This is a genomic window from Mesorhizobium sp. Root552 (genome assembly GCF_001427285.1).
Taxonomy (GTDB): Bacteria; Pseudomonadota; Alphaproteobacteria; order Rhizobiales; family Rhizobiaceae; genus Mesorhizobium.
In genome coordinates this window covers 2,222-56,918 of record NZ_LMFV01000062.1, presented here as the reverse complement: position 1 = coordinate 56,918, position 54,697 = coordinate 2,222, and the positions used below count along the sequence as shown (strand labels likewise).

The 54,697-nt window shown below is 61.1% G+C and carries 62 protein-coding genes, 1 tRNA gene and 1 pseudogene (1 of these 64 only partly in view); 44 read left to right on the top strand and 20 right to left on the bottom strand.

Annotated elements, in window-relative coordinates; all coding sequences use genetic code 11:
- Both ASD50_RS21165 and ASD50_RS21160 read right to left on the bottom strand, forming a co-directional pair.
- Window positions 1-944, bottom strand: partial view of a valine--tRNA ligase gene (locus ASD50_RS21165; RefSeq protein ID WP_056246030.1) — the 5' end (the start) only. The gene continues 1,963 nt to the left of window position 1, outside the view; only the first 944 of its 2,907 coding nucleotides appear in the window; its start codon is at window positions 942-944; its stop codon lies beyond the left edge, outside the window.
- Between the two features lie 100 nt (window positions 945-1,044).
- Window positions 1,045-2,559 (bottom strand): bifunctional ADP-dependent NAD(P)H-hydrate dehydratase/NAD(P)H-hydrate epimerase, encoded by a 1,515-nt coding sequence (locus ASD50_RS21160; protein ID WP_056246027.1) that lies wholly within the window; start codon window positions 2,557-2,559, stop codon window positions 1,045-1,047.
- A gap of 359 nt (window positions 2,560-2,918) precedes the next feature.
- Between ASD50_RS21160 and ASD50_RS21155 the strand changes: the two genes are divergently transcribed.
- From ASD50_RS21155 to ASD50_RS21145, 3 genes are all read left to right on the top strand, one after another.
- Window positions 2,919-3,257: a P-II family nitrogen regulator gene (locus ASD50_RS21155; RefSeq protein ID WP_056246024.1), complete on the top strand. Its 339-nt coding sequence runs from the start codon at window positions 2,919-2,921 to the stop codon at window positions 3,255-3,257.
- A 48-nt stretch (window positions 3,258-3,305) separates the two neighbouring features.
- A complete protein-coding gene (gene glnA / locus ASD50_RS21150) occupies window positions 3,306-4,715 on the top strand; it encodes a type I glutamate--ammonia ligase (RefSeq protein WP_056246021.1) in 1,410 nt (469 codons plus the stop codon).
- A gap of 344 nt (window positions 4,716-5,059) precedes the next feature.
- A tRNA-Ser gene (locus ASD50_RS21145) sits at window positions 5,060-5,149 on the top strand.
- Between the two features lie 317 nt (window positions 5,150-5,466).
- Here the strand turns inward: ASD50_RS21145 and ASD50_RS24350 are convergent.
- The 7 genes and pseudogenes from ASD50_RS24350 to ASD50_RS21120 form a co-directional block, all read right to left on the bottom strand.
- Window positions 5,467-5,594: pseudogene (locus ASD50_RS24350) on the bottom strand (transglutaminase family protein); the annotation flags it as partial.
- Between the two features lie 12 nt (window positions 5,595-5,606).
- Window positions 5,607-5,882, bottom strand: coding sequence for a DUF1488 domain-containing protein (locus ASD50_RS21140; RefSeq protein ID WP_009452373.1), 276 nt, complete (start codon window positions 5,880-5,882; stop codon window positions 5,607-5,609).
- Entirely contained in the window at window positions 5,879-6,208 is a 330-nt protein-coding gene (locus ASD50_RS21135; RefSeq protein WP_056246018.1) for a hypothetical protein, read from the bottom strand. The genes ASD50_RS21140 and ASD50_RS21135 overlap by 4 nt, the downstream gene beginning before the upstream one ends.
- Window positions 6,205-6,447 (bottom strand): hypothetical protein, encoded by a 243-nt coding sequence (locus ASD50_RS21130; RefSeq protein ID WP_056246361.1) that lies wholly within the window; start codon window positions 6,445-6,447, stop codon window positions 6,205-6,207. The genes ASD50_RS21135 and ASD50_RS21130 overlap by 4 nt, the downstream gene beginning before the upstream one ends.
- Before the next feature lie 36 nt (window positions 6,448-6,483).
- Window positions 6,484-6,627: a hypothetical protein gene (locus tag ASD50_RS23575; RefSeq protein ID WP_164480454.1), complete on the bottom strand. Its 144-nt coding sequence runs from the start codon at window positions 6,625-6,627 to the stop codon at window positions 6,484-6,486.
- Window positions 6,620-6,922, bottom strand: a complete 303-nt coding sequence (locus ASD50_RS21125) for a hypothetical protein (RefSeq protein WP_056246015.1) — start codon at window positions 6,920-6,922, stop codon at window positions 6,620-6,622. The genes ASD50_RS23575 and ASD50_RS21125 overlap by 8 nt, the downstream gene beginning before the upstream one ends.
- Window positions 6,919-7,182, bottom strand: a complete 264-nt coding sequence (locus ASD50_RS21120; protein ID WP_056246011.1) for a hypothetical protein — start codon at window positions 7,180-7,182, stop codon at window positions 6,919-6,921. Before ASD50_RS21120 ends, ASD50_RS21125 begins: the two co-directional genes overlap by 4 nt.
- Window positions 7,183-7,685: 503 nt before the next feature.
- Here ASD50_RS21120 and groES point away from each other — a divergent pair.
- The 4 genes from groES (at window position 7,686) to ASD50_RS23570 (ending at window position 10,392) form a co-directional block, all read left to right on the top strand.
- Complete coding sequence (groES, locus tag ASD50_RS21115) at window positions 7,686-8,003, top strand: co-chaperone GroES (RefSeq protein ID WP_056246359.1); 318 nt, start codon at window positions 7,686-7,688, stop codon at window positions 8,001-8,003.
- Window positions 8,004-8,054: 51 nt separating this feature from the next.
- Complete coding sequence (gene groL, locus ASD50_RS21110; protein ID WP_056246008.1) at window positions 8,055-9,689, top strand: chaperonin GroEL; 1,635 nt, start codon at window positions 8,055-8,057, stop codon at window positions 9,687-9,689.
- 74 nt (window positions 9,690-9,763) lie between these two features.
- Window positions 9,764-10,156 (top strand): hypothetical protein, encoded by a 393-nt coding sequence (locus ASD50_RS21105; RefSeq protein ID WP_056246005.1) that lies wholly within the window; start codon window positions 9,764-9,766, stop codon window positions 10,154-10,156.
- Window positions 10,157-10,224: 68 nt separating this feature from the next.
- Window positions 10,225-10,392, top strand: a complete 168-nt coding sequence (locus ASD50_RS23570) for a hypothetical protein (RefSeq protein ID WP_164480453.1) — start codon at window positions 10,225-10,227, stop codon at window positions 10,390-10,392.
- A gap of 360 nt (window positions 10,393-10,752) precedes the next feature.
- Here the strand turns inward: ASD50_RS23570 and ASD50_RS21100 are convergent, their stop codons facing one another.
- Genes ASD50_RS21100 through ASD50_RS21090 form a run of 3 tightly spaced genes read right to left on the bottom strand, consistent with a single transcriptional unit; the run spans window position 10,753 to window position 12,988 of the window.
- Entirely contained in the window at window positions 10,753-11,166 is a 414-nt protein-coding gene (locus ASD50_RS21100) for a hypothetical protein (protein ID WP_056246001.1), read from the bottom strand.
- Complete coding sequence (locus ASD50_RS21095) at window positions 11,163-12,482, bottom strand: recombinase family protein (protein ID WP_056245998.1); 1,320 nt, start codon at window positions 12,480-12,482, stop codon at window positions 11,163-11,165. The genes ASD50_RS21100 and ASD50_RS21095 overlap by 4 nt, the downstream gene beginning before the upstream one ends.
- Entirely contained in the window at window positions 12,479-12,988 is a 510-nt protein-coding gene (locus ASD50_RS21090; RefSeq protein ID WP_082549789.1) for a DUF2924 domain-containing protein, read from the bottom strand. Before ASD50_RS21090 ends, ASD50_RS21095 begins: the two co-directional genes overlap by 4 nt.
- 304 nt (window positions 12,989-13,292) lie before the next feature.
- On the opposite strand from ASD50_RS21090, the gene ASD50_RS24040 reads away from it, so the two are divergent.
- The 29 genes from ASD50_RS24040 (at window position 13,293) to ASD50_RS20950 (ending at window position 36,793) form a co-directional block, all read left to right on the top strand.
- On the top strand, window positions 13,293-13,850 hold the full coding sequence (locus tag ASD50_RS24040) for a helix-turn-helix domain-containing protein (RefSeq protein WP_244484609.1): 558 nt from the start codon (window positions 13,293-13,295) through the stop codon (window positions 13,848-13,850).
- Window positions 13,851-13,857: 7 nt separating this feature from the next.
- Window positions 13,858-14,580 carry an ImmA/IrrE family metallo-endopeptidase gene (locus ASD50_RS21080; RefSeq protein WP_056245995.1) on the top strand — a complete coding sequence of 241 codons (723 nt, stop codon included), beginning with the start codon at window positions 13,858-13,860 and terminating at the stop codon, window positions 14,578-14,580.
- A 115-nt stretch (window positions 14,581-14,695) separates the two neighbouring features.
- Window positions 14,696-15,880: a hypothetical protein gene (locus ASD50_RS21075; RefSeq protein WP_056245992.1), complete on the top strand. Its 1,185-nt coding sequence runs from the start codon at window positions 14,696-14,698 to the stop codon at window positions 15,878-15,880.
- Window positions 15,864-16,808 carry a hypothetical protein gene (locus ASD50_RS21070; RefSeq protein ID WP_056245989.1) on the top strand — a complete coding sequence of 315 codons (945 nt, stop codon included), beginning with the start codon at window positions 15,864-15,866 and terminating at the stop codon, window positions 16,806-16,808. Before ASD50_RS21075 ends, ASD50_RS21070 begins: the two co-directional genes overlap by 17 nt.
- A gap of 99 nt (window positions 16,809-16,907) precedes the next feature.
- Entirely contained in the window at window positions 16,908-17,117 is a 210-nt protein-coding gene (locus ASD50_RS21065) for a helix-turn-helix transcriptional regulator (protein WP_056245985.1), read from the top strand.
- Between the two features lie 9 nt (window positions 17,118-17,126).
- Complete coding sequence (locus tag ASD50_RS21060; RefSeq protein WP_056245982.1) at window positions 17,127-17,429, top strand: hypothetical protein; 303 nt, start codon at window positions 17,127-17,129, stop codon at window positions 17,427-17,429.
- Window positions 17,429-18,298 carry an ATP-binding protein gene (locus ASD50_RS21055; RefSeq protein ID WP_056245974.1) on the top strand — a complete coding sequence of 290 codons (870 nt, stop codon included), beginning with the start codon at window positions 17,429-17,431 and terminating at the stop codon, window positions 18,296-18,298. Before ASD50_RS21060 ends, ASD50_RS21055 begins: the two co-directional genes overlap by 1 nt.
- Before the next feature lie 3 nt (window positions 18,299-18,301).
- Window positions 18,302-18,913: a hypothetical protein gene (locus ASD50_RS21050; RefSeq protein WP_056245971.1), complete on the top strand. Its 612-nt coding sequence runs from the start codon at window positions 18,302-18,304 to the stop codon at window positions 18,911-18,913.
- Window positions 18,914-18,928: 15 nt separating this feature from the next.
- On the top strand, window positions 18,929-20,611 hold the full coding sequence (locus ASD50_RS21045) for a DEAD/DEAH box helicase (protein WP_056245968.1): 1,683 nt from the start codon (window positions 18,929-18,931) through the stop codon (window positions 20,609-20,611).
- Window positions 20,608-20,826, top strand: coding sequence for a DUF6511 domain-containing protein (locus ASD50_RS21040; protein ID WP_200952443.1), 219 nt, complete (start codon window positions 20,608-20,610; stop codon window positions 20,824-20,826). The genes ASD50_RS21045 and ASD50_RS21040 overlap by 4 nt, the downstream gene beginning before the upstream one ends.
- A gap of 384 nt (window positions 20,827-21,210) precedes the next feature.
- Window positions 21,211-21,978: a hypothetical protein gene (locus ASD50_RS21035; RefSeq protein WP_056245965.1), complete on the top strand. Its 768-nt coding sequence runs from the start codon at window positions 21,211-21,213 to the stop codon at window positions 21,976-21,978.
- Window positions 21,975-24,359 carry an AAA family ATPase gene (locus tag ASD50_RS21030; protein ID WP_082549780.1) on the top strand — a complete coding sequence of 795 codons (2,385 nt, stop codon included), beginning with the start codon at window positions 21,975-21,977 and terminating at the stop codon, window positions 24,357-24,359. The genes ASD50_RS21035 and ASD50_RS21030 overlap by 4 nt, the downstream gene beginning before the upstream one ends.
- Window positions 24,356-24,793 (top strand): hypothetical protein, encoded by a 438-nt coding sequence (locus ASD50_RS23335; protein WP_156465208.1) that lies wholly within the window; start codon window positions 24,356-24,358, stop codon window positions 24,791-24,793. The genes ASD50_RS21030 and ASD50_RS23335 overlap by 4 nt, the downstream gene beginning before the upstream one ends.
- Window positions 24,775-25,314 carry a crossover junction endodeoxyribonuclease RuvC gene (locus ASD50_RS21025; protein WP_244484608.1) on the top strand — a complete coding sequence of 180 codons (540 nt, stop codon included), beginning with the start codon at window positions 24,775-24,777 and terminating at the stop codon, window positions 25,312-25,314. The genes ASD50_RS23335 and ASD50_RS21025 overlap by 19 nt, the downstream gene beginning before the upstream one ends.
- Entirely contained in the window at window positions 25,311-25,745 is a 435-nt protein-coding gene (locus tag ASD50_RS21020; protein ID WP_056245958.1) for a DUF6362 family protein, read from the top strand. The genes ASD50_RS21025 and ASD50_RS21020 overlap by 4 nt, the downstream gene beginning before the upstream one ends.
- Window positions 25,746-25,819: 74 nt before the next feature.
- Window positions 25,820-26,263: an HNH endonuclease signature motif containing protein gene (locus ASD50_RS21015; RefSeq protein WP_244484607.1), complete on the top strand. Its 444-nt coding sequence runs from the start codon at window positions 25,820-25,822 to the stop codon at window positions 26,261-26,263.
- 130 nt (window positions 26,264-26,393) lie between these two features.
- On the top strand, window positions 26,394-27,782 hold the full coding sequence (locus tag ASD50_RS21010; RefSeq protein ID WP_082549779.1) for a site-specific DNA-methyltransferase: 1,389 nt from the start codon (window positions 26,394-26,396) through the stop codon (window positions 27,780-27,782).
- A complete protein-coding gene (locus ASD50_RS21005) occupies window positions 27,779-28,009 on the top strand; it encodes a hypothetical protein (RefSeq protein WP_056245954.1) in 231 nt (76 codons plus the stop codon). The genes ASD50_RS21010 and ASD50_RS21005 overlap by 4 nt, the downstream gene beginning before the upstream one ends.
- A 16-nt stretch (window positions 28,010-28,025) precedes the next feature.
- Window positions 28,026-28,496, top strand: coding sequence for a phage terminase small subunit P27 family (locus ASD50_RS21000; protein ID WP_056245950.1), 471 nt, complete (start codon window positions 28,026-28,028; stop codon window positions 28,494-28,496).
- Window positions 28,480-30,267, top strand: coding sequence for a terminase large subunit (locus ASD50_RS20995; protein WP_056245944.1), 1,788 nt, complete (start codon window positions 28,480-28,482; stop codon window positions 30,265-30,267). The genes ASD50_RS21000 and ASD50_RS20995 overlap by 17 nt, the downstream gene beginning before the upstream one ends.
- 20 nt (window positions 30,268-30,287) lie before the next feature.
- Window positions 30,288-31,586 (top strand): phage portal protein, encoded by a 1,299-nt coding sequence (locus ASD50_RS20990; protein WP_056245941.1) that lies wholly within the window; start codon window positions 30,288-30,290, stop codon window positions 31,584-31,586.
- Complete coding sequence (locus tag ASD50_RS20985) at window positions 31,583-32,434, top strand: head maturation protease, ClpP-related (RefSeq protein WP_056245937.1); 852 nt, start codon at window positions 31,583-31,585, stop codon at window positions 32,432-32,434. Before ASD50_RS20990 ends, ASD50_RS20985 begins: the two co-directional genes overlap by 4 nt.
- Window positions 32,435-32,445: 11 nt before the next feature.
- Complete coding sequence (locus tag ASD50_RS20980; RefSeq protein ID WP_056245934.1) at window positions 32,446-33,720, top strand: phage major capsid protein; 1,275 nt, start codon at window positions 32,446-32,448, stop codon at window positions 33,718-33,720.
- Window positions 33,721-33,788: 68 nt separating this feature from the next.
- Window positions 33,789-34,175, top strand: coding sequence for a hypothetical protein (locus tag ASD50_RS20975; RefSeq protein ID WP_056245931.1), 387 nt, complete (start codon window positions 33,789-33,791; stop codon window positions 34,173-34,175).
- A gap of 73 nt (window positions 34,176-34,248) precedes the next feature.
- Complete coding sequence (locus tag ASD50_RS20970) at window positions 34,249-34,818, top strand: head-tail connector protein (RefSeq protein ID WP_056245927.1); 570 nt, start codon at window positions 34,249-34,251, stop codon at window positions 34,816-34,818.
- On the top strand, window positions 34,818-35,165 hold the full coding sequence (locus ASD50_RS20965; protein WP_056245924.1) for a phage head closure protein: 348 nt from the start codon (window positions 34,818-34,820) through the stop codon (window positions 35,163-35,165). Before ASD50_RS20970 ends, ASD50_RS20965 begins: the two co-directional genes overlap by 1 nt.
- 105 nt (window positions 35,166-35,270) lie before the next feature.
- Window positions 35,271-36,032, top strand: a complete 762-nt coding sequence (locus ASD50_RS20960; protein ID WP_056245921.1) for a hypothetical protein — start codon at window positions 35,271-35,273, stop codon at window positions 36,030-36,032.
- 1 nt (window position 36,033) lies between these two features.
- Window positions 36,034-36,558, top strand: a complete 525-nt coding sequence (locus tag ASD50_RS20955; RefSeq protein WP_056245917.1) for a 3TM-type holin — start codon at window positions 36,034-36,036, stop codon at window positions 36,556-36,558.
- Entirely contained in the window at window positions 36,551-36,793 is a 243-nt protein-coding gene (locus ASD50_RS20950; RefSeq protein ID WP_056245913.1) for a hypothetical protein, read from the top strand. The genes ASD50_RS20955 and ASD50_RS20950 overlap by 8 nt, the downstream gene beginning before the upstream one ends.
- A 109-nt stretch (window positions 36,794-36,902) precedes the next feature.
- Here ASD50_RS20950 and ASD50_RS20945 read toward each other — a convergent pair whose 3' ends face one another.
- The 6 genes from ASD50_RS20945 to ASD50_RS20920 form a co-directional block, all read right to left on the bottom strand.
- On the bottom strand, window positions 36,903-38,996 hold the full coding sequence (locus ASD50_RS20945) for a 3'-5' exonuclease (protein ID WP_244484606.1): 2,094 nt from the start codon (window positions 38,994-38,996) through the stop codon (window positions 36,903-36,905).
- Entirely contained in the window at window positions 38,993-40,270 is a 1,278-nt protein-coding gene (locus ASD50_RS24035; RefSeq protein WP_244484605.1) for a hypothetical protein, read from the bottom strand. Before ASD50_RS24035 ends, ASD50_RS20945 begins: the two co-directional genes overlap by 4 nt.
- Before the next feature lie 129 nt (window positions 40,271-40,399).
- Window positions 40,400-41,857 (bottom strand): type I restriction-modification system subunit M, encoded by a 1,458-nt coding sequence (locus tag ASD50_RS20935; RefSeq protein WP_056245910.1) that lies wholly within the window; start codon window positions 41,855-41,857, stop codon window positions 40,400-40,402.
- A gap of 3 nt (window positions 41,858-41,860) precedes the next feature.
- A complete protein-coding gene (gene hsdR / locus ASD50_RS20930) occupies window positions 41,861-44,302 on the bottom strand; it encodes an EcoAI/FtnUII family type I restriction enzme subunit R (RefSeq protein WP_056246325.1) in 2,442 nt (813 codons plus the stop codon).
- 290 nt (window positions 44,303-44,592) lie between these two features.
- Window positions 44,593-45,483 (bottom strand): DMT family transporter, encoded by an 891-nt coding sequence (locus ASD50_RS20925; protein ID WP_056245903.1) that lies wholly within the window; start codon window positions 45,481-45,483, stop codon window positions 44,593-44,595.
- A 30-nt stretch (window positions 45,484-45,513) separates the two neighbouring features.
- A complete protein-coding gene (locus tag ASD50_RS20920) occupies window positions 45,514-45,936 on the bottom strand; it encodes a hypothetical protein (protein WP_244484604.1) in 423 nt (140 codons plus the stop codon).
- A 200-nt stretch (window positions 45,937-46,136) separates the two neighbouring features.
- Here ASD50_RS20920 and ASD50_RS20915 point away from each other — a divergent pair, with 200 nt between their 5' ends.
- Window positions 46,137-46,433 carry a DUF982 domain-containing protein gene (locus tag ASD50_RS20915; protein WP_056245900.1) on the top strand — a complete coding sequence of 99 codons (297 nt, stop codon included), beginning with the start codon at window positions 46,137-46,139 and terminating at the stop codon, window positions 46,431-46,433.
- Between the two features lie 22 nt (window positions 46,434-46,455).
- Here the strand turns inward: ASD50_RS20915 and ASD50_RS20910 are convergent, their stop codons facing one another.
- Both ASD50_RS20910 and ASD50_RS20905 read right to left on the bottom strand, forming a co-directional pair.
- Complete coding sequence (locus ASD50_RS20910; protein WP_056245897.1) at window positions 46,456-47,769, bottom strand: recombinase family protein; 1,314 nt, start codon at window positions 47,767-47,769, stop codon at window positions 46,456-46,458.
- Window positions 47,766-48,218, bottom strand: a complete 453-nt coding sequence (locus tag ASD50_RS20905) for a DUF2924 domain-containing protein (protein WP_056245895.1) — start codon at window positions 48,216-48,218, stop codon at window positions 47,766-47,768. The genes ASD50_RS20910 and ASD50_RS20905 overlap by 4 nt, the downstream gene beginning before the upstream one ends.
- Window positions 48,219-48,553: 335 nt before the next feature.
- On the opposite strand from ASD50_RS20905, the gene ASD50_RS20900 reads away from it, so the two are divergent.
- The 7 genes from ASD50_RS20900 to ASD50_RS20875 form a co-directional block, all read left to right on the top strand.
- Window positions 48,554-50,044 (top strand): hypothetical protein, encoded by a 1,491-nt coding sequence (locus ASD50_RS20900; RefSeq protein ID WP_056245890.1) that lies wholly within the window; start codon window positions 48,554-48,556, stop codon window positions 50,042-50,044.
- Window positions 50,045-50,250: 206 nt separating this feature from the next.
- The gene (locus tag ASD50_RS20895; RefSeq protein WP_056246320.1) at window positions 50,251-50,466 is read left to right on the top strand and encodes a helix-turn-helix transcriptional regulator; all 216 of its coding nucleotides are present in this window, start codon (window positions 50,251-50,253) and stop codon (window positions 50,464-50,466) included.
- A 5-nt stretch (window positions 50,467-50,471) separates the two neighbouring features.
- Window positions 50,472-50,678: a hypothetical protein gene (locus ASD50_RS23330; RefSeq protein WP_156465207.1), complete on the top strand. Its 207-nt coding sequence runs from the start codon at window positions 50,472-50,474 to the stop codon at window positions 50,676-50,678.
- Between the two features lie 65 nt (window positions 50,679-50,743).
- Window positions 50,744-51,313, top strand: coding sequence for a hypothetical protein (locus ASD50_RS23450; RefSeq protein ID WP_056245887.1), 570 nt, complete (start codon window positions 50,744-50,746; stop codon window positions 51,311-51,313).
- Complete coding sequence (locus ASD50_RS20885; protein WP_056245885.1) at window positions 51,310-52,656, top strand: phage/plasmid primase, P4 family; 1,347 nt, start codon at window positions 51,310-51,312, stop codon at window positions 52,654-52,656. The genes ASD50_RS23450 and ASD50_RS20885 overlap by 4 nt, the downstream gene beginning before the upstream one ends.
- 229 nt (window positions 52,657-52,885) lie before the next feature.
- Entirely contained in the window at window positions 52,886-54,202 is a 1,317-nt protein-coding gene (locus tag ASD50_RS20880) for a site-specific DNA-methyltransferase (protein WP_082549776.1), read from the top strand.
- Window positions 54,202-54,697 (top strand): hypothetical protein (locus tag ASD50_RS20875; RefSeq protein ID WP_200952442.1); only part of this gene is annotated, 496 nt, incomplete at its 3' end. The genes ASD50_RS20880 and ASD50_RS20875, both read left to right, overlap by 1 nt.

Below are 54,697 nucleotides of genomic sequence, written 5' to 3'. Positions count from 1 at the left end.
GGAATGCTGTTGCGGCGTGCGACCTCGTAGTCGTTGAAGTCATGCGCGCCGGTTATCTTGACCGCGCCTGACCCGAAGGCCGGATCAGGGTACTCGTCCTTGATGATCGGGATCAGACGCCGGTGTTCTTTCGGTCCAACAGGAATTTCGCACAGCTTGCCGACGATCGGCGCGTAGCGTTCGTCGGACGGGTGAACGGCGACCGCGCCGTCGCCAAGCATGGTTTCAGGACGGGTGGTGGCGATGGAGATGTAATTGCGCTCTTCCTGGAAGACGACTTTGCCGTCCCCATCCTTCTCTACGTAAGTGTAGGTTTCGCCTCCGGCCAACGGGTATTTGAAGTGCCACATATGGCCTTCGACTTCGCGGTTCTCCACTTCGAGGTCGGAAATCGCCGTCTCGAACTTCGGGTCCCAGTTGACCAGCCGCTTGCCGCGATAGATCAGCCCTTCCTTGTAGAGCGTGACGAAAACTTCGAGCACGGCCTTGGACAGGCCCTCGTCCATGGTGAAGCGCTCGCGCGACCAGTCGCAGGAAGCACCAAGGCGCTTCAATTGGTTGAAGATCGCTCCGCCCGACTCCGCCTTCCACTCCCAAACTTTTTCGATGAACTGCTCACGGCCGATGTCGCGGCGATGGATCTGCTTTTCCATCAGCTTGCGCTCGACCACCATCTGGGTCGCGATACCGGCATGGTCCATGCCCGGCTGCCACAACACGTTCTTGCCACGCATGCGCTCAAAGCGCACCAGAATGTCCTGCAAAGTGTTGTTGAGCGCATGGCCCATATGCAGCGAGCCGGTGACGTTCGGCGGCGGAATGACGATGGTGAACGGCTCCGCGCCTTCTTCCGCGCCAGCGCCGGCACGGAAGGCATCCGCCTCCTCCCAGATTTTGGCGATCTTCGGCTCGACCGCCTTGGCGTCATAGGTCTTTTCAAGCATGGGAAAGGTCCGAACTGTCGGGATTTGTCGCTGACGGTGTAAATCGGAAGGGTGGCGCCAAGTCAACCGCAGCATCGCGGCGGTTTCCAGGCGAAGCGTCTCACCTCGAGGCGAACAATGCGCGCAGTACCGGAACCAGCGCCTGAGGCAAATCTTCCGCAATCAGGCCAGCCCCGAACCGGGCTCCGGCCTCGGCGTGAATCCACACCGCGGCGCAGGCTGCCTCAAATGCCGGCATGCCCTGTGCAACAAGCCCTGCGATAAGACCGGCCAGCACGTCGCCGGAGCCGGCCGTCGCCAGCCATGATGCCCCGTTGGCGTTGATCGCCGCACGGCCATCGGGAGCAGCAATCACCGTACCAGGCCCCTTGTAGACAATAACGCCATGCGAGCGGGCGGCTGCCTTGCGGGCCTTGTCGAGCTTGGACAGGCCTTCATCCTTTGCCAGCCCGGAAAACAGCCGGGCGAACTCGCCTTCGTGCGGCGTCAGCACCAGTGCCGCCGCATCGCGGGCGCCGGCGGTGATGAACAGAGAGGCAGGCGCGTCGCGAAAGGCAGTGATGCCGTCGGCGTCCAGCACCAGCGCTTCGACGCCTTCGGCGCGGCCCTTGCCGTCGCCCAGTACGGCCAGCGCAAGCTCGCGAGCTTTGTCGCCGACACCGAAGCCGGGTCCGAGCACGAATGCGGATGGGCGGCGATCCGCGATGAAGCTGTGCAATTCGCCAACATCATCCAGCTGGCGCAGCATGATCGAGGTGAGATGGGCGGCATTGACCATCAGGGCGTTGGCCGGCGACAGCACCGTCACAGCCCCTGCCCCGCTGCGGGCTGCGGCCAATGCGGAGAGGCGCGCCGCACCTGTTGACGTCGGCCCGCCGGAAAAGATGCCGACATGGCCGCGCTTGTACTTGTGGGCATCGACGGCGGGCGACGGCAACGCATTTTGCCAAAGATCAGGCGTGTTCTCGAAGGTGCGGGCTCCTACCCGGTCAATCACCGCGTCGCCAATGCCGATATCCGCGACGATCACCTCGCCGCAGAACTGTCGGCCGGGGAGCAAGAGGTGCCCGGGCTTTCTGCGGGCAAAGGTGACCGTCACCTCAGCATGAAATGCGTTGCCCAGTACTTGCCCGCTCTCGCCCGATACACCCGAAGGCAGGTCGATAGAGATGACGGGAATCTTGAGGCTGGCTGCATTCTCGATGGCACGGACCGCATCACTCTCTAGCGGCTTGGACAGGCCTGCTCCATAGAGAGCATCGACGACGACCGAACCGGGTTCCAGCACGAAATCGGCCAAAGGTGCGGCAACTACCGGACACTCGGTAGCGGCAATGGCGGCATCGCTATTCTCGCGCGGCTTGCCCGACGTCCACAACGAAACGGCCACGCCACTTTCAGTCAACAGGCGGGCTACTATGTAGCCATCACCGCCATTGTTGCCCGGGCCAGCCAGCACATGCACCTTTCCGGCATCGGGGTAACGCTCAAGTACAATGGCTGCGACCACCGCGCCTGCATTTCGCATCAAGCCGATGCCGTCAAACGGACCGGATGCGATTGCAAGCCTATCCGCCTCAGCCATTTCGGATGGGGAAAGAAGTTCAATGGACATTGCTTGTCGTTCCGCTTTGCCAGCCTCCCGTCAAGAGGCTCGACAATTGTTTCAGCTTTCACGCCGGGCAAATGCGAGGCCTCGGTGCTGGCAGCGCTCATAGTTCGAGAAAATGGGATCAAGGGCACTGCCCAATAAATACCCCGTCTGCTTAATTTATGTGCAATCCATTTTGCCAAACCCGTTCGACCCAGTGGTGATCTATCAACCTTGTGCGCAAAACCGACAAAATCTCGCGTTTTTCGGGCATTTTCCTCGAAATCGAGCGATCGCGCCACTCCCACTCCAACTGGCACGGATCATGCTTTTAGGTGGCGCGAGCGGACAACAAGCCGCGAAATTGGCAGTGGAGGCCTGGCATGAAAAAGATCGAAGCGATCATCAAACCGTTCAAGCTCGATGAAGTGAAAGAAGCGCTTCAAGAGGCCGGGCTGCAAGGCATCACTGTCATTGAGGCCAAGGGCTTCGGGCGCCAGAAGGGCCATACCGAGCTCTATCGCGGCGCAGAGTACGTGGTCGACTTCCTGCCCAAGGTTAAGATCGAACTGGTGCTTGGCGACGAGTCGGTCGAACCGGCCGTTGATGCCATCCGCAAGGCAGCCCAGACGGGTCGGATCGGCGACGGCAAAATCTTCGTCTCCAACATCGAAGAAGTCGTTCGCATCCGCACCGGCGAAACCGGCATCGACGCAATCTGATTTCGCAACTCCCAAGACAAAAAACGTCATCACACAGGAAAACATGACATGACGACAGCCGCCGACATCTTGAAGCAGATCAAGGACAACGACGTGAAGTTCGTCGATCTGCGCTTTACCGACCCGAAGGGCAAGCTGCATCACGTGACGATGGACGTGGCAGAAGTCGAAGAAGACATGTTCGCCGACGGCGTCATGTTCGACGGCTCGTCCATCGCCGGCTGGAAGGCCATCAACGAATCCGACATGGTGCTTATGCCCGACCCGGAGACGGTTCACATGGACCCGTTCTTCGCCCAGTCCACCATGGTCATCCTGTGCGACATTCTCGATCCGGTTTCGGGCGAGGCGTATAATCGCGACCCGCGCGGCACCGCCAAGAAGGCCGAAGCCTACATGAAGGCTGAGGGCATCGGCGACACCGTTTTCGTCGGCCCCGAAGCCGAATTCTTCGTGTTCGACGACGTCAAGTACAAGGCCGACCCCTACAACACCGGCTTCAAGCTCGACTCGACCGAACTGCCGTCCAACGACGACACCGATTACGAAACCGGCAACCTCGGCCACCGGCCGCGCGTCAAGGGCGGCTACTTCCCGGTTCCGCCGATCGATTCCTGCCAGGACATGCGTTCCGAGATGCTGACCGTGCTCACCGAAATGGGCGTGCGCGTGGAAAAGCATCACCACGAGGTGGCCGCGGCCCAGCACGAGCTTGGCGTCAAGTTCGACGCACTGGTGCGCAACGCCGACAAGATGCTGCTCTACAAGTATGTCGTGCACCAGGTTGCCAACGCCTACGGCAAGACGGCGACCTTCATGCCGAAGCCGATTTTCGGCGACAACGGCTCGGGCATGCACGTGCACCTGTCGATCTGGAAGAACGGCAAGCCGACCTTCGCCGGCAACGAATATGCCGGCCTTTCCGAGAGCTGCCTCTATTTCATCGGCGGCATCATCAAGCACGCCAAGGCCATCAACGCCTTCACCAACCCGCTGACCAACTCCTACAAGCGTCTGGTGCCGGGCTATGAAGCCCCGGTTCTGCTCGCCTATTCGGCACGCAACCGTTCGGCCTCCTGCCGCATTCCGTTCGGCAACTCGCCGAAGTCGAAGCGCGTCGAGGTCCGCTTCCCCGATCCGGGCGCGAACCCATACCTCGCCTTCGCGGCGCTGTTGATGGCCGGCCTCGACGGCATCAAGAACAAGATCCACCCCGGCCAGCCGATGGACAAGGATCTCTATGACCTTCCGCCGAAGGAATTGAAGAAGATCCCGACCGTGTCAGGCTCGCTGCGCGAAGCGCTTCAAAACCTCGACAAGGACCGCGCCTTCCTCAAGGCCGGCGGCGTCTTCGACGACGACCAGATCGACAGCTACATCGAGTTGAAGATGGCCGAAGTGATGCGCTTCGAAATGACGCCGCATCCGGTCGAATACGACATGTACTATTCGGTCTGATCCAGGCTTCCCCTATCGCGCAAGGCCCCGGCGGAGACGCCGGGGCCTTTTGCTTTCCGCCCTAATGCGGTGGAATATCCGGCCGTATCGGGGGGTGCCGCATTCATGGGCACGACGTTGCTCTCGCTCATTCTTCACGGCCCAAATTTGTTTGTCGGTTATGGCTTGGCATTCGCGGCTGGATCGACTAGATGAGCCCCGCACCTGTTGCTTCGTTCATCAGGTGCGATGGACAGGTTGCCCCTCGGGTTGAGGGCACCCAGGCCCAGCCGGGAGAGTCCATAGGGATGAGCGATTGCCCCAACCCATGCGCAGCGTAACCGGCTGTCGTAGATCGCAAGGACGGAGAGGTGGCCGAGTGGTTGAAGGCGCACGCCTGGAAAGTGTGTATACGGGGAACCGTATCGCGGGTTCGAATCCCGCTCTCTCCGCCACTATCAGATTGCAAACTCCCAATAGCCCGATTTGAGCGACGAAATTCCTTTTGATTTCAAAGGTGGTTAGCGGTTTCGACCGAACCACAGAGACTGCCTCGAGCGCAAATTTCAGTCTCTGAATGGTTTTTGTCTCAAACCATGCGAACCTCACCCGATTGGGTTCGGTCAAAAAATATCACGTTATTTCAATGTATTACGGTTATGGCACAACGCCCGAGTTGTAACGGGTGCTTTCACCATCCAGCCTGAACAGAGACACCAGAGGTGGGCGTTTCCTAGCGGAATAGGACGCAATGCAACGACGCGACATCGCATCTATAGAATAAAGTCGGCGAAGGTGTGGGGAACGGACTTACCGGTTTGAAGTGACACCCGACAACACAAACCAAGGGGTCGGCTGCTGGCAGGTCAGTGTGATCTCATACCCGTAGCGGATCAGCATTGAGTGGTGTCTTTACCGGAAATCGGCAGCGGTCAGCGTATAGGAGGTTTGGCGACGATGCGAGTAGGCCTCGCGGGCGACATCGTGGATCGAACTGCGCGTCGCATCGAAGGTCGAGAGATACATCTCTTCCGACACCTCAGTGCTGCGCAATTCAGCAGGGGACCTGGCGAGCGCTTCCACTTCGACAAAGAACGGCACTTCGAACATGCCGTCGTGCCCGATAAAGCGAATGGCGTTGCGCACTTCGTCGAAGCTGCGGCTGGGATTCAGGAATTCAAGGGTCATCGTTGATCTGCCCTTACTGTTTGCAGCAGCAGTGGTACACGCATAAACCCGTTCATGTGCTCCTTGCGTCGCACATCATTCCGACGATTGAGGGAAAGCATCCCGTCGGTTGCGGCCGAGTGGCTAAGGCCGATCATCTCCTGCCCTTCGCGGCTGGCTGGAACGCCGGTGAAGACATGATAGATGGTCCAGGATCGGTCGGCTTCGATCCGGCGGCCATATTGTTCGTCGCCTGGTGCGCGGGCGGATGCACCGCCTTCATTGTCCCAGACGCCGATCGCGCGGTCGTGCCGCTCCCGTTCGATTTCATCTATGTATCGGGTCATGATCGTGGCCTTTCTCTAGTGGTCACGTCGGCATCAATGATGCCGGAAAATAGCACGTTACCGGATAAGTCGGTGATCGCGATGGCGTCGGGCCGTTGAGGCATATCGAGCGTCTGCGAAAGCAGTTGCGCAATCTCAATGGCGTTAGCGAGATCGACGGCTTCTACCGCCTCTCGGCCCACGACGGCATGAGCGTCATCTGTCTCCCGCGTGCGGTAAAACTCGATGACAACTTTCATGGCGCCCATTGCTCTTTCAGCCGGAGCAGCACTCCCTCAGCGCTTGCCTTTACCTTGTGACGCGTTGGCATTTGCAGCGACCTTGATCTGGTTGCCGAAGGTGCTTTCAGGCTTTGGCCGAGCCTTCTCCTGCTTCGGCTTTCTGATCTCGCGATTGCTTCGTTTCTGGCCTTTAGCCATGTCCGAACGTCCTTTCGATGAGGGTTGCGCCATTACCGGATTGCGACATGTCGACCGGCTCGAGGCTGTCCTGCGTCGTCACTCGCTCATGGCGTTCGTCGTCGTTGCGGATGCGATATTGCAGTGAATCTCCCCGTGCCGGCAGTCTGCCGGTTATGCGGTAGATATCGGCGGGCAAAGCTGGTCTCATGAAACCGCCCTTGAGCCGGACAGCCTGTCCGATCGCGAAGAGATGAGCAGGAGCCTCGTGGCGGGCGGGACGGATTGTGCGTCGGATTGGGTTGGTCGATATCATGATTGTTGGTGATCCTTTTCGAGAGCGGCGTCGAGATCGGCGGGATCGATCGGCGCCATCTGATGTGTGTGGCCATCAATGCCGATGGCGGGCAGGTGGATGAAGGCGCCTACACGTCTCCAGGCAAGGCGGGAGGATACCTCCAGCAGTTCCTCATCCTGGTCCACGCGATATTCGCCGGCGGGCTGTGCGGCGTCGAAGCCGGGCAGCATGAAGGGTGCGGAGAACCGGACGATGGTTTGTGTGGTGCGCGTTGTCATGGTCGATACTCCGCAGGAGCACGCAAACGCGCCTCCTGCATCATTCCCGTTCGAACCGGAACGAACTTCCGTGCTGCCAGTACATCCGTGGTCAGCGGCGCGTTCATTCCAAGGTTCGAACAGAGCGATATGCGCGCCGGGTCGGCGCTTGATGCATTCGCTATCGAGAATTCGGTGGTGAATGGCGGGTCTCTGACACCGCAAAAAGCCAAGTCGGCCAAATCAACGAGTTTTATATATGGGCTGTCCCTACCCGGTAAGCAAGGAGCGGGTCGATATTATTTTATCTGGAATTGAATAATGGCTCTTCCATAAAAACAAATCGCATTGAAAATCAGAAAATACGTATTGAAAACAACAAATGCCGCATCGATAGAAACGATATAAATTTCACCGATCCCGTCTTTTTAAAGAAATAAACTTAGCACTCCTATCATTCGAGTGCCAAAGCCGCTATGTATCTGAGGTGGCCGCCCTATGCGCCGGCCTCAGAAAGAACCCACATGAAATTCCGGCCTCTCCATGACCGCGTCGTCATTCGACGTGCGGAAGGCGATCTCAAATCCAAAGGCGGGATCATCATTCCCGACACCGCGAAAGAAAAACCTCAGGAAGGCGAGGTCATCGCCGTCGGCCCAGGTTCCCGCGACGAAAGCGGCAAGCTGATCCCGCTCGACGTCAAGCCGAGCGATCTCATCCTGTTCAGCAAATGGTCCGGGACCGAGGTCAAGATCCATCACGAAGACCTTCTGATCATGAAGGAGAGTGACATCATGGGAATCGTTGAGAAGACCGAAGCTGCGAGTAGGAAAAGTGCCTGAGCGGCCAGCTTCCGATCCTGTGATCCTCACAACCGAACTGGACCCGACATCATGTCTGCCAAGGAAATCAGATTCTCTAATGACGCTCGCGACCGCATGCTGCGCGGCGTCGAGCTGCTGAACAACGCCGTCAAGGTGACGCTCGGGCCGAAGGGCCGCAACGTCGTCATCGACAAAGCCTATGGCGCGCCGCGCATCACCAAGGATGGTGTGACCGTCGCCAAGGAGATCGAGCTTTCCGACAAGTTCGAGAACATGGGCGCGCAGATGGTGCGCGAGGTGGCCTCGAAAACCAACGACCTCGCCGGCGACGGAACCACCACCGCGACGGTTCTCGCCGCTTCCATCCTGCGCGAAGGTGCCAAGCTGGTCGCTGCCGGCATGAACCCGATGGACTTGAAGCGCGGCATCGATCTCGGTGTCGCTGCCGTCGTCAGGGAAATCCAGGCTCGCGCCAGGAAGGTCAAGTCGTCGGCAGAGGTCGCCCAAGTCGGCACGATCGCGGCTAACGGCGACGCGACGGTGGGCGAGATGATCGCCAGTGCGATGGATAAGGTTGGCAACGAAGGCGTCATCACCGTCGAGGAAGCCAAGACGGCCGACACCGAACTCGACGTGGTCGAGGGCATGCAGTTCGATCGCGGCTATCTCTCGCCCTACTTTGTGACCGATCCCGAGAAGATGCGCGTGGAACTGGATGCCCCTTACATCCTCATTCATGAGAAGAAGCTTGGCAATCTTCAAGCCATGCTGCCGATCCTCGAAGCGGTGGTGCAAAGCGGCAAACCGATGCTGATCATCTCCGAAGACGTCGAGGGCGAGGCGCTCGCCACGCTGGTAGTCAACAAGTTGCGCGGCGGCCTGAAGGTTGCGGCCGTGAAAGCTCCAGGCTTTGGCGACCGCCGCAAGGCCATGCTCGAGGACATCGCCGTGCTGACCGCCGGCCAGATGATTTCAGAAGATCTCGGCATCAAGCTGGAAAACGTCACGCTCGACATGCTCGGTCGGGCCAAGCGCATCGTGATCGAGAAGGATACCACGACAATCATCGACGGCTCCGGCGACAAGCCAAGCATCGCGGCGCGCATCAGTCAGATCAAGGCGCAGATCGAGGAAACGACTTCCGACTACGACAAGGAGAAGCTGCAGGAGCGGCTGGCCAAACTCGCCGGCGGCGTCGCTGTCATCCGTGTTGGTGGCGTGACTGAGACCGAGGTCAAAGAAAAGAAGGACCGCATAGACGACGCGCTGAACGCCACCCGCGCGGCTGTCGAGGAAGGCATCGTGCCGGGCGGCGGCGTGGCGCTGCTGCGTGCCAGAGCGGTGCTTGCCCCTCTGACAGGTGACAACGCCGATATAACTGCAGGCATTTTGATCGTGCGGCGGGCGCTTGAAGCGCCGGTCCGACAGATCGCCGAGAATGCAGGCGTCGAGGGCTCGATCGTGGTCGGCAAGCTCACGGACAGCAAGGACCCCAACCAGGGCTTTGATGCCCAGACCGAAACCTATGTCGACATGATCAAGGCCGGTATCGTCGATCCCGCCAAGGTTGTCAGAACCGCCCTGCAGGACGCCGGCTCGATCGCGGCGCTCCTGATCACCGCCGAGGCGATGATCGCCGACGTCCCAGCGAAGGATACCACGTTAACGGCCGGCAACGGTGGCATGGGTGGAATGGGATACTGAGAGCAGTGCCTGAACCGTTCGGCCGGCGCGGTCGGATGAAGCAATCCTCACCACAATCTGGAAGGAAGACCACCATGGCTACGCAGAGCACAACGAACCCGTCTCTCTCCAGCCGTTGGGAGAACTACCAACCTTCAAAGACCATGCTGGTCTGGGCCTGCATTGCCGCGGCGATAGCAACGATCGTGGTCGGGTTCAGCTGGGGCGGCTGGGTCACCGGCGGCACGTCACAGAAGATGGCCGTGACCGCTGGCGACACGGCGCGTGGCGAACTGGCGTCCGCCATATGCGTTGAACGGTTCAACGCAGCGCCGGATGCGGCCGCGAAACTTGCCGAGTTCAAGGCTATATCCGACAGCTACAAGAAACGGCAGTTCGTCGAAGCCGGTGGCTGGGCAACTATGCCGGGCCAGACGACTGCCGACCGGCTTGGAGTCCAGGGCTGTGTCACCGCGCTTGGCGTATAATACCCCCGCTTAAAGCGCTCAGGCAGACGCCAGGGCGTTTTCACCCGCCACAGGAAGGAACTTCAGCAATGATCTTGTTTGGGAAGAAGACAGATACGCAGCCGACGTTCAAGCAGATCGAAGAAAATCGCTTCGAGCAGATCCGCAAGGCGGCGGCTGAACGGCGCCGAAAATCGGATACCGACGGCACCCGCCGCCGCGCCCGCCAGAAGGCCGAGGACAACAGGCTGATCTGAGGTGCATGTGCTCTACTCGAAAAGGCAGCATCCGATGCGATATCTTGATCGAATAAGAACGGAACCGTCCCTCTGGTTCCTGATACTGATGGTCGGTGGCTTGGCCGCCACGATCCTTTACGTGGTTCTGACTAGCATCACCTATTGAGTGAAGTGCAAGCCAGCTTCACCGATCCGACCATGGGATAATGGATAGGCATGGGGATGCGATCAGCGTATCTCCGGTATCCAGCCGCTAGGGAGCTTGCTCTGCTGATCGCAGAGGCATTAAGGGTAGGAAGCAGGCTGACATGCTCAGGCTGTCCGACTTGGGTGCGGAATAGTCCCAGGAGGCCAACCAACAAGTTCGCCAAGCGGCGATCAGCTGCGGCGGCTCAACTGCAGAGAACCTAATGACGTGCCGAACACCGCTTCCATCTGCTCTGACCACGGCCGCTCTGCGACAACCATCAGATTGTTGAGCGACAACGCTGGCGGAGTTCGGTGGATGAGCAGCTTTTCCAGCACGTCCGGGGCAAGATAGGCCAGCCGCATCATCCGGCTGACAAAGCGATCGCTGACATTGTCGGCGTCGGCAATGTCGGCGATGGTCGAGGCCTCGCCGCGTTCGATCCTGCGCCGCCAGTTCCAGGCGCGAGCTATAGCGCGCAGCACATGCGCGTCCTGCACCCGCGCCTCGGTCGACGCATGATCTGCTGGTGGCAGGATTTTCGGACGACCGTTCTTCCGGCGAACAGAGAGTGGGATGACTACGCGGATGGTGTTTTCCTTCATGCCGCGTCCTTTTCCATCTGCGGTTCCAATATCTGACGCGCCAGCGTGCTGATGCCGTCATGACGCAGATCGACGGCAAGGCCTGATGCGCCAACCGTAACGCGCGCCACGAGCAACTGAACAATCCGCATCTGCTCGGCCGGAAACAGCGAAGCCCAGAGCGTGTCGAAATCATCAAGCGCAGCAATCACTGCCTTGTCATCAAGGTCCGGCATGTCCGATTTCAGGGCGGCAAGTGCTCGCGCTCGGATTTCAGGTGTGGCGATCATGCGACGGATTTCGCCGACAACTGCATCCTCAACCATCGCGGCAGGAAACCGTTGCGGTCCTTCCGCATCGGTGGGGCGGTTCCGGATCAGGTCCATCGAGGTATAGTAACGATAGAGCTTGCTGCCCTTTTTCGTCGCGGTTGGCGTCATTGCAGCGCCGGTGTCAGTAAAAATCAGCCCCTTCAGCATCGCCGGTGTCTGGTTTCTCGACGCGGCAGCACGCAGCCGAGGGCTGGTCTTCAGGATCGAATGGACCGCTTCCCATAACTCGCGATCGATGATTGCCTCATGCTCGCCCGGATAACTGGTCCCCTTGTGAACGGCCTCGCCGATATAGATGCGATTGTTGATCAGCTTGTAGAGAAAGCCCTTGTCGATCAGCCTGCCGCGTTTGTTGACGACGCCCTCGGCCGCCAGCGCCTTCGCCAGCGTGGTAGCCGATCCAATTGCCACAAAGCGCTCGAAGATCATCCTGACCGTTTTGGCCTCCTCTTCATTGATCACCAGTTTCCGGTCGTGGACATCATAGCCAAGCGGGACATAGCCACCCATCCACATGCCCTTCTTGCGAGAAGCTGCGAATTTGTCGCGAATGCGTTCGCCAATCACCTCGCGCTCGAATTGCGCGAAGGACAGCAGGATGTTGAGCGTCAGACGTCCCATCGACGTCGTGGTGTTGAAGGACTGGGTGACCGATACGAACGTCACCTGATTGCGTTCAAAAATCTCGACCAGCTTGGAAAAATCCATCAGCGATCGCGACAGCCGGTCAATCTTGTAAACAACGATGACGTCGATCAGTCCTGCCTCGACATCGGCCAGCAGTCGCTGCAATGCGGGTCGCTCCAGCGTGCCGCCGGAGTGGCCGCCATCGTCATAGCGTTCACGAATGGCAGCGAACCCTTCCGAGCGCTGGCTGGCGATATAGGCCTCACAGGACTCACGCTGGGCATCGAGCGAGTTGAACTCCATCTCGAGGCCTTCCTCGGAAGATTTGCGCGTGTAGATCGCGCAGCGCAAGCGGCGCTGGGGCTGTTGAATATTCATCGTTCACTCCTGCGCGCATTGCCAAGACCAAAGAACCGATAGCCATTCCAGTTGCTGCCGGTGATCGCGCGCGCAGCAGCAGATAGCGATTTGAACCGTCTCCCTTGCCACTCGAAGCCATCGCGCAGCACAGTGACCGTGTGCTCGACACCATCCCACTCCCGAACCAGCCGCGTGCCGATGACCGGATTGCGCGGATCGGCGATGATTGCTTTACGATCGGATACGCCGTCGATCTCGTCGGCCAACAGATCCAGCATCTTGCGCGTCTCGCGCGAAAGTCCGCCAAGCGCCAGTTCCTGGACGCGCCAGGCCAGTCGCAACTCGAGATAGCCACGGCTGTTGTTTGGCGCCGGTGCGGCGAACAGCGCCTCCCACTCGGCCTTCAGTTCCCTGACCGACATGCGCTTCAGCGCTGCCAGCCTGGCCAACACCGATGCATCAGCGGCGGCACCCTCGCGCTGTCGTTTCGGTCCGGGCCCCGCCCGTTTCGTCGCTTTCAACATCATTGCACTCCAACTCGGTTGCTCGGTTTGCGACGACCAACACAGCGTTTGAGGGCGAGAATGTCGAATGAACTGTCTCTGCCGGCGGCAGATAAATGACTGGATTGTTCGGGCAGGATGCGCCTCAGCCCGGCGGCGAGAATCCGGCCGACTTCGGCAAGCCGCTCATCGGCCGTCATGCGGTCAGGTGACAAGGGGTTCGGGGTGGAGGAAATGTCGTGCATGAGACCGTTCGCAATCAATCCTGATCAGCAAACGGTAGGTGCGAAATTGGAAAGCACAAGCGAATTCAGATACTTGTCTAATGAGCGCGAAATCATTCGTACGACTGCGCTTCACAACACCGTCGGAAAACACGGCCGTCGGCATCAATGCTGGGCGGGTGGCAGTGCCAGAATGCGAATCAGCTCTCTGGTGTTGCCGGACTGGCCGCGACACAAAACGTGTGATTGACGGCCATCGCGTTCCGCTCTACGTCAATCCGCATAAATGCGTGATAACGAGAGGGAATGGTGACCGCCATGCGATCAAGATGACATCGGCTATTGCGACGTTCGGACAGTCGATCGCCAAAGCCAGAAAAGAGAAGGCGCTAAGCCAGAAGGATCTGGCTGGCCGTATTCTGAAGGAAGAAGATGGCAGGGCCATCTCACCGCAATATCTCAACGACATCGAGCACGACCGGCGAAGCCCCACCTCGGATCATCTGATTCGGCAATTTGCCGTTGTCCTCGACATGGACGAAAATACGCTATTCGTTCTTGCCGGAAAGATACCGGACGATGTTCGCCGCGACGTTGCTGATCCCGTCGAAGCTGGCGTGGCCTTCATGAATTTCCGAAAGACGGTAGCAAAGAGGTAATCCGGGCATGGTCAAGATGGTTCGTGATGCGTCTGGTCGCTTTGCGCAACGCCCTTATTATCTCGCTGAGGAGCTGGACCGTGAATGCGAGCAGATCGTCACGGGCTTCTTGACCATCCGCCACGGTGCGATCCGCTTTCCCATCACCACCGATGAGCTGTCTGTGCTGATCGAGATGGAGGGAGCCGACCTCGATTCGTGCGTCGACCTTTCCAATTATGGCGATGATGTCGAGGGCGTAACGGCTTTCTACGCTGAACGGGAGCCGGACGTGATGATCTCCGACCGGCTGGCAAATGATCCCCGCCGCGAGAACCGGCTTCGCACCACGCTTGCGCATGAGTTCGGCCATGTCCGTTTCCACCGGCATCTGTGGGCAGAGAAGCTGTCCACCGGCGATCTGTTCGCAGTCGAGGAAGAAAATGACAACAAGGCGATCTGCAAGCGCGACACCATCCTGAATGCGCGCCAGAACGACTGGATGGAATGGCAGGCAGGTTATGTCAGCGGCGCCATCCTGATGCCTGTTTCAGCTGTCCGAAAGCTGGTCGACGAATATTGCACGCCGCAGGGCATCCTTGGCGCAGTCGAGCTCAAGTCGGATCACGGTCAGATCCTCGTTCATTCGCTCAAGGATGAGTTCCAGGTGTCGGAAGAAGCCGCGCGGGTTCGCCTTCAGGCATTGAATCTGCTGGTGGGCATTTCGCAGCAATCCACACTGTCGCTCTGAGTTTTCCCCGTTAATCCGCTGAATGGCGTATTTTTGCGATTGACTCCGATGGCCTGCACACTACGCTCTTTAGCAGATTGGCGTGCGATGCGCCAAACGCTGAAAAGGAGCAGATATGCCTTCGATTGCTGCGTTCATTCGCAAGACCCCCGTCTCGTCCCTGCGCACCTATTTCGAGCACACCGGAGTCGATCTGCCGATCGCCGTCAACTGGAGCGCGCCGGACGCCGATGTCGTGCGACCCCTTCTTCAAGCTGTCGACGAAATGTCGGACGAAGCCCGTTCCCGCGTGAGAATCGATGCTGAGCGTGTCAACGCAATGGCCGATGAGGTTGGGCAGGTTGCCCTCTACGGCGTGATCGACGATCGCGCCGTACTTGATGATCTCGGCAACGGCCACGCACGCGCCTTGTGGATTTTTCTGAAAAAGCCGACGGAATTTCGTCGGGCAGAAGAGGCGCGCTACACCGATGAGAAGCGCCGCGGACGATATTGGGATGGCTTCGTCAGCATGCCAGGACGTGACCTACGCCAAGATGCGGCATCGCTCGAGGCTTTCACGGCGGCACTGCGGATACGCTTTGCATCGAACAATGTGCATGTCGATATTTTTGAACGGACGCGTTCGATCTCTGATGGCACCGATTTCGAGATCATTCAGATCGCGATCTACCGCGAGGGCCTGCCTGACGACCGGTTCGCCTTCAACAATGCCGGCGTGCTGGAGCGCCGCCCGTATCGCCCGGTCTTTGAGGCGGCACTGACCTATGAACCCGCAACCGGCGTGATCGAGGTTGTGGCAAACGTCGGCGAGAGTCGCGCTGAACTGGCCCACTTCCTGACCCGCGACCTGCTCGGCATTGAGTTTCGAGGCCAGAAGGTTCCACTTCGCAAATATGATCTCGACGTCTTGCTCACACCCCACGAATTCGCAACCGATCCTGAAGACGGGATCGAGTCCGTGGATGTGAAGCTGCTCCGCCTGGTTCCGTTCGAGAACAATGGGGAGCGCTTGACGCTCGAATGCCTGCGGAACGCTGATCGCACCATCTGGAGCATGGCGACCGAACGGTTCGGTCCTCATGACCCTCTTGTTGGCGGATGGCGGGCGACGCAGGCGAAGCTCACCATCAAACTACGCCCCAAGGGCGAAGCAAGGCGTGGAAAGACAATCCCCCTGACGATTACAATGTCGGGCTGCAATCTGAGAGAGCAGACCGAGGCAGAGCAACTGATCGGCGAAAAATATCTGCGGCGCTGGGGCATTCTCTCCGAGGTGGAAAGTGGCGACACCGATTGATCGCCAGGCCGTCGAGTTGATCCTGTCGGTCCTGGAAAGCCCGAGCGCAAGGATCTCCGGGACGTTGCTTTCGGACTACCATCCGAAACAGGAGGCGGCGCTGCTTGCCGCCAATCTTCTCAAACCGTGCGGCCACCTTCCGGTGGCCGTTTCGCTGGCTGATCATGACGACGAGCCGGTTTCGCTGACTTGGTCCGCCGAGCACGAAGGCTATGGATATTTCAGCCCGGCTGAGGGCTGGATTACCGTTCCCAATGAGCGCTTGGCCGTTTTCGGCGTCAACTATTCGGTATTTCTGGCTCAGATGATGGTCCAGTTCGATCTCGCATCCCGTAGCGGTGCGACGGCGCTGATCCCAAACATGCTGTGGGAAGTGGGCGATGCCCGCATCGGCCGCCGCAAGACACGCACATCGATCTGGTTCGCCCGCCGCCTATACGACCCAGCCGTTTGGCGGCAGATTGCCGACGCTGCCGCGCGACGGCCTATCATGCAGATTCGGGTCATCCTGACCAGCACACCTTCCGCCCGTCTGTCGGACCAGCCAATCCCCGGTCACCTTGTTGTCTCCGTCAGGGACGTGATCGATTTTGGCGCGGGCCTCGCCATCAGGCCCGATATTCTCACGGCACGTCTGGACGGCACATCTCCTATTGACGTGCAGGAGAGGCTTCATCTGACACCGGACGGACGGAAACTGACCATCAACGGAACCGTCACGATTGAATTCAGGTCAGACACCCACATCACGATAATTCGTAAGCTTGTCGCCGGCTTCAAGAGCCGAAGACGATACAGGGCTAGTGAATTGCTCAATGATGCAGCGCCCAGCGTGAAGACGCTGCGCCAGGCATTTGGCGCTCAAAAATGGGCGGAGCTCGCGCCCTATCTGAAATCCGAGGGCGGGCTCTGGGGTTTCGACCTCTGACGAATTTCTCTCTGTTTTTCTCTCTCTGACCGGGTCGGTTTTCTCTCTGCCCGTCCACCAATCTCCTCGGGTCTTCGAACGAAACCCAAGGAGAAACGGATGTCTACCAGGCACCTCTCCCAGATCGAGCTCGCTGCTCGCTGGAACATTTCACATCGCACATTGGAACGCTGGCGCTGGACGGGTGAAGGCCCGCAATTCGTCAAGCTCGGTGGTCGCGTCGTCTATCGCCTTGAAGATGTAGAGGCGTTTGAGGCGGAACAGATCCGCCAGAGCACGCCCGGCCGCCGCCATCAGGCTTCGGCGTAGGGGGCGGTGATGACGATTTCCAACCGCATCACCAAGATCGCCGCCTTGCGCGAGCACCACTACGGTCTCGACAAGCTCCCTGCCGTCGTCCGTGTCCCGGCGCTCGCTGGTCGCGACGAGACGCTGAAGCCGATCGAGACCAGCACCGTCGACGATCTCGCCTTCGCCCTGCTGGGCCTCATTGAACGGTCATCCGCCCTTTATCGCGAGATCGAGGCGGTGCGCATCATCCATGACGAAGCACGCAAGGCCGGCGCCCTAGGCACCGACATTGCCATCGACGTGGTGATAGCCACGAAGGAGGGCAAATAATGGCCCTCCCCGTCATCACCATCGACGAGCGGATGGCAGCGCCGCGCAGCATCAAGGGCTGCATCTTCGGCAAGTCCGGCATCGGCAAGACCTCGCTGTTGTGGACGCTCAACCCGGCCACCACGCTGTTCATGGACCTGGAAGCTGGCGATCTCGCCATCGAGGGTTGGGCCGGCGACACCATCCGGCCCAAGACCTGGGACCAGTGCCGCGACTTCGCCGTCTTCATCGGCGGCCCCAACCCGGCGTTGCGCGACGACCAGCCCTACAGCCAGGCGCACTACGACGCCGTCGTCGAGCAGCTCGGCGATCCGGGTCAGCTCGATCGCTATCAGACGGTGTTCATCGACTCGATCACGGTCGCAGGGCGCCTGTGCTTCCAGTGGGCCAAGGGCCAGCCGGAAGCGTTCTCCGACAAGACCGGCAAGCCCGACATTCGCGGCGCCTACGGTCTGCATGGCCGCGAGATGATCGCCTGGCTGACCCACCTGCAGCACACGCGTTCGAAGAACATCTGGTTCGTCGGCATCCTCGACGAGAAGCTCGACGACTTCAATCGCAAGATCTTCGTGCCGCAGATCGAGGGCGCCAAGACCGGCCTCGAACTGCCCGGCATCGTCGATGAAGTCATCAGCATGGTCGAGCTGAAGGACGATGAGGGTGAGCCCTACCGCGCTTTCGTCTGCCAGACGCTCAACCCCTTCGGCTTTCCCGCCAAGGACCGCTCCGGCCGGCTCGACATGATCGAACAGCCGGATCTCGGCCGGCTGATGGACAAGATCCGCAACGCCGCGCGCCAGGCTTTCGCCGCGCCGGCGACAGCCGCCTCCACCCAATCCTCCTCCGCAGCTCAAGAACAAGGAGCCTGACCCATGTCGGCATGGAACGATTTCAACGACGCACAGACCAACACCAACCTGATCCCGAAGGGCACTCTGGCCAAGGTGCGTCTGACCATCCGCCCGGGCGGTTTCGATGACCCCTCGCAGGGCTGGACCGGCGGCTATGCCACGCGCGGCTCGACCGGTTCTGTCTATCTCAATGGCGAATTCACCGTCTTGGAAGGTCCGTATGCCCGCCGCAAGATCTTCACGCTGATCGGCCTTTACAGCCCCAAGGGTCCCGATTGGGCCAATATGGGTCGGGCTTTTGTCCGGGGCATGCTCAACTCCGCCCGCGGCCTTTCCGACAAGGACATGAGCGAGGCGGCACAGGTCGCGCGCCGCATCTCGGGCTTTGCCGATCTCGATGGCCTGGAGTTCGTCGCTCGCATCGACATTGGCACGGATGCCAATGGTGACGACAAAAACGAAGTCCGTGCTGCCGTGACGCCCGACCACAAGGACTATGCCGCAATCATGGGCATGGTCCGGGCTGCGCCGCAGACCAGCGCGGCACAGGCTGGCTCGCCGCAGGGCAATGCCTATGCCGAGGCCAGGCAGCAGAGCACGGCGCCCTCGGCGCGCCCGTCATGGGCACAATAGAGAGAGGGCCCGGCCATGTTGCTTCGTCCTCGCCAGATACTCTTTGTCGAGCGTAGCCTGTCTGCGCTCGACACCCACGCCAATACGCTCGGCGTTGCGCCGACCGGCGCCGGCAAGACCATCATGTTGTCGGCCGTCGCCGGGAAGATGATCGGCGGTACTGATGCAAAGGCAGCCGTTCTCGCCCATCGCGACGAACTGACCGTTCAGAACCGGCAGAAGTTCGCCCGCGTCAATCCTGCCATTACCACCTCGGTGGTCGATGCCAGTCACAAATCCTGGAATGGCCGGGTCACCTTCGCCATGGTGCAGACCTTGTCGCGCAGCACCAACCTTTCCGCCATGCCCACGCTCGATCTGCTGGTCATCGATGAGGCGCATCACGCCACGGCCGACAGCTACCGCCGTATCATTGATGAGGCGTTCAAGCGCAATCCCGCCTGCCGCATCTTCGGTGTCACCGCAACACCCAACCGTGGTGATCGCAAGGGTCTTCACGAGGTCTTCTCCAACGTTGCCGACCAGATCCGCATTGGCGAATTGATCCGTTCGGGGCATCTGGTGCCGCCCCGTACCTTCGTCATCGACGTCGGCGTCAAGGACGAACTGGCCAGGGTGCGCAAGACCGCCAGCGATTTCGACATGGGCGAGGTCGAGCGCATCATGAACTGCGCCCCGGTCACCGATGCAGTCGTCCAGCACTGGAAGGACAAGGCCGCCGATCGGCAGACCGTGGTGTTCTGCTCGACGGTCGACCATGCCCGTAGCGTTGCCGACGCCTTCAAGGCCGCCGGCATTGCCGCAGGTCTCGTCCATGGCGAGATGGGGGATAGCGAGCGCAAATCGGTGCTTGCCGCCTATGCCGCCGGCGAATTGCGGATCGTCGTCAATGTCGCGGTGCTGACCGAAGGTTGGGATCATCCGCCGACGTCCTGCGTGGTGTTGCTGCGGCCGAGCTCCTTCAAATCGACAATGATCCAGATGGTCGGGCGGGGCTTGCGCACAGTCTCGCCCGAGGAGCATCCGGGCGTTATCAAGACCGACTGCATCGTGCTCGATTTCGGCACGTCCAGCCTGATGTACGGCTCGCTCGAGCAGGAGGTCGATCTCGTCGGGCACGAAGCGTCCGGCGATGTACCGACCAAATGCTGCCCGCAATGCGATGGGGACATCCCGCTCGGCTGTCAGGAATGTCCGCTCTGCGGTTTCGTCTTCGAAAACATCGACGATGACATTGGCGACATTCCGCTCACCGATTTTGTGATGTCGGAGATCGATCTCCTCAAGCGCTCCAGCTTCCGCTGGTGCGATCTGTTCGGTGACGACGCCGCATTGATGGCCAACGGTTTCTCCGCGTGGGCCGGTGTCTTTTTCCTCAGTGGCCGCTGGTACGCGGTCGGCGCGGCGAAAGGGATCGAGCCGCGCCTGCTCTCGATCGGTGAGCGCATGGTGTGTCTGGCCGCCGCTGACGACTGGCTGAACGAGCACGAATCCGATGAGAGCGCCCACAAGACACGGCGCTGGTTGTCGCAACCGCCCACCGACCGGCAGCTGGCGTACCTTCCGGCCGACTACCGGCATGATTTCGGGCTGACCCGCTATCAGGCTTCGGCGCTGCTCTCCTTCCAGTTCAACCGCGCCGCCATCCGCAGCCTCGTCTTCGGTGCGGACGGACAGGACCTGGCGAGGGCGGCATGATGATCGACCCGACCGAAGCCGAACAGGCAGCGATCCGCAGTGCCATGAAGCCGGTCGCCGAGATCATGGAGGAGATCGGCTGGCAGACCCGGCTTGCCGATCTTTCCGAACAGCAGGTGCTGACCCTGATCGAGGTGACCGCCACCGGTTTCCAGGACGCGCTTCGGGAACACGCCGCCGCCAATCCCACCCTCGTTCCGGAGGTGCCGTTCTGATGAAACTCTGCACAAAATGTGGCGTCGAAAAGGACCTCGGCGAATTTGGTCGTCGGAAGCTGAGCGCGGACGGTCGACAGAGCTGGTGTCGAGATTGCCGGCGTGAGTACCAACGAATCTATGCTCAGAACTGCAGGGATCCGAAGCGACATCGCGAAGCACAACGCCGATACCGCACGCGGCATGCCGAAAAGCACCGTGCCCACTGCATTGTCAGGAAAGCGATTCTGAGCTGCCGGATCATCGTGCCCGTCTGGTGCCAGCGCTGCGGCTGTGTGACCGAACTCGAAGCTCACCACCACGACTATTCGCAGCCACTCGCTGTCGAATGGCTGTGCTCGATCTGCCACGGGCGCGCGCACCGTCGCTACGAGGGAGGCGATCATGCTGGACTATAATCGCCGCCCGGGCTTCGCCGACCACATCAACACAGCCATCGATGCAGCACTTGTCGCCGAGAACGAGGCCACGCCGCCGCGCGATTACCTTGGCGGCTCTCGTCTCGGTGTTGCCTGCGAGCGCGCCCTGCAGTTCGAGTTTACGGCGACGCCCAAGGACGACGGCGCCGGCTTTACCGGCCAGACGCTGCGCATCTTCGCCATCGGTCACCAGCTCGAGGATCTGGCTATCCAGTGGCTGCGCGCCGCCGGCTTCGATCTCTATACGCGCAAGGGCAACCGACCCGACGGCGAACAGTTCGGCTTTTCTGTCGCAGGCGGACGCATCCGCGGTCATGTCGACGGCATCATTGCTGCCGGGCCACAAGGTTTTGGCTTCGCCGTTCCCGCGCTGTGGGAATGCAAGACCATGAACGCAAAGAACTGGCGCGCCTGCGTCAAGGAGGGCGTGGCGAAGTCAAAGCCCGTCTATGCCGCCCAGATCGCGGTCTATCAGGCCTACATGGAACCGCAGGTTCCCGGCATCGCGACAAATCCGGCGCTGTTCACCGCCATCAACAAAGACACCGCCGAGCTCCACCACGAGTTGGTGCCGTTCGATGCTGGGCGCGCTCAGACCGCCAGCGATCGTGCCGTGCGGATACTGCAGGCAACCGATGCTGGCGAGCTGCTGCCGCGCATCGCCACCACCCGGGATTTCTTCGAATGCCGCTTTTGCCCATGGGCTGAACGCTGCTGGAGGTTGCCGGCATGAGCGACGAGCGCGACGACACCCTGATCGAGGGTCCCCATCAACCGCAGATCCACCTGCAGGATAGCGAGGTGGAAGTACCTGCCACCGGCGAGATCGTTCATTTCAACCCGTGGCGCGACTTCAATGATGCGCCTGGCCAGGTCGACGTGTTCGGCGACGAGCCCGATCCCGACCAGATCGCCCGGTTCATGGAGGTGGTGTTCGGCTATTGCGAAGGCCTGATCCCGGTGCGCAGCTTCATCGACAAGGGTCAGGGCTTCGACGGGCGCCCGCACAATATCTGGATCGAGGCCGACAGCACGGTTGCCGACAAGATGGCGACCTTCGCAGCATGGGCCGGCCGCGAAGGAGCTGCCGTCTATGTCATCCCCGGCACGGTCGCCACCAAGGGTCAGGCCAAGGCCGTCGACATCTTGCAGATGCAGACGGTGGTCGTCGACATCGACACCGGTGACATTGCCGCCAAGCGCGCCCATCTCGAGCGCCATCTTGGGCCGCCGACCATGGTGGTGGAAAGCGGCGGGGCGACGCCCGAGGGCCAGCGTAAGGCCCATGTCTGGTGGAAGCTGAACGAGCCCGCCCAGGGCGATGACATCGCCCGCGTCTGCCGTCTGCGCGGCGACATCGCCGCCAAGATGGGTGGCGATACGCATTTCCGCTCGGCGCATCAGCCGATCCGGGTGGCAGGCTCGGTCTATTACAAGAATAGCCTCAAGACGCAGGTGCGCATTGTCGAGCTGAACACCGGCCTCGAGCACGATCTCGAGGAATTCATCGAGGCCGTCACCGACATGCCGCCCGCGCCGGGCATTTCGCTCCAGCCCGACTTCTCGACGCCCGACAAGCCCGCTGTCGCCGATGTGCTGGTGACGCCGGTGCGCGAGGGCGCCCAGGATGACTGGTCACGCTTCGAGGGTGCTTCGGCGGCGATCGGCCATTACATCCGCATGGTGCATGATGGCCGGCTGTCGAAGGACGAAGGCTGGCAGGCGATCTGCGAATACAACGCTGCCATGCTGCGCCCCCAGTGGCCGGTCGAGCGGTTGAAGCGCGAATCCGAGCGGCTCTGGGCCATCCATGTCGAGAAATACGGGCCTCCGCTCATTCGCCTCGACAGTGCAGCACCCGCGCCAAACGAGCTGCCCGCCTTCACGCTGGGCGCCTTGCTCGACGATACCAGCCCCATGCCTGCCGACATCATCGCGCCGCGCGTGCTGACGCCAGGTGGGCTCATGGTGCTCGGCGGCGCGCCAAAAGTCGGCAAGAGCGACCTGTTGATCAGTCTTCTGGTCCATATGGCGGCAGGCATGCCTTTCCTTGGCTTCACCCCGCCACGGCCGCTGCGGATCTTCTACCTTCAGGCCGAGATCCAATATCATTATCTGCGCGAGCGCATGCAGCACATAAGCCTGCCGCCGGAAATTCTCGCCGCCGCCCGCGACAATCTTGTCGCTACTCCGAAGCTGCAGATGCTGCTCGATGACGAGGGCAGCGTGCGTGTCGCCGCAGCAATCCGGCGCGCCTTTCCGGTCGATCCGGTCGACATCATCTGCATCGATCCGATCCGCAACCTCTTCGACGGTGGGCCGGATGGCGGCGGCGAGAACGACAATGACGCGATGATGTTCTTCCTCAAAGAGCGCGTCGAGGTCCTGCGCGATCACATCGATGCCGATTGCGGCGTGGTCCTCGTCCACCATACCAAAAAGCTTTCCAAGCAACAGGTGAAGGACGATCCGTTTCTCGCGCTCTCAGGTGCCAGCGCCCTGCGTGGATTTTACACCACCGGCCTCATCCTGCACCGCCCCGACGAAGAGTCATCCCAACGGCGACTGGAAATCGAATTGCGCAATGGCCCGGCGTTGCCGGCAAAACTCGTCGACAAGGTCAACGGCCGATGGGTCGAACTCAACCCGATGAACGAGCGGCTGGCGCGTGCCGAAGTCGGCGCCAGGCATGACGCCGAGCGTGTGCGCAAAGGCGATGTGATCCTCGGCCTGCTCTACGAGGAGGCACGACGCGGCAAGCTCTACACATTGGCGCAGTTCTCAGAGGCCTTCGAGAATACCGGGGGCCTCGGCGGACGGACCATTGTCCACGATCGGCTCAGCGTTCTCGCGACCAAAGGCAACGTGAAATTCATTCGCGGACCCGCCGCCACGCGGATCGGCTTGGCCGCGGAGCGGAGCAAGTACGGCTATCTCTGCGTCGAGGGCATGCTGTTCGGCACAGGTGGCGAGACCGTCGATCCCGACACGGGCGAGGTCGCGCCGGAGCTCATCCCGGTTCTGCCCAGCCACTACAAATGCCCGCAGACCGGTGCCGTCCTTCCCGTCGAGAACTCCTCTGTCTGGGTCTATCACGAGGAGGACGAGGCATGATGAGACACGCCAATCCGTATTCCGGATTCTGGGTCAAAAGCTCCGGATTCTGGCCAGAATCCGTGGAATCTGCTCCCCACGCAGAATCTGAAATCTGGCTTTTCCTGTTTGTTTTCAGTGGTTTGGAAGGTGCTTTCCAGAATCCGGAAAGTTCTTTCCGGATTCTGCGCCGGATTCTGGAAATTCTGTTTCAGATCAAAGCCTTGGAGCAGATTTCAGAATTCGGAAAACTCCCCCCTAAAGGGGTAGGTGACCTCCCCGCTAAGCGCGGGAGTGTCACCACCTACCCCTGGGCAAATTTCTCGGGCTCAAGTCTGGCCCCGAGAATTGATCCGACGACGGCGACCCCGTACCGCCAAGCACCAGACCGCCGTCATCTTCCGCCACGACAAGCCACCGGCAAAGGAGACCCATCATGGCTCAGCCGACACTGATCCAGAAATCCGACGCCGCAAGGATTGAATCGCTGCCGCTCGACACGCTCCGCAACCGCTGCGTCCTCGCGCTCGACCTTGGCACGACCACCGGCTGGGCATTGCGCAATGCGGACGGGCTGATCACCAGCGGAACGCTGTCGCTGCGTCCCGGCCGCTTCGACGGTGGTGGCATGCGCTATCTGCGCTTTGCCAACTGGCTGGGCGAGATCGACCGGCTGTCAGGGCCGATGGCCACCATCTATTTCGAGGAGGTCCGTCGGCATCTCGGCACTGATGCCGCTCACCTTTACGGCGGTTTCCTCGCCACGCTCACATCCTGGTGCGAACGGAAGGGTGTCGCTTATCAGGGTGTGCCGGTCGGCACCATCAAACGCCACGCCACCGGCAAGGGCAACGCCGGCAAGGAGGCCGTACTTGCCGCTGTTCGCGCCCGCGGTTTCAGCCCCGCCGACGACAACGAGGCCGACGCCATCGCGCTGTTGCTGTGGGCGACGGAAACGGCGGGAGGTGTGCGATGAGCTGCTGGACGCCGAGCATGGTCGAGGGGCGGCTCGCAGAAGCCGCCGCAGTTCTCAACCGTCTGCCGGCGCCGCGCCGGCAGGGATATTTCAACACCTGGCCGGATTACTTCTACGAGTTCGCCGACCTCGTCGGTCAGGAGCCCCAGCCGATGCGATTGACGCCGTCACCCACAGCCATCAGCCAGATGGAGGAAACGCTGACCTGGACCTTCGGCCTTGACCCGATTGACGGCAGGATCGTCTGGATGAAAGCCCATGGTTGGCGCTGGAAGGCGATCTGCGGCCGGGTCGGGCTTCAGCGGTCCGCAGCCAACGAACACTGGCTTTATGCGCTGTGCCTCATTGCCCTGAAGCTCAACCGGCGGCGGTTCAATCGCAACCTGTCGAGGCGCAAGGTGATCGAACTGGCTTGTGCGTCGCAAGCGTGAGAACCGGATAGAACTCTGTTCGACGGACAGTTTTCGAACGGACAAAACCGGCTTGTTTGGGGTAGATTCTGGATATGCTCGGGAGAGCAGCGCGCCCGCGACGGAGACGATCCATCGCGGGCGTTGTCGTTGCCAGCACCATCGTCATCAGCATCATCGTCGAGATCAGCACCATGCCTGTCCGCCCGCCGATCCATCGCCCGGTTGGCCGGCGCGAAAAGCGGGAGCGTGACCAGGACTATGCCCGCCAGCGCAATCCGGTGGCCCGTGCGCTCTATCGCTCAAAGCGCTGGCGAACAGAACGCGCATCCTTCCTGCACGATCATCCGCTGTGCGTGGAATGCGAGCGCCATGATCTGATCCGACCGGCCAGCGTCGTCGACCACGTCGATCCGCACGATGGCAACGAAACGGTGTTCTGGGATCGCAGCCGCTGGCAGGCGCTGTGCGCATCGTGCCACGGCAGGAAGACCGCAGCGAAGGATGGCGGCTTCGGCAATGTGCGGCGCGGCTCGTAGGCCCCCCGGGGAGGTCAAATCTCTGGAGAGTTCGACCCCAGGACCGCGCGCCACCAAACACGCAGCCGTGGCCAAAATGGCGATGGGGGGTGCGACGATAAAATGAACGTTCGAATTGAAGGGATATTGTGTGCCCGCAACTGATCTTGGCGCTGCTGACCTTGGCGTTGCCGCCCGCCAACTCGCCGTCGAATACCGCCGTCTCGATGAGCTGGTGCCCTATGCGCGCAATGCCCGCACGCATTCGGATGCGCAGGTGGCCGAGATCGCCGGGTCGATCCGCGCCTTCGGCTTCACCAACCCGGTGCTGATTGCCGAGGATGGCACGCTGATTGCCGGTCATGGCCGCGTGCTGGCGGCGCGCAAGCTCGGTATGGAGACGGTGCCGACGATCGTGCTGACGGGACTGTCGGAGACGCAGCGCCGGGCGCTTGTGCTCGCCGACAACCGCATCGCCATGAATGCCGGCTGGGACGAGGAACTGCTGGCGCTCGAACTGTCCGACCTGCAGGAGGCCGGCTTCGATCTCGGTCTCACCGGCTTCGGCGACGACGAGTTGCAGAACCTGCTTTACGGCAGCCATGACGAACAGGATGGCCTGACCGAGGACGACGCCATTCCGGAAGTTCCGGCAACGCCGGTGACACGGCGCGGCGATCTGTGGCTGCTGGACGGACACCGGCTGCTGTGCGGCGATTCCACCGATGGTGTCGATGTCACCCGGCTGATGAACGGCGAGCGCGCCGCGCTGTTTGCCACCGATCCGCCGTACCTGGTCGACTACGACGGCACCAACCATCCGACGAAGAAGAACGCCTCGGCGCGGGCGAAAAAGATCGCCAACAAGGACTGGGGCGACGATTACATCGAGCAGCCGCACTGGGATGATTCCAGTCAAGGCCCGCAGTTTTACGAGGCGTTCTGCAAGACGGCGATCGACCATGCCATTGCCGAGGATGTCGCCTGGTATTGCTGGCATGCGTCGCGCCGCCAGCGCATGCTGGAAACGGTCTGGGATCAGTTCGACGTGCTGCATCACCAGCAGATCATCTGGGCCAAATCCCGCCCGGTGCTGACGCGCTCGGTGATGCTGTGGGCGCACGAGCCCTGCCTGTTCGGATGGCGTCGCGGCAAGAAGCCCCGCATCAACCGCGAGGGGTTCGAGAGCTGGCCGACCACGGTGTGGAACATTCCGTCCTCGGAAATCGAGACGCGCGAGCATCCGACCTCAAAACCGGTGCGGGTGTTCACGCTGCCGATGCAGTTGCACACCCATCCCGGCGATATCTGTTACGAGCCGTTTTCCGGCTCCGGCTCGCAGCTGATTGCGGGCGAAAAGACCTACCGAAAGGTCTATGGGCTGGAGCTGTCGGAAGCCTTTTGCGACGTGGTCATCCGACGCTGGCAGGCGTTTACCGGCAAGCAGGCCACGCTCGAGGGCGACGGCCGCAGCTTTGACGCGATCGCCGCCGAGCGCGTGCCCGACACCGGAGATACGGCCAAGGATGCAGCGGCATGAAGCAGTCGCGCACCATGTCGCTGGTGGAATCGCTCACCAATGTCGCCATCGGCTATGGCATCGCCGTCATCACCCAGATCCTGGTGTTCCCACTGTTCGGGTTATCGACCACGCTGGCCGAGAACATGGCGATGGGCGCGATTTTCACCGTGGTGTCGATCGCACGCAGTTACTGTCTGCGCAGGTTGTTCGAGGCGGTACGCCTTCGCGGTGACGGCACTGGATAATGCATGGAGTTTTGACATGGCCGGCCGCAAGCCGCTGCCAACGCATCTGAAGTTGGTGAAGGGCACGGCCCGTCCGCACCGTTTGAACAAGGCCGAGCCGAAACCGGTGGTGGCAGTTCCTGCGCCGCCCGATCATCTTGATGAGGACGCCCGGAAAAAGTTCTCCGAGATGGCCGAGCTGCTGGCCCGCCATGGCGTGATGACCGAGCTCGATACGCATGCGCTGGCCCGGTACGTGGTGATCTGGCGACGCTGGCTGGAAGCCGAGCAGGAAGTCAAACGCCGCGGCCATGTGGTGAAGACGGCGAACGACAACATCATCCAGAACCCGTTCCTGGCGGTTGCCAACAAGTGCCTGGCGCAGATGGCACAGATCGAAAGCGAGTTCGGGCTCACACCCTCCAGCCGCTCGCGCATCCGCATGGCAGAGCCTGCCGAGACCACCGACCCCTTCGAGGACTTTTTGACCCGTGGCCGAAAAGCGTAAATCCGGCTCGGTCAGGAAAGCGTCATCCTGCCCGGTCACAGCTTATGCACGCGGTGTCGTCAGCGGCAGGATCGTCGCCGGTCGCCTGGTGAAGCTGGCCTGCGAACGCCATCTCGCCGATCTCAAATCCGGCGGACAACGCGGCCTGGTATGGGATGGCGCTGCGGCGCGGCATGCCATCGACTTCTTCGGCCACTTGCGTCATTCGACCGGTGAATGGGCCGGCGAGCCCTTCGTGCTGCAGGACTGGCAGCAATTCGTCGTTGGCTCGCTTTATGGCTGGAAGCGGAAGACCCGTTCGGGCCAACATGGATTGCGCCGTTTCCGCACGGCCTATGTCGAGGTGGCGAGGAAGAACGGCAAGTCGGTGCTGTTGGCTGGCACTGCTCTCTATGCACTGATCGCCGATGGCGAGCCTGGCGCCCATGTCTATTCGGCGGCAACGACCCGCGATCAGGCAAGGATCGTCTTTGGCGAGGCCGAGCGCATGGTGGCGGCAAGCTCGGCCCTGCAGGCGCGGATCACCCGCACGGTGAACAATCTGGCGGTGCTGCCGACCTCGTCCTGGTTCCGGCCACTGTCGGCCGACGCCACCAAGATGGACGGGCTCAACATTCACTTCGCCGCCGTCGACGAGGTCCATGAACATCCCGGTCCCGAGATTATCCAGAAGCTGAACACCGCCACCGGTGCGCGGCGCCAGCCGCTGATCTTCGAGATCACGACGGCCGGCTATGATCGCCATTCGGTCTGCCGCCAGCATCACGAGTTCTCGGTGAAGGCGCTGGAGGGAACACTGCCAACGGAGTCGTCAGACAGCTGGTTTGCCTATATCGCCACCATCGATGAGGGCGACGACTGGACCGACGAAAAGGTCTGGGTGAAGGCCAATCCGAGCCTTGGCGTGACGGTAAAGCTGGATGACCTGAAGCGGCAGATCGACGAGGCTAGGGAAATGCCGGCGCAGCAGAATGCGATCCGCCGGCTGCGCCTCAACGAATGGACCGAGCAGGTCACCCGCTGGCTCGACATGAGCGTGTGGGAGGAAGGCGGACTGCCAGCTGCCACCGACTGGCGCATCGTCAAACACGAACTGGAGGAACTGGAAGGCAAGCTGCTGGGGCGTGAATGCTATGGCGGGCTCGATCTTGCCCGCGTCAACGATCTGTCGGCCTTCGTGCTGGTCTTCCCGCCGACACTGGATGAAGCGCTTGGAAAGCTTGCCGACAAATGGATCGTCACCTGCCGGTTCTGGATTCCCGAGGACGATATAGTCCGCCGTGTGCGGCGCGACCGCGTGCCCTATGACGTCTGGAGTGATCAGGGATTCCTGACCGCGACACCCGGCAATGCCACCGACTTTGCCTTCATCGAGGCCGAGATACTGGAGCTGGCCTCACGCCATGATCTGCGGGAGCTGTCCTATGATCGCACCTTTGCCGGCGAGATCGTCCAGCATCTGCAGGATGAAGGCTTGAACCTGGTGCAGTTCGGACAAGGGTTTTTGTCCATGGCGGCGCCCACGGCGGAGCTGGAGCGGCTTTCGGTGTCACGCTCGCTCTGGCATGGCGGCCATCCCGTGCTGCGATGGAACGCCTCCAATGTTGCCGTGCGCCATGATCCGGCCGGCAACATCAAGCCGGACAAGGAACGCTCCAGAGAGCGCATCGACGGCATTGTCGCCATCTGCAACGCTCTCGGGCGGGCGCTGGCCCGCGACGTCAATGCCGGCCGCTCGGTCTATGAGACCCGCGGCATCCTGATGCTGTAAAGTGCTGACGAAAGAACCCAATGGCATTCTGGTCGAACTGGTTCGGCGGCGCAAAACCGCCGGCCGCATCTCCGCGTGCGTCGTTCCATGATGCCGGCGGTGGCCTGGTCATTGCGACCAGCCAGCAGCTGGAAGAGGCGCTGCGGTCCGGAGCGGTGACGGCATCGGGAACCACGGTGACGCCGAACAGCGCCATGCGGGTGGCGGCTGTCTATGCCTGCGTGCGCATCATCTCGGGCGCTGTGGCGACGCTGCCCTTGCACATCAAGCGCCGGGTGGATGAGCGCACCCGGCAGGATGCGTCCGACACGCCGATCTGGAAGGTGCTGCGACGACGGCCGAACCGCTGGCAGACGCCATCGCAGTTTCGGCGCATGCTGCAGGCGCATCTGCTTTTGCGCGGCAATGCCTATGCCATGATCGTGCGCTCGCGCGGGAATATGCAGGAACTGATCCCGCTGCATCCCGATCGGGTCGAGGTGAAGCAGACCGACGATCTTGCGCTGGAATATTTTTATACGCGCCAGGACGGGCGGCGCATCCAGCTTGCTCAGACGGAAGTGTTCCATCTGGTTGGGCTGACGCTCGACGGTGTCCATGGCGTGTCGGCCATCGGCTACGCTCGTGAAACCATCGGCCTGTCGCTGGCCATGGAGGATCATGGCGCCGCCACCTTCCGCAATGGCGCCCGCGTCAGCGGGGTGCTGAAGCATCCGAACAAGCTCGGCCCGGAAGCCGTCGCCCATCTCAAGGCCGGGCTCGAGGAGTTCCGCTCCGGCGGCGAGCAGGAGGGAAAGAACCTGATCCTCGAAGAGGGCATGGACTATGCCCGCATCGCCATGACGGCCGAGGATGCGCAGTGGCTGGAGGCCAGAAAGTTCAGCCGCACCGACATCGCCATGTTCTTCGGGGTGCCGCCGCACATGATCGGCGACACGGAAAAGAGCACGTCCTGGGGCACCGGCATCGAGCAGCAGTCGATCGGCTTCGTCGCCTATACACTCGAAGACCATCTGACCATGTGGGAAGAGGCGATCAACCGCGACCTGATCGGGCCAGAGGGAACGCGCGACGACAATCTCTATGCCCGCTTCAACCGGGCGGCGCTCGTCAAGGGCGACATCAAGGCCCGTTGGGAAGCTTACGTCAAAGGCTTGCAATGGGGCGTCTACAGCCCCAACGAAATCCGCGCGCTCGAAGACCAGAACCCGCGCGACGGCGGCGATGTCTTTTATCCGCCGCCCAACACGGCGGGAACGCCGGCGGACGGCAATGGCGACAATGATCGACCGCCCATGGAAAAGGACACTGACACATGAGCCTTCGCAAACTGCCCGAGGCGCAGGTCTTTGCGCGTCCGCGCAATTACCAGTGGGACGCACCCTCCGACGTGCTGACGAAATGGGCCGAGCATCCGCTTGCCGCGGTGCCCGGTGCTGATGCCGACACCACCATTTCCATCCTCGACGTCATCGGCGAGGATTTTTGGACCGGAAGCGGCGTCACGGCCAACCGCATCTCGGCCGCACTGCGCTCGATCGGGAACAAGGACATCATCGTGCGCATCAACTCGCCGGGCGGCGACATGTTCGAGGGAATCGCGATCTACAATCTGCTGTGCGCCCATCCGGCGAAGGTCACGGTCGAGGTGCTGGGCTGGGCGGCTTCCGCTGCCTCGATCATTGCCATGGCCGGTGACGACATCCGCATGGGGCTCGGCTCCTTCATGATGGTGCACAATGCCTGGGGCATGGTGATCGGCAACCGCCATGACATGCGCGAGGCCGCCACCCTGTTCGACCAGTTCGATGCGGCGCTCGCCGACATCTATGAGGCCCGCACCGGCATGAAGCGCGCCGATATCGAGCAGCTGATGGACGCGGAGACGTTCATGGCGGCGGCACAGACTGTCGAATACGGCTTTGCCGATGTCGTCGACGATGCCCAAATCCATGCAGAGACCAATGCGTCCGCGCAGGTCCGCCCCGAAATCCATGCCAAGCGCCGCATCGATGCGGCGTTGGCGCAACAGGGCATCTCGCGCACGGAGCGGCGCAAGATGTTCAACCAGATTGCCGGCATGCACGACGCTGCCGAAACCGCCATGCACGACGCTGGCTCCCATGCAGCCGCCATCCAGCGGCTGATCGACACCATCAGATCATAGGAGATCCCGTCATGGGTATCGAACTCACCCCGCCTGCGCGCGGGATCGTTGCCGTTCGCGCTGATTCCGGCAGCGCTACAAAGATCCTCGCCGAGTTGCAGAAGACTTTTGAGGACTTCAAACTCGAGCGCGACAAGGAGCTGGCCGACATCAGGGCCGGCATGGCCGATGTCGTCCAGACCGAAAAGGTCGATCGCATCAATGCCGAGATCACCACCCTACAAAAGGCGCTCGACGAGACCAATGCCATGCTGGCGGCGGTCAAGGTCGGCGGTGTTGGCAGGACGATCGATCCGGACAAGGCCGAACATGCGCAAGCCTTCGACCGCTTCTTCCGGCGCGGTGTCGATGCCGGCCTGCGTGATCTGGAGGTCAGGGCCAAGCTGACCACGCAGTCCGATCCCGATGGCGGCTATCTCGTCCCGGAAGAAACCGAAGCCGGCATCGACCGCGTGCTCGGCACGGTGTCGACGATCCGCTCGCTAGCCCGCACCATCTCCATCTCGACCAGCACCTATAAGAAGCTGGTCAATATGGGTGGCGCGACTTCCGGTTGGGTCGGTGAGGAAGATAGCCGATCTGGCACGAATACGCCGACGCTGCGCGAGATCGCCATCAATACCGGTGAGATTTACGCCATGCCGGGCGCGACACAAACCTCGCTCGACGATGCCCGCATCGATCTGGCGGCCTGGCTGGCCGATGAAGTGTCGATCGAGTTCGCCGAGCAGGAAGGTGCTGCCTTTGCCAATGGCGATGGCATTAACAAGCCACGCGGCATTCTCGCCTACGACAAGGTGGCGAACGCCTCCCATGCTTGGGGCAAGATCGGCTTCGTCGCCTCCGGCAAGGCAGACGGCTTCCTGGCTGCGACCGCTTCGGTCAGCCCGGCCGATTGCCTGATCGACCTCTACTATGCGCTCAAGTCCGGCTACCGGAACGGGGCTGCGTGGTTGATGTCGGATGCGACCATGAACACCGTGCGCAAGTTCAAGGACGCGGACGGGGCTTACATCTGGGCGCCGCCGTCGGGAGCAGCGGAAGTCGCCACCATCCTCGGCAAGCCGGTTCACACCGACGACAACATGCCGGCGGTCGAGGGCGACAAGTTCCCGGTCGCCTTCGGTGACTTCAGCCGCTCCTACCTGATCGTCGACCGCATCGGCATCCGGGTGCTGCGTGATCCGTTCACCTCCAAGCCGAACGTGCTGTTCTACACCACCAAGCGTGTCGGCGGCGGCATCGTCAACTTTGAAGCCCTCAAGCTCCTGAAGATCAGCACCTGATCCATCAAGACGGGTGGCTTCGGCAGCCCGTCTCTTCACCATTCCCATTCATCGAAAGGACTTCTGTCATGAAAGACGGTATCTCCGGCCTCGGCCTCGTTGCATCGCTGGTTCCTGCTGTGGTCACGGCCACCACCAAGGGCAGCCATGCCGATCTGCAAGGCTTCAACTCCGCGACCCTGATCATCAATACCGGCGCGATTGCCGGTGACGGCCTCTTCGTTATTGCCATCCAGGAGAGCAACACGACCAACGATGGCGATTTTACCGATGTGGCGGCCGGCGATCTGCTTGGATCTCTGCCGGCAGAGCTTGCGGCCAACACGGTCTACAAGCAGGGCTACAAGGGCACGAAGCGCTATATCCGCGCCGTCATCACCAAGACCTCCGGCACGTCCATTGCCGCCGGTGCGGTCTTTGCGCTCGGCCATCCCCACGACGCGCCGGTGTCCTGACATCATTGAAGCGATCGGCCCATCACTCGCCTGAACGGCTGGTCGTTTCTCTTTCTTATACGGACCTCAAAACGTGCTCGCACCCGTTCGCACCGTCGCCCCGGCCAACATGCCGGTGTCGCTCAGCGAGGCTAAAGCCCATCTGCGTGTCGAACACGACGACCAGGACGATCTGATCACCGCCCAGATCAAGGCGGCGACCGCATGGCTTGACGGCTATGCCGGTCTTCTCGGTCGGGCGCTGATCACACAGACCTGGCAGCAGGAGTTTGGCCGCTTTGCCGATCGCCTGCCTCTGCCGGTCTCGCCGGTGATCGCCATCGTCAGCGTCAGCTATTTCGACGCCGGCAATGTGCAGCAGGTGCTGGATCCCGGCCTCTACGATCTGTTTGCCGACGCGCGCGGTGCCCATGTCGCCCTGCGGCCGGGGCAATCCTGGCCGGCCAGCTTCCGTCGCACTGACGCCGTCTCCGTCACCTTCACCGCCGGCTATGGCGCGGCGGCCGACGTGCCTGAGCCCATCCGGCAGGCCATCCTGCTGATCGTCCAGCGCCTGTTCGATGGCGCTGACACCGAAATCGACAGCGCCATCGAGCGCACCGTTCACGCGCTGATCGCGCCCTACCGAAAAAGTCCGCTCTGATGGCCAGGATCACCGCCAACGATCTGCGTGACCATGTCAGCCTGGAAAAGCGCGAGGAAATCGATGACGGCTATGGTGGTGTTGTCGGTCAATGGGTCCCCCAGTTCGAGCGCAACGCCTGCATCCTGCTCTCCAAGGGTGGCGAGACCGTCATTGCCGCGCGCCTGCAAAGCGTCCAGCCAGCCCTGATCATCGTGCGTTACGATGCCGAGACCGCAACCATCAATGCCGCATGGCGGCTGATCGAGACACGCTCCGGCACAATCTACAACATTCGCACATCCGCCGACATGGAGCGGCGCAGTCGCTTCATCACCATGCTGTGCGAATCCGGCGTGGCGACCTGATCGCCAGCACTGCCCGTCGACATCTCCTCCGTCTGCGCGGTTGAAGCGCTGGCCGTGAATGGTGACGTCGCCCAGCCCGGAACATCTCATACAGGGAGAAAGACCATGGACCGTTCGCGTTTCTACGCGGCGCTGCGGCGTCGTGATTCCGGCGTCTTTGGCACATCGCTCACGCAAGCGCAGGTGGATCGGCTGGAAGCAATCCTGGCGCGGCTCGACGCAAAGCGCATCGAACTGGCGCAGGCCGCCTACATTCTCGCCACTGCCTATCATGAAAGCGACCGCTTCCGCACCATGGAGGAATACGCGTCGGGCGCTGCCTATGAAGGGCGGGCGACGTTGGGCAACACGCAGCCGGGCGATGGGGTTCGGTTCAAGGGACGTGGCTTCGTCCAGATCACCGGCCGGCGCAACTATACCGATTGGGCGAAGCGGCTGAGCGTCGATCTCGTCGGCAATCCGGCACTGGCCGCCCGGATCGATCATGCGACCACGATCCTGATCGACGGCATGATGCTCGGCACCTTCACCGGCAGGAAACTACCAGACTACGTTTCCGGCACGAAGAAGGACTTCGTGAACGCGCGACGGGTCGTGAATGGCATCGACCGCGCGGCGCTGATCGCCAACCATGCGCGCGCGTTCGAGAAGGCACTGGCGGGCGCAGGCTATGATGCCGCCGCGTCGCGGTCGCCGGCCAACCAGAAACCCGTACCTGTTCCAGTGACGCCGCCGACACCGACGCCCGCGCCTGCACCCATCGACATCGCACCCGGCGCCGGAAGGCGCGACCTGCCCGCCGCCGCGATCCTTGCCATCATCGTCCTGATGCTGGTCGCGGTCGCTGCATCCATGTTCGGAGGCTGACATGAGCACGCTTGCATCCATCCTGCTCACGGCGGCCGGCGATCTTGCCGTCCCCGTCATCAGGAAGATTCTTGGCGACAGGCTCGGCGCTGCCGGCGGCGAGATCGCCGGCAAGGTGATCGACATCATCGCCGAAAAGGCTGGGGTGTCGCCTGACAGATTGCCCAACCTACCGATAGATGAACTGCAGGACGCCATCGTCGCCGCCGAGCCGGAAGCCGCCGACATTCTCATTCAGCATGTCGAAAGCCAGCGCCTGATGAACGAGACGCTGAGGGCCGAACTCGACAAGGGCGGCCCGCTCTGGACCTGGGGCTGGCGGCCCGGATGGATGTGGCTGCTCGCCTTCGTCTGGCTCTACGCCCTGATCCTGCGCCCGCTCGCCAATGCAGCGTTCGGCGCTGCAATCGAAGCCGTCGATCTCACCATCCTCATGACCCTGACCGGCGTGTTCACTGGCCTCTACATGGGTGGCCACACCGCCAAGAGCATCATGTCCGGATTGCGGAGGCATCCCGATGACTGACCAGGCACCGAAACGCTTCGAGGACCTGCCCGAGGAAACGAAAGCCTTCCTGCTTGCCCTGCGCCCCGACGAGGTCAAGACGCTCGATGACGGCATTCGCCTGGTCCGCTCGATCAGCACCGTGTCCGCATTCGTCAAATGGATCATCGTCGGCATTCTCGGCATCGCCGTCGGCATCGCCATGTTCGGCGAGAGCATCGCAAAGATCGTCAAATGGTTCCGACCAACAGGGTGATCGGGGTCGAGGACGTCCGCTCCGCATAGCATCGAGGCGACGGCGCTCTGGCCGCAGACCATGGCGCCGCTCGCGCAGGCGATCCCGAGTCAGTGCTGCCCTGCTTCGGTCAGTTCCCCTTGAGGAAGTCGTCGACGAACTCGGAGACCGGATCAATACCTGTGACCAGAAGGTGGTCTCTGGCCCGGGTGCAAGCCACGTAGAGCAGGTGCCTTTCGGTGTTGTAGACCTCTTCGAGATCGGCATCGTCAGCGACCGCCTCGATCCGCTCGGACTGCGGAATCACCTCATCGTCGCAGGCCATCACGACCACCGACCGGAACTCCAGACCCTTGGCAAAGTGCATCGTGCTGATGGCGACCGCGCCGTCCTCAACCTCGACCTTTTCGCTTAGCTCAACAGCGCGAACACCCGCGGCTTTCACGGCAGCGCGGGCGCGCTTGAGTTCCGCATCGGACCGGACGAAGACACCGACTTCGCGAGGCGAGCAGCCCTCCTTCAGGCGGTCCGAGATCCAGGCAGCTACCGAGGCGCATTCGTGGTCGGCGTCACTGCAGGCCATGACCAGGGGTGGCGGTCCGTCAAACATGGACACCGTGCCACGCCGACCCTCGGTATTGCCGTCCACATCCGAAACGGTTGACGGCAGAAGCCGGTCCGCATGCAGGCGGATCTGGTGCGACGTGCGGTAATTGATGCGCAGGGTGAACGACCGGCCGCGAACGTCGAGCCCCAGCGCCTTCCATGAGAATGGTTGCTGAAAGATGCGCTGGCCCAAGTCACCCGCGAAGAAAAGCCCGTCGCTGCGCCCGGCTGCCAGAGCGGCGAAGAACCTGGCTTCTGCAACCCCCAGATCCTGCGCCTCGTCGATCACCGCGAAGTCGTAAGGCCGGGCGCCACCGTTGGTCATGCTGTCTGCCAGGCGCCCGAAGACATCGGACCAGGTCAACTGACCTCGCTCCGCCAGGCCGTTTCTGACGCGCTCGTAGATTGCCCAGAGGGTTTCACGTTGTTTGCCGCCGATCCGCGTCTTGCGCCCCAGCCGCGACACGTCACGATAATCTTCCCATGACCGCAGCTGCCAGGCATCGACGACATCGTTCCATTCCCCGATCAGGAACTGCGTCGAGAAGCGGTGGCCTTCGACCTCGGTCGCTGCCTTGGCAATCAGAGACTTGATCAGCGAGGCCGGCACGATCTGGGGCTGACCGAAGCGTTCCGTGTAGAGGTCATAGCCAACAGCGGAGATCGCCTTCACGACGATCCTGGAAGAGACCTGCGGTTCGTTTCCCGCCAGGCTGGCCAGCTTGTGGCGCAGCGAGTTGGCCAGAGCCTTCGAGAAGGTCGTCAGCAGGACGGTCGCCTGTGGGTTCACACGGGCCAGATGCACGGCGCGGTGCAGGGCGACGATGGTCTTGCCCGTGCCGGCCGAACCGGAAACCCGGGCCGGGCCGGAGAAGGAGCGCTCTACCATATCGGCCTGGGCGGGGTGCAGGAACACCGCCCACTTGTCCCACGGATAATCCAGTGCCTGCTTCAGTTCTTCGGCATTGGTCAGCACGCGGAAGCGCCGCTGGGCGTCGGGATGTGCGAAGGGATCGGCTTCGACCGGCGCAGGCTCGGGCGGCTGCGGTTTCTCGCCCACGGCCAGTTTCAGCAGCGCCTCCTGCGCCTCCTGCGGCAGGTGCCCGATGATGTCGAACAGCGTGTCCTCGGTTGCTGCCCGGACATCGTTCACCCATTCCTCGGGCACGCCGAAGGCCATCAGTTCGAACTTGCGCAGGTTGTCGAACAGGAGGGGAGCTGGCTTGGCGGAGGGCGGCGGTGTGGCCACCACCTCCTTCGGTTTGAAGATCTCCACCTCTTCGACCCGTTCACGCACCTCGACCAGCTGCATGGCGCCGGTCGTCGGGTGGCGTTCGATCTTGCGCCGTTCCGCCCATTTGTAGGCGTCGTCGTGGTGGTCGACGTAAACCAGCAGGATCCTGGCGGCCGTGCGGTGGACGATGAGCCGGATGTCGGCATTCACCCGCACCGACCAGAAGTTCGTGTCCTTGGCCCGGTCCAGCTTGTGGAACGACAGCCCGTTCGAACTCGGGTCCAGCTGCAGATCGAAAGCGGTGGTCTTGGCCGCCTTCTGCTCCTGCGCCGTCAGACGGCCGAGGCTGTCGGTGAAGGTGTCGGCGATGCGGAACTCGATCATACCGCAAATACCTTCATCACCTCGTCCCCGAGATGGTTGATCACCTTCACCGCGATACGCCCCGATTTCGGCTTCTCGAACGGACGCGAGGTGTCGGAATAGAGGCTCTCCCAGGCCTCCTCGTCGATCTCGGCCTTCAGCGTGGTCTTCAGCGCCTTGTAGGGGTCGTTGGCGCCAAGGAAATAGGCGTGGCGGACGAAGAACGACTCCTCGTTGTAATCGGTGTCGAGCATCCACAGGGCGATGCCGTCGGTGCCTTCGCTTTGCACCTCGCCGGTCTGGGGTTTGAACACGTCCACGCCGAAGACCTGGACCTGCATCATGCCGTCGCCTGCGTCGGTGATGCGGATATCCGGCTCGCCAAAGATCACGAACAGGTTGCCGGCGCCGGTGGATTTCAACTCCCCGCCCATGTGCAGGTCTGGGTTCATCCGGGCCTTCAGCACGCGGATGCGGCCCAGCTTGTCGAACTCGGAACTGTGGGCGTCGTAGTTGAAGGCGCAGCATATCAGCACGTCGAAACCGGCGTCCCCAGCCTCGCGCGCGGCGGCGACCAGATCGGGGCGCGAGACGGTGCCGAATTCGGGGCCGATGAACACGCCGGCGCGGCGCTGGACCTCGCCTTCCATGAAGGTTCCCTCGGCGGCGATCCAGTTGCCGGGCCAGCCGTGCAGGCTGGTGAAGGTGATCCGGTCCTCCTTATGCGCCTGCTGCACGCCGGCGGCTTTCAGGTTCTCCAGGATCATATGGGCAAAGTCGGAAAAGTCGCGCGGGGTCTCGGCGGCGCGGCGCCTGCCCTCGGCGGCTTCAAAGGTGTCGATCAGCTCGTCATCCCAATCGACGGCAAGGGTGCGGTGCGGCGACAGGCTTTCGACGGTGAAGGGGCCGGCGACGCGGACCCTGGATTTGTCGTCGAAGGGCTTGTCGTAGAGATATTCGAAATCGGCCTTGGCGGCGATCGAGGCGTCGATTTCGCGTTGCCGACTGATGCGGGCCTCCCAGAAGGCGGCGAGGGATTCTTGCGCGGCGGCGGGCCAGCCAGAGGGGGACTCGCGCGGGATTTCCCATTCCATGAAGCCGTTCGCCGGGGCCAGCTCACCAGAGGGGAGCTTCACCTCGCCCGTCGCGGTGAAGTCGATCCTTGCGCCGGCGCGGCCGCCGGATTCGACCTTGAAGGGCTGGGCGTGGCCGGCAAGGGCGGCGTTCAGCGCCGCGCGCGCGTCTTCGACCGCAGGTTGCAGCCGGTCCCAGATCACGTCGATCTCGGCCCGCATCCTGCGGCACTAGCTTGCCGCGCACGGCCAGATCGAGAATGAATCGACGCAGCCGCGCAATCGCGTCGGGCGCATCGGCGATCTTCTCGTAATGCGCCAGCAGTCGTTCCGTGTTCATCGGGCCGCCACTCATCGAAGAAGGGCCGCGGCGAGGATCGCCTTCAACTGGTCGCGATAGGCCGCTGTCTCGGCCTCGGCTTTTGCCAAATCGGCCAGCAACGTTTCCGGGTCGCCATGATCCTCGGCGACCATATGCGGATTCTTGATATCAAGGTTATAGCCGAGTGCCTTCACCTCCTCGGCGGTGACGCGCCATGCCTGCGGGCCTTCCTCGCGACCCTTGCGCTCCTTACCGCCCCACCAGTCGATACAGCCTTGGAAATGCTCCAGCCGGATTGGCCTGGTCATCGAATAGGCTTTCTGGCCCTCCGGCACCCGGTGCTCGTAGAACCAGATGTCCTGTGTCGGCGTGCCCTTCTCGAAAAACAGCAGATTGGTGCCGATCGAAGCATAGGGCTTGAACACCGAATTGGGCAGGCGGACGATGGTGTGGAGGTTGCACTCCTCCATCAGATGCTCCTTGAGCCGCGTTTTGACGCCCTCGCCGAATAGCGTGCCGTCCGGCAGCACCACCGCGGCACGGCCGTCCTTCTTGAGCAGCCGGATGATCAGAGCCAGAAAAAGATCGGCGGTTTCCTTGGTACGGAAATGTGCTGGGAAGTTGCTCTCAATGCCATCTTCCTCGCGCCCTCCGAAGGGCGGATTGGTGACGACGATATCGACGCGCTCGTCCTTGCTCCATGAAATCAACGGCCGGGCCAGCGTGTTGTCGTGCTTGACGAAGCTCGGGTCCTCGATGCCGTGCAGCAGCATGTTGGTGACGCACAACATGTGCGGGAGCTGCTTCTTCTCCACTGCGAGCAATGCGCCTTGCATCGTCTCACGTTGCTTCGGCGTGCGAACGTATTCCTTTTCCATATGGCGGATGGCGCAGGTGAGAAAGCCGCCCGTGCCGCAGGCAGGATCGAACAGGATTTCGCCCGGATGAGGGTCGATCCGATCGACCATGAAGGCGGTGACGGCGCGCGGCGTATAATATTCGCCGGCATTGCCGGCCGATTGCAGATCGTTGAGCAGTTGCTCGTAGAACTCGCCAAAATGTCGCCGCTCGTCGAGATTGTTGAAATCAACCTCATTGATCTTGTTGACCACCTGGCGCAGCAACTGGCCGGATTTCATATAGTTGTAGGCATCTTCGAACACATCGCGCACGACGCGGCGGCGATCGCCGGGCTTGCCAGTGAGTTTTAGATCCTTGAGCGCAGGGAACAGTTCATCGTTGACGAAATCGAGAAGGGTTTGCCCGGTGATGCCCTCCGGGTCAGCGGCCCAGTTGCGCCACTGGAGTTTTTCGGGGATCGGCGAGCGGTAGTTATCCTTGGTCAGTTCAAGTTCCTGATCCTGGTCGTCGATGATTTTGAGGAAGAAAAGCCAGGTAAGCTGGCTGATGCGCTGCGCGTCGCCATCCACGCCCACGTCCTGGCGCATGATGTCCTGAATGGATTTGACGGTGGTGCGGACGATCATCGGCTATGCGATCTCCTGATATATCGCGTTCTGCATTTCGCGGACGGCTTGTTCAAAACCCTGCTTGCCGCCGAACGCCTTGATGAGTTGCACGACGCTGCCCATCGCGGTGAAAGGCGTGACCTTCAGCACGTTGGTATCATCCAGATTGAGCACGCCATCGTCGGCGTATTTTGCCAGAAGGGCATCAAGCACCGCTCGGGCTTGTGGTCCATATTTTGTGAACACATCACGCTTTCTGACGTTCTCGGCCCGCTCCCGGCGCGTCAGCGGCTTTCTGTCGAAGGCGACGTGGCAAATCAGATCGAATGGGTCAAGGTTTTTGCCGAGTTCCTTGGAGATGAGGTCGAGCGGCAACCCTTCTGCTGCCAATTCCTCGATGATCGCCTGCTTGCGCTCGGCCGACTTCCAGCGCTTGAGGAAATCGTCGAGGCTGGCGAAACGCTTCTGCAGCGCCTTCTTGGTGAAGTCGCGCAAACTCTCAGTGACAAGTTTACCGCTCTCATCGAGATATTCGACCCGTTCCGCCACAATGGTCGCGCCGATACCGTCGACATAAATCTTGCGCTGACGCTCACCACCGCCGGTTGGACCTGATGGATCGACGGGGTTGATGAGGACTGTTTCGTCCCCGTCGAGCCCAGATGACGGATCGTCACTCCCCTCGGACGGCTCCGGCGGTAAAATTGGTTCACCTGATCCGGGTGTAGAGATCTGAACCGGTTCGCCGTCGAAATCGGGATCGGCGAAATGGCTGCTGGCGCCACGAAAATCCATCAGCGTGAAATAATACTTGCTGGTGTCTTCATGAACGCGGGTGCCGCGTCCCACGATCTGCTTGAACTCGGTCATGGAACCGACTTCGCGGTCGAGCACGATCAGGCGGCAGGTCTGCGCATCGACGCCGGTGGAAAGCAGGCGCGAGGTGGTGACGAGCACCGGATATCTGGATTCCGGGTCGATGAAGTTGCCGAGTTCCGCTTGGCCTTCTGCATCGCCGCCGGTAATGCGCATCACGTAGCGGTGGTTTTCTGCAACCAGGTCTGCATTTTCGTTGATGAGAGCCTGGCGCATACGGGCTGCATGTTCCTGATCGACGCAGAACACGATGGTCTTCTGAAAGCGATCGCCGCTTTGTTTCAGAAATTCCGTGACTTTCTGCGCCACCAGCTTGGTGCGGTCATCGATCACCAACGTGCGATCGAAATCCTTGGCGTTGTAGATGCGGTCCTCGACCTCCTCACCATCGCGATCGAGTTGACCCTTCTCCGGTCGATAGCCTGACACGTCGCGGTCGATGTGAACCTTGATGACCTTGTAGGGCGCCAGAAAACCGTCGCTGATGCCCTGACGCAGCGAATACGAGTAAACCGGCTCGCCGAAATAGGCGATATTGGAGACGTATTCGGTTTCCTTCGGCGTCGCGGTCAGGCCGATCTGTGTGGCCGAGGAAAAATAGTCCAGGATTTCCCGCCATGCCGAATCCTCCGCCGCGCTGCCGCGATGGCATTCGTCGATGACGATCAGGTCAAAGAACCCGGGTGAGAATTCGCGATAGAGCTTCTGGCGCTCCTCCGGGCCGGTGATCGCTTGGTAAAGCCCCAGATAGACCTCGAAGGCTGTGTCGATCCGCCGCTTCCGGTCGAGTGCCAGCGCCAGATCGACCTTGCTGCCGTCCTGGCGTTCGATTGTCTTGGCGTTGGTTGAGAGCTTGGCCATCGCCGCACCGAAGGGGCGAAAATCATTCACCATCGTCTGGTCGATCAGAACGTTGCGATCGGCCAAAAACAGAATGCGCTTCTTGCGGCCAGCCTTCCAAAGCCGCCAGATGATCTGGAAAGCGGTGTAGGTCTTGCCGGTGCCCGTCGCCATGACCAGCAGAACGCGATCGCGACCTTTGGCGATGGCCTCGATTGCGGCGTTGATGGCGTTTACCTGATAATAGCGCGGGCTCTTGCCGCTACCGTCATCATAGTAGTCCTCAAGAACGATCTGCTCGGCTTCATCATCGAGGCTTTTCCAAGCGCGGTAACGCGCCCACAGATCGGCAGGCGAAGGAAAAGCGTTAAGCCGGAGATTGATCTCACGCGGATTACTCGCGCCCGTCCGGTCATGGAACAGGAAGCCGTCGCCGTTGGAGGAGAACACGAAAGGAATATCAAGCGTCTCGGCATAACCGAGCGCCTGCTGCATACCGTCACCAACGCTGTGGTTGTTGTCCTTCGCCTCGATCAACGCGATCGGCAGGTTCGGCTTATAGTAGAGAATATAGTCGGCGCGCTTGGCCTGTCCGCGCGTGACGAGTTTGCCACGCACGATGATGCGCCCCTTGGTGAAGCTGAATTCTTCACGGATTTGCACCATCTCGTCCCACCCTGCGTTGCGCAGCGCAGGTGTGATGAATTTTGTGCAGATGTCGCGCTCGCTGAGCGTATATTTATCCATCGCGCCCCTCACCGCCGCGACGGGATGTTTCAACAGAAACGTTACGACGCGACTTCTCGACCCCTCGCATCAGTTAGCATTTACGCTCCTGAATCAGAAACAAGGTTTCTTCCGCGAGAATTTCCCCAAAGATCAAATTTGCCGAAGATGCGGCGTTTCGCAACCATTACTTGCCAGCCAAAGAGGTCAATCCCGCCTTGTCGATAAATGTGAGATTGGCCCGGCTCTACCAGCGCTGCCTCTCCCACTCGACCGGAAGCGGCTTCACCGGCCTTTACCTCGCAGGGCGTTCATCTCGTGGGCTCGCCTTGCGGGGATTTTCGCCGTTGCGAGGCGGCGAGCGCTAGGGCGACACCGCCAATGATGCCGGCCGTCGCAACGATCAGACGGCCAGTCAGCGCCTCCCCCAGGAAGACGACCCCTCCGACAGCGGCAATGGCCGGCACGGTCAACTGCACGAAGGCGCCACGTGCCCGCGACAAGCTCGGCAGGACGCTGTACCAGACGAAATAGCCCAGACCGGAAGCCACCACGCCCGAGATCAGCGCGTAGACAACGCCTTCAAGCCCTGGCTTTAACCGAAATATCCCGGCGACGATCAGAACAAGACCCACCGGCGTGCAGCGCATGAAATTGCCGGCGGTATCGGCCAGTGGCGATTGTGAGCCTCGCCCGACAAGGGAATAGGCGGCCCAGGAGACACCTGCAATCGCCATCAGGACCGAACCGGTGGGTGACGGCGCGACCAGACCTGGTGAAACAAGATAAACCAGCGCACCGAATGCAACGACAATCCCCGTCCACTCCAATGGTGCCGGCCGATCCCCCTTGATCACCGCCCAGACAAGCATTCCGATCTGGACGCTCGCGAAGAGAATGAGAGCACCAGGTGCCGTTGCAATCATCACATAGGCAATCGAGAAGGTTGTGGCATAGAGCAACAGGGCCAGCGCCCCCGACCAGCTACCGCCCATCGATCCGCTGACGCGCCCGAGCTTGCCTGAGCCCGCCTTCTGCGCTTTCCACTGCATGATCATCGCCAGCATGATCGCTCCGGAAACGAGCCGGGTCCCGGTATAGGCCCATGGGTCGATGCCACCCTTGGAAAGCGCTAATCTCGCCAAGACCGAATTGGCAGCGAAGGCAAGCATCGCGATCGATGTCCAGATTGCCAGTCTCACACCACCCTCCCTGCGGCATCGTTGAACCAGTTACGAGCACGGGGGCGTGGCTGTAAAGTGCTCCTTCTGCCTCTCCCACTCCACCGGAAACGGCTTCATCAACTTGGCCAGCGTGATCTCCGGCCCCTGTCTGCCGTCGAGAATGGCCTCGACGATTGCCGGCGCCAGCAGCGTGAGGCGCAGGACGCGGCTGACATAAGATGCGTTGATCTTCTCGGCAGCGGCAATGTCCTCGACGGTAGCATGAACGCCAGTTTCCAGCAGCTTGCGCCAGCGAAAGCCCCGGGCAATGGCTTTCACCATCGTGTTGTCGATGCGGGGGCGTGGCGGCGCCCATGATGAAATACCATCTGGCAGGACAATCTGCTTGCGGCCGCCGCGCGCCTTGAACCTCATCGCAATTGTGACCGTGATCACCGGGACATCGCTATTGATATCCATCGTCTCCATCATCTTGCACTCATCCTTGAATTCCATGGCTTGTGAACCGATATCGGAGATGGGTTAAGCGGGCGTCGTTGACGGATTTTCACGGCACCACCATCTGCACCTCCGAAGCGCGGCGTGTACCGCCGCCGCCGGCAAATGTTGCCTGGATGTCATAATGCCTGAGACCGTCATCGCGATCCGCACATTTTGAATGGAGTGCAGCAATGGGTGCCCGGTCTTTTCCACCACTCTGGATCACCTTTCCTGGCGCGACCCCTCGTCGCGTCGACAATGCGTTCGAAGCGCTGGAGTGCCTGAACGACGACTGGCCAAAACGTGACAGTTCCTGGCGTCACGCCTTTCAGGCATGCCGGGACGCTCTTGACGGCTTCATTCCAGCCATGGCCGCTCGTCGCGCTTTTGTGACGGCGCTACAGGTGGTGGACGCCGAGATCACCGATGAGCCGAGACAGAGAGTTCCAGTCGACGTGGAGCCTCGGACTTCAGCAACAAGGGAATGAGCGCTGGCAAAAGCCCTTGGCATCAGGCTGCATCCCTTATTCGCTCTCGCTCTTGCAATTCCGCAACAAGGCTGGCCAGACCCTGCGTGCGCAGGCGGATGGCAAGGCCGTCGGTGGAGAGGTCCACCCGCTCGACCAGCAGCTGCACGATGCGGGCCTGCTCGGCCGGGAACAGTTCGTTCCAGATCGGATCGAGACGCTCCAGCGCCTCGCGAACTTCCGCCTCCGGCAAACCGTCAATTTCGGGCCGGGCCGCGCGCCAAGTGCCGATGATGATTTCCGGCACACGTAGAAGTCCGCGCAACTGATCGAGGACAGCCATCTCCACTTCGGCAGCCGGCACGCGAGCGATGGGACACGCGTCGGCACCACGTTTCAGGACCGACTGGCTGACATAGTAGCGATAAAGCTTTGTGCCCTTCCGGGTGTGGGTCGGCGAGAAAGCTGCGCCATCAGGGCCGAAGATCAGGCCCTTCAACAAGGCCGGTGTCTGCGCCCGCGTATTGCTGGCGCGCTTGCGGGGGCTCTCCAGAAGGATGGCGTGCACCTTGTCCCACAGCACATGATCGATGATCGGCCTATGCTCGCCGGGATAGCTTTCGCCCTTGTGCACCGCCTCACCAATATAGATCCGGTTGTTCAAAAGCTTGTAGAGAAAGCCCTTGTCGATCAGCTTACCGCTGCGCGTGCGCACATTTTCGGCTGCAAGGGTTTTCGCCAGCACCGTGGCCGAGCCGATGGAAACGAACCGCTCGAAGATCATCCGCACCGTGGCGGCTTCGGTTTCCTCGATCACCAGCTTGCGGTTGTCGACCCTGTAGCCAAGCGGAACGATACCGCCCATCCACATGCCCTTCTGCCGAGACGCCCGGATCTTGTCGCGGATGCGCTCGGCCGTCACCTCCCGCTCAAACTGGGCGAAGGAGAGCAGGATGTTAAGCGTCAGCCGTCCCATCGAGGTGGTGGTATTGAACGACTGCGTCACGGAAACGAAGGTGACGCCATTCCTGTCGAATATTTCCACCAGCTTCGAGAAATCCATCAGCGAACGCGACAGGCGGTCGATCTTGTAGACGACCACCACGTCGACGAGGCCGTCCTCGATATCGGCCAGCAGCTGTTTCAACGCCGGCCGCTCCAGCGTACCACCGGAGATGCCGCCATCATCATACTGATCGCGGACCAGAACCCAGCCCTCGGCGCGTTGGCTGGCAATATAGGATTCGCACGCCTCGCGCTGCGCATGCAGGCTGTTGAACTCCTGCTCCAGCCCTTCCTCGGAGGATTTTCGGGTGTAGACGGCGCAGCGCAGCTTGCGGATGGTAGGCTTGGTCATGTCCGGCTCCGATGGTTTTTCAGGCCAAAGAAGATCCAGCCATTCCAGCGCGTGCCGGTAATAGCGCGGGCAACCGAGGACAGGCTCTTGTAGGGCCGTCCCTGCCATTCATAACCATCGGCCAGCACGGTGACGGTGTGCTCGACACCCTGCCACTCGCGGATCAACCTTGTTCCGACAATCGGCCGGTCATCGGCGCGATGGCGGCGCACCACCATGTTGCCGCCATCAAGCTGCTCGCCCAAAACTTCCAGCCGCTCGATGGTTTCCGGCTTTAATCCGCCATAGGCCAGTTCCTGGATGCGGTATGCCAGCCGGCTTTCCAGAAAACGGCGATTGAAGGCCGGTGGCTCGGTATCGAACAACTCGCGCCACTGGTTCTTCAGGTCTGGGGTCGAGGCCGCCTTCAGCGCCATCAGACGTGCGGGAATTGGATCGGTGATCGTCATGCTGTTCTCCGGTCGCTTGGAGTTGCATGACGGCATTCGTCGAGCGTGTAGTCGACGCAACTATTCTCCCTTTGAGCAGATAGTCTGCTTGACTGTCGTGCACGTAGCCGGATCAATCCGGCGCTCAATATCGTCGCGATTTCGACCAAGCGTTCGGCCGCGGTCATGAGATTTGGTGAGATTGGGTTTGGGCCAGACAAATCAGTTGTATTCCGGATCTCGCTAGCCAAGATCTAGCTGTCTCGAACTGGTCGCACCACCTGACGTCGAATTGCCGTGGATTGGCGCGCAGAAAACTGCAATGCTGCGCACTATTGCGTACGGTACCATTGCTCATGCCGGACCTGATTCCCGAAGGCTGCATTTCTCTGCGTGCGGCGTATGATTCGTTTGTTTTGGGCCTCTGGTTTGGCCACGACCCTGTGGCCGAACTTCACGACATGATCACCTACAAGGAGTGCCCACCGCAGATTGTAGGCCCGAGCAAAGCTTCCTTGGATAAGGTGACCAATTCGCTGTTGGATGAGTTCAGGAACGCTTTCGCAACGGGCTCGCTGAGCGCGTTGGTGAGGGTAGCTGGTGCTTCCGAGAATTCTGCCATTCCCCAAGATTCCTGGGGCTCGGTGTATTTCCCCGAACGAGCCTTCCTGGAAGACCAGATCGTGCACCGGCACGGCGGGTATTGGGACGGCCTGGTTGGGCGTACGCCCTTTGTGAGGCAAAACGAGTTCGACCCCTGGCTGGCGGCGAAGATTGAGCGAAAAAATTATACAGAAGCGGTTCCCTCTGCATCCATTCAGGCGTTACGGACACATTTGATCGGGCTTGCCGCGAATGGGCTGCTGGCCTCCGGCGAAATCGAGCAACTGGCATCAAAATGGGGACTTTTGCCCATTGCGTCGAGACCGCCGGAAGGAAGTTGCGATCCGATGGGCCTGTCCCATTGGACATTGGCGATGGCGGTGTCATGGATCGCCTGGCGCGACATCAGTTGCGTGCGCGAGGCGATGGATGCTTATCGATCCGACTGCTGGGAATGGACTTCGTTTAATCGACGATTTCTCGACGGAGACGGCCCCTACGAGATATCTGGCGAAGAGCTGGTAACGCTCGGACCGCTGAGCCTCTCACACCTTTGCGGACTGGAGGCCGTCGGTTCCGACGCCTGGCATCTCCCCATGCTCATGTCCATCAAAAGCGCACGAGAGACACTCTGGCGGCATCTGGGCCAAGGAGACATCTCAGCGGCAGCCTTCGATGATGCTGGTGATCATGTGATCGTACCCCAACATCAATGGGCCGCCCTGGAGCTTGCTGCAAGCCGCAGCGGCCAGGATTACCTTTGCTTTCTTCATGACTCGCTTAGAGCGGCATACACCGAGATAATGCTTCCAAGTTCGGGGATCCGAACTCTATGGCCGCCGTCATTGCCAGATGAGACAGGGCAACCTGCGACTATGATGGCACAACCGAGGCCGATCGCCCTCGAAATCGAAGAGCAGATTCACCGCATCTTGTTCGCTGATGGACCAGTTCTCGAGGGCCGAAGGTGTGAGCTATTCATGCTGCTCGCTGAACAATTTTTGATAGACCGAGAGGAAGGACTGGCGAAAACGGAGTACCGCTTTACCCCTACACGGTGCATCACGACCAAAATGTCGATCTCGGAGCAAAACCTTCGTCAGCATGTTAAGCGCATAAGACAGTCGCTCGAGAAACAGTTTGTGGGTTGCGTGGGGTATTCGGTCGAAGGTGATAGGATCCTCGAGAGCCAAAACTGGACCGGCTATCGACTTAATCCTGACCTGATTCTCAAGAAGAAGTGAAACGTGACTGTCACGTAAATTAAGTGACATTGTCGTGACACTTGGCCATTTCCTTGAAAAGGTTGCATAATTTGGTGCATCCCTGTCACGCCTTTCTTCCAGCTGAGCATATCTGCAAACCCGCGCAAACCTGACAATTCCTGCCATCGACAACGCTTTAGCGGGTGCATCGGCGCAACTGCGAAAAGCCGGCTCAGGAGCCCAACATGGCAGAGACCTTTCCCATCTACCTCAACCAACAGGAACTTGCCCGCCGCTGGCGCCTGAGCCCGCGCACGTTGGAACGCTGGCGCTGGTTGAAGACTGGCCCGCATTACCACAAGCTTGGCGGCAAGATCGTCTACGCCTTGACGGATGTGGAGGCCTACGAACGCCGCCGTCGCGCTGAAACCCACTCCTCGATCCTTGGTTCGTGGGAGTGATCATCATGAAATCAAAAAGAGTTGGCCCGCGAGCGCTGGCAGGCGCTGGCCGGGCCGCTGTCAAGATGCCGGTGAGCAAAGATGACGTCGAAACTTCTACTCCAAACCCCCTCAACCTTCAACTTCATCTTCTTCTGTCCCGCTATGCCATCTCTGCCGACCTGGCACTGGTGATTGCTGAACATGCCTTCCTTGCGGGGAGGACGCGATGACCGGATTTTTTCAGGCTAGCCGGATAACTGATCGCAAGACTTGTTCGCAGGATGGGAGGATCAGCATGATAGAACATGTCCTCCTTGCCGCGCGCTGCGAATTGCATGAACTCGCCGATGCACGCCTGGTCGAGACTTTGGCGATTGTGAGGGCGCTGGGCATCGACCTCAGGGTAGTCGGCTGCCATATCGGCGGGATCGTCGTGACATCGATCTCGCTCTATCCTGGCGCCCGCTTCGACTTCTCGGTCGTGGACGACAACGAGGCCTTGGTGTTCGAGGCAATTGGCGCCGACGACGAGACGGTCGTCGACCTCGTCGCCATCCCGCTCGCCAACAAGGCTGCGGTCACGACGATGTTCGGCAGATGCGCACTGCTTGGGCTCTGCGCAGCGCTCAATCCGGCTACCTATTTCATGGGCGGCAGCCTCGCCGTTCACGAAACCGCGCTCGAGTGGCTGAGGACGGCCTGCCGCGGCGCCGCCATCGTCGATGCCGGTCAGGCGGCACGTATCCTGCGCGACCTGCAGGGTCCGATCGCTGCCGCCAACATGTTGCATGGCCGCAGGCTGAAGTCGCTCATCGACACCGTTCCGACGCCCTCAATTCTGGTTCCAGAGAGGCGCGTTGCATGACCGGCGACCTGATACCCCTCACCGGCCCCCTTGCCGAGGAGAACTGCCCGCCGGCCTTCTCTGACGACGCACTCGCTCTGCAATTTGCGGATCAGCATCGAGATGACCTGCGCTACGTCGCGGCGTGGAGTAAATGGCTGCGCTGGACTGGAAAGTGGTGGCAGATTGACGAAACGCTGTTCGCCTATGACCAGGTACGAGCCATTTGCAGGCAGGCAGCTTCCGAGTGCAATGATGGCAAGATTGCCTCATCCATTGCCAATGCTAGGACCGTGGCCGCCGTTGAGAGATTGGCAAAGTCCGACCGCAGACTGGCTGCGGACGCCGATCAATGGGACGCAGACCCCTGGCTTCTCAACACGCCGGACGGCATTGTCGATCTGCGGACCGGCGGAACGCGCCCGCATAGCCCCCTAGACTACTGTACAAAAATTACCGCAGCCTCGGCGGAAGGAAGTTGTCCCAGCTGGCTGTCGTTCCTCGATCGTATTACCGCTGGCGACAGGGATCTCCAGCACTTCGTACAACGCATGTTCGGCTACACGCTGACCGGAGATACCTCGGCACATGCGCTGTTTTTCCTTTTCGGCAGTGGTGCCAACGGCAAGTCGGTGATGATCGATACGGTCGCGGGCATTCTAAAAGATTACCATCGGACCGCAGCGATCGAAACGTTCACGGCATCATCTTCGGAGCGGCATCCAACCGATTTGGCGGGCCTTCGCGGCGCGCGGCTGGTGACGGCAATCGAGACGGAGGAAGGACGTCGCTGGGCGGAGAGCCGCATCAAGACATTGACGGGCGGCGACAGGATTGCAGCGCGTTTCATGCGCCAGGACTATTTTGAATTCTCACCACAGTTCAAACTGGTCATCGCCGGCAACCACAAGCCGGGGCTTCGCTCTGTCGACGAAGCCATCCGGCGCAGGCTCCATCTGCTGCCCTTTAGGGTGACTATTCCTCCAGAGGAACGCGATCCTCACCTGCCAGACAAGCTGAAGGGCGAATGGCCGGGCATTTTTTCTTGGATGATCCAGGGCTGCCTGAACTGGCAACGGGAGGGGCTGATCCCACCAAAGGCGGTGCAGGACGCGACCGCTGCCTATCTCGACGCCGAAGACGTCGTCGCGGCCTGGATCGATGACTGCTGCGTGCGTGACCCGAGCCGATGGACCTCCAGCACCGTCTTGTTTGAATCGTGGAAGGCCTGGGCCGACGAGGCCGGCGAGTTCATAGGCTCCGCAAAACACCTTAGCCAGACCCTCGAGACGAAAGGTTTCCAGCCCAATCGAAAAATGACTGGTCGCGGGTTCCAGGGCATCGCCGTCAACGGACCCGACTGAGACGTTGCGCGCTCCATGACGGATATGACGCCTGTTATGCCATCCACCGTTCACGCGCGCGCGTAACGGCGGTAATCAGACAAAACGTCATATCCGTCATGGGCCTGATTTTAAGGGCGCTAATTGACGACCTTTGCGCAATCGAGCGAAGCGGTGAGAAAAACTGCTGGGATAGCAATAAGTTAGCTGCCATCTATACTTCCCGCATGAACCAAAGTGAGCGGGAAAAATGCATAAAGACAGCACCATCACCGACGAAATCCCGCCTACGACACCCGGCGATCCCGCGCCTCTAAAAGTGAACGAAGCCGCCGATCCTTGCCCTCTTGCCCTCGACTACCGCCCTGCCTGTGACCTGATCCCCTACGCGCGCAATGCCCGCACGCATTCGGATGCGCAGGTGGCGGACATTGCGGCGTCGATGCGGGAGTTCGGATGGACCAACCCCATCCTGGTTGACGGCGACAACGGCGTCATTGCCGGCCACGGCCGGCTGCTGGCGGCCCGCAAACTCGGGATGGCAGATGTGCCGGTGATCGAGCTTGCCGGTCTGAGCGCGGCGCAGAAGCGGGCCTATGTCATCGCCGACAACAGACTGGCCATGAATGCCGACTGGGATGCCGAGCTTTTGGCACTTGAGTTCGGCGACCTGCAGGACCTCGGCTTCGACCTGTCCCTCACCGGCTTCGGCGAGGAGGAGATCAGCAGCTTGATGAACCGGGGCACGCCCGGGCTCACCGATCCAGATGATGTGCCGGACGTTCCCGAGGTCGCCGTCAGCCGCCAGGGCGATCTGTGGCTGCTCGGCCAACACAGGCTTCTCTGCGGCGACAGTACCGATCGCGAAGCCGTAGAGCGTGTGCTGGGTGGCGTGAGGCCAAACCTCATGGTGACCGATCCTCCCTATGGCGTCGATTATGACCCCGAGTGGCGCCTGAGGGCTGGTGTGGCTGCCAGGGGCGAGCTTGCCACCGGCAAGGTGCTCAACGACGACCGGGCGGACTGGCGTGAGGCATGGGCGCTGTTTGGTGGCGATGTCGCAGGCCTGCATGCGGGGACCGTCGCCGACAGTCTTGCCGCCGCCGGCTTCCGGCTGCGCTCGCAGATCATCTGGGACAAGGGCCAGCTGGTGCTGTCGCGTGGCGACTATCACTGGCAGCATGAGCCGTGCTGGTATGCGGTGCGCGAGAGCGGCACAGGCCACTGGGCTGGTGACCGCCGGCAGACCACGGTCTGGCAGATCCCGAAGCCTGCCCGTAACGAAACCGGCCATTCGACGCAGAAGCCGGTTGAGTGCATGCCCCGCCCGATGGAGAACAACTCCTCACCCGGACAGGCCATCTATGAGCCATTCTGCGGCTCCGGCACCACCATCGTTGCGGCCGAGATGAGCGGCCGCTCCTGCCATGCCATCGAGCTCAATCCCGCCTATGTCGACATGGCCATTCTGCGCTGGCAGGCATTTACCGGCGGGGCCGCTATTCTGGACGGCAATGGCCGCGCCTTTGCGCAGGTCAAGGCAGATCGTACCAAGGGGAAAGACTGATGGGGCGCCCGAGACATCAGCCCGATGCTTACCATCGGCGTCAGGTCGAGACACTGGCCGGYTATGGCATTCCMGAGGCGGAAATTGCCGGCCTGATCGGCATCGATCCAAAGACCTTACGCCGCCATTACCGGCAGGARCTCGACCATGGCCATACSAAGGCCAATGCCAAGGTTGCCGAGAACCTTTATCGCAAGGCAACCGGCGAAGGGCGCGAGGCTGTTACCGCCGCCATCTTCTGGCTGAAGGCCCGGGCCAAGGCCAATGCCAAGGTTGCCGAGAACCTTTATCGCAAGGCAACCGGCGAAGGGCGCGAGGCTGTTACCGCCGCCATCTTCTGGCTGAAGGCCCGGGCCCGCTGGAAAGAGACCAATGTMAACGAGATTGCGGGTGTTCCAGGCCAGCCACTGAAACAGGTGCATGAGATCAGGCGCATCATCGTATCTCCGGCCGAGCGCGAGGAATGGAAGCGTGAACGAGACGAACGCGTCATGC

What these genes read in the sequence shown, in the direction of transcription:
- ASD50_RS23570 (WP_164480453.1), top strand. Translation starts at nt 10,225, where the DNA reads ATGATCTTGTTTGGGAAGAAGACAGATACGCAGCCGACGTTCAAGCAG.
- ASD50_RS20900 (WP_056245890.1), top strand. Translation starts at nt 48,554, where the DNA reads ATGCCGGACCTGATTCCCGAAGGCTGCATTTCTCTGCGTGCGGCGTAT.
- ASD50_RS20945 (WP_244484606.1), bottom strand. Translation starts at nt 38,996, where the DNA reads ATGATCGAGTTCCGCATCGCCGACACCTTCACCGACAGCCTCGGCCGT.
- ASD50_RS21130 (WP_056246361.1), bottom strand. Translation starts at nt 6,447, where the DNA reads ATGAAAGTTGTCATCGAGTTTTACCGCACGCGGGAGACAGATGACGCT.
- ASD50_RS21135 (WP_056246018.1), bottom strand. Translation starts at nt 6,208, where the DNA reads ATGACCCGATACATAGATGAAATCGAACGGGAGCGGCACGACCGCGCG.
- ASD50_RS21125 (WP_056246015.1), bottom strand. Translation starts at nt 6,922, where the DNA reads ATGATATCGACCAACCCAATCCGACGCACAATCCGTCCCGCCCGCCAC.
- ASD50_RS21050 (WP_056245971.1), top strand. Translation starts at nt 18,302, where the DNA reads ATGTCGGCATGGAACGATTTCAACGACGCACAGACCAACACCAACCTG.
- ASD50_RS21055 (WP_056245974.1), top strand. Translation starts at nt 17,429, where the DNA reads ATGGCCCTCCCCGTCATCACCATCGACGAGCGGATGGCAGCGCCGCGC.
- hsdR (WP_056246325.1), bottom strand. Translation starts at nt 44,302, where the DNA reads ATGGATAAATATACGCTCAGCGAGCGCGACATCTGCACAAAATTCATC.
- ASD50_RS21030 (WP_082549780.1), top strand. Translation starts at nt 21,975, where the DNA reads ATGAGCGACGAGCGCGACGACACCCTGATCGAGGGTCCCCATCAACCG.
- ASD50_RS23335 (WP_156465208.1), top strand. Translation starts at nt 24,356, where the DNA reads ATGATGAGACACGCCAATCCGTATTCCGGATTCTGGGTCAAAAGCTCC.
- ASD50_RS20905 (WP_056245895.1), bottom strand. Translation starts at nt 48,218, where the DNA reads ATGACGATCACCGATCCAATTCCCGCACGTCTGATGGCGCTGAAGGCG.
- ASD50_RS21025 (WP_244484608.1), top strand. Translation starts at nt 24,775, where the DNA reads ATGGCTCAGCCGACACTGATCCAGAAATCCGACGCCGCAAGGATTGAA.
- ASD50_RS20980 (WP_056245934.1), top strand. Translation starts at nt 32,446, where the DNA reads ATGGGTATCGAACTCACCCCGCCTGCGCGCGGGATCGTTGCCGTTCGC.
- ASD50_RS21155 (WP_056246024.1), top strand. Translation starts at nt 2,919, where the DNA reads ATGAAAAAGATCGAAGCGATCATCAAACCGTTCAAGCTCGATGAAGTG.
- ASD50_RS21040 (WP_200952443.1), top strand. Translation starts at nt 20,608, where the DNA reads ATGATGATCGACCCGACCGAAGCCGAACAGGCAGCGATCCGCAGTGCC.
- ASD50_RS20985 (WP_056245937.1), top strand. Translation starts at nt 31,583, where the DNA reads ATGAGCCTTCGCAAACTGCCCGAGGCGCAGGTCTTTGCGCGTCCGCGC.
- ASD50_RS24035 (WP_244484605.1), bottom strand. Translation starts at nt 40,270, where the DNA reads ATGCGGGCCGAGATCGACGTGATCTGGGACCGGCTGCAACCTGCGGTC.
- ASD50_RS21005 (WP_056245954.1), top strand. Translation starts at nt 27,779, where the DNA reads ATGAAGCAGTCGCGCACCATGTCGCTGGTGGAATCGCTCACCAATGTC.
- ASD50_RS20955 (WP_056245917.1), top strand. Translation starts at nt 36,034, where the DNA reads ATGAGCACGCTTGCATCCATCCTGCTCACGGCGGCCGGCGATCTTGCC.
- ASD50_RS20990 (WP_056245941.1), top strand. Translation starts at nt 30,288, where the DNA reads ATGGCATTCTGGTCGAACTGGTTCGGCGGCGCAAAACCGCCGGCCGCA.
- ASD50_RS20885 (WP_056245885.1), top strand. Translation starts at nt 51,310, where the DNA reads ATGACCGGCGACCTGATACCCCTCACCGGCCCCCTTGCCGAGGAGAAC.
- ASD50_RS23330 (WP_156465207.1), top strand. Translation starts at nt 50,472, where the DNA reads ATGAAATCAAAAAGAGTTGGCCCGCGAGCGCTGGCAGGCGCTGGCCGG.
- ASD50_RS20935 (WP_056245910.1), bottom strand. Translation starts at nt 41,857, where the DNA reads ATGATCGTCCGCACCACCGTCAAATCCATTCAGGACATCATGCGCCAG.
- ASD50_RS21035 (WP_056245965.1), top strand. Translation starts at nt 21,211, where the DNA reads ATGCTGGACTATAATCGCCGCCCGGGCTTCGCCGACCACATCAACACA.
- ASD50_RS20895 (WP_056246320.1), top strand. Translation starts at nt 50,251, where the DNA reads ATGGCAGAGACCTTTCCCATCTACCTCAACCAACAGGAACTTGCCCGC.
- ASD50_RS21095 (WP_056245998.1), bottom strand. Translation starts at nt 12,482, where the DNA reads ATGAATATTCAACAGCCCCAGCGCCGCTTGCGCTGCGCGATCTACACG.
- ASD50_RS23450 (WP_056245887.1), top strand. Translation starts at nt 50,744, where the DNA reads ATGATAGAACATGTCCTCCTTGCCGCGCGCTGCGAATTGCATGAACTC.
- ASD50_RS23575 (WP_164480454.1), bottom strand. Translation starts at nt 6,627, where the DNA reads ATGGCTAAAGGCCAGAAACGAAGCAATCGCGAGATCAGAAAGCCGAAG.
- ASD50_RS20960 (WP_056245921.1), top strand. Translation starts at nt 35,271, where the DNA reads ATGGACCGTTCGCGTTTCTACGCGGCGCTGCGGCGTCGTGATTCCGGC.
- ASD50_RS21075 (WP_056245992.1), top strand. Translation starts at nt 14,696, where the DNA reads ATGCCTTCGATTGCTGCGTTCATTCGCAAGACCCCCGTCTCGTCCCTG.
- ASD50_RS21045 (WP_056245968.1), top strand. Translation starts at nt 18,929, where the DNA reads ATGTTGCTTCGTCCTCGCCAGATACTCTTTGTCGAGCGTAGCCTGTCT.
- glnA (WP_056246021.1), top strand. Translation starts at nt 3,306, where the DNA reads ATGACGACAGCCGCCGACATCTTGAAGCAGATCAAGGACAACGACGTG.
- ASD50_RS21000 (WP_056245950.1), top strand. Translation starts at nt 28,026, where the DNA reads ATGGCCGGCCGCAAGCCGCTGCCAACGCATCTGAAGTTGGTGAAGGGC.
- ASD50_RS21065 (WP_056245985.1), top strand. Translation starts at nt 16,908, where the DNA reads ATGTCTACCAGGCACCTCTCCCAGATCGAGCTCGCTGCTCGCTGGAAC.
- ASD50_RS21100 (WP_056246001.1), bottom strand. Translation starts at nt 11,166, where the DNA reads ATGAAGGAAAACACCATCCGCGTAGTCATCCCACTCTCTGTTCGCCGG.
- groES (WP_056246359.1), top strand. Translation starts at nt 7,686, where the DNA reads ATGAAATTCCGGCCTCTCCATGACCGCGTCGTCATTCGACGTGCGGAA.
- ASD50_RS21020 (WP_056245958.1), top strand. Translation starts at nt 25,311, where the DNA reads ATGAGCTGCTGGACGCCGAGCATGGTCGAGGGGCGGCTCGCAGAAGCC.
- ASD50_RS21090 (WP_082549789.1), bottom strand. Translation starts at nt 12,988, where the DNA reads ATGTTGAAAGCGACGAAACGGGCGGGGCCCGGACCGAAACGACAGCGC.
- ASD50_RS20975 (WP_056245931.1), top strand. Translation starts at nt 33,789, where the DNA reads ATGAAAGACGGTATCTCCGGCCTCGGCCTCGTTGCATCGCTGGTTCCT.
- ASD50_RS20910 (WP_056245897.1), bottom strand. Translation starts at nt 47,769, where the DNA reads ATGACCAAGCCTACCATCCGCAAGCTGCGCTGCGCCGTCTACACCCGA.
- ASD50_RS21160 (WP_056246027.1), bottom strand. Translation starts at nt 2,559, where the DNA reads ATGTCCATTGAACTTCTTTCCCCATCCGAAATGGCTGAGGCGGATAGG.
- ASD50_RS21060 (WP_056245982.1), top strand. Translation starts at nt 17,127, where the DNA reads ATGACGATTTCCAACCGCATCACCAAGATCGCCGCCTTGCGCGAGCAC.
- ASD50_RS21105 (WP_056246005.1), top strand. Translation starts at nt 9,764, where the DNA reads ATGGCTACGCAGAGCACAACGAACCCGTCTCTCTCCAGCCGTTGGGAG.
- groL (WP_056246008.1), top strand. Translation starts at nt 8,055, where the DNA reads ATGTCTGCCAAGGAAATCAGATTCTCTAATGACGCTCGCGACCGCATG.
- ASD50_RS20880 (WP_082549776.1), top strand. Translation starts at nt 52,886, where the DNA reads ATGCATAAAGACAGCACCATCACCGACGAAATCCCGCCTACGACACCC.
- ASD50_RS24040 (WP_244484609.1), top strand. Translation starts at nt 13,293, where the DNA reads ATGAGCGCGAAATCATTCGTACGACTGCGCTTCACAACACCGTCGGAA.
- ASD50_RS20950 (WP_056245913.1), top strand. Translation starts at nt 36,551, where the DNA reads ATGACTGACCAGGCACCGAAACGCTTCGAGGACCTGCCCGAGGAAACG.
- ASD50_RS20965 (WP_056245924.1), top strand. Translation starts at nt 34,818, where the DNA reads ATGGCCAGGATCACCGCCAACGATCTGCGTGACCATGTCAGCCTGGAA.
- ASD50_RS21120 (WP_056246011.1), bottom strand. Translation starts at nt 7,182, where the DNA reads ATGACAACGCGCACCACACAAACCATCGTCCGGTTCTCCGCACCCTTC.
- ASD50_RS21140 (WP_009452373.1), bottom strand. Translation starts at nt 5,882, where the DNA reads ATGACCCTTGAATTCCTGAATCCCAGCCGCAGCTTCGACGAAGTGCGC.
- ASD50_RS21015 (WP_244484607.1), top strand. Translation starts at nt 25,820, where the DNA reads ATGCTCGGGAGAGCAGCGCGCCCGCGACGGAGACGATCCATCGCGGGC.
- ASD50_RS20920 (WP_244484604.1), bottom strand. Translation starts at nt 45,936, where the DNA reads ATGATGGAGACGATGGATATCAATAGCGATGTCCCGGTGATCACGGTC.
- ASD50_RS21080 (WP_056245995.1), top strand. Translation starts at nt 13,858, where the DNA reads ATGGTCAAGATGGTTCGTGATGCGTCTGGTCGCTTTGCGCAACGCCCT.
- ASD50_RS20915 (WP_056245900.1), top strand. Translation starts at nt 46,137, where the DNA reads ATGGGTGCCCGGTCTTTTCCACCACTCTGGATCACCTTTCCTGGCGCG.